Annotated in this window: 49 protein-coding genes, 1 tRNA gene and 6 pseudogenes; 21 read left to right on the top strand and 35 right to left on the bottom strand. The window is 60.6% G+C overall.

Annotated features, from left to right (window positions below; all coding sequences use genetic code 11):
• Positions 1 to 31 precede the first annotated feature (31 nt).
• Positions 32 to 505, bottom strand: a pseudogene (gene istB, locus GNZ12_RS02785) (IS21-like element helper ATPase IstB); the annotation flags it as partial.
• A 239-nt stretch (positions 506 to 744) separates the two neighbouring features.
• Between istB and GNZ12_RS02780 the strand changes: the two are divergent.
• Positions 745 to 1,350 (top strand): annotated as a pseudogene (locus GNZ12_RS02780) (IS21 family transposase); the annotation flags it as partial.
• A 26-nt stretch (positions 1,351 to 1,376) separates the two neighbouring features.
• On the opposite strand, the pseudogene GNZ12_RS02775 reads toward GNZ12_RS02780, so the two are convergent.
• Positions 1,377 to 2,003: pseudogene (locus tag GNZ12_RS02775) on the bottom strand (IS21 family transposase); the annotation flags it as partial.
• 103 nt (positions 2,004 to 2,106) lie between these two features.
• Here GNZ12_RS02775 and GNZ12_RS02770 point away from each other — a divergent pair.
• Both GNZ12_RS02770 and GNZ12_RS02765 read left to right on the top strand, forming a co-directional pair.
• Positions 2,107 to 2,466 carry a DUF4148 domain-containing protein gene (locus GNZ12_RS02770; protein WP_407947676.1) on the top strand — a complete coding sequence of 120 codons (360 nt, stop codon included), beginning with the start codon at positions 2,107 to 2,109 and terminating at the stop codon, positions 2,464 to 2,466.
• 110 nt (positions 2,467 to 2,576) lie between these two features.
• Positions 2,577 to 2,897, top strand: coding sequence for a DUF4148 domain-containing protein (locus tag GNZ12_RS02765; RefSeq protein WP_172308890.1), 321 nt, complete (start codon positions 2,577 to 2,579; stop codon positions 2,895 to 2,897).
• Between the two features lie 172 nt (positions 2,898 to 3,069).
• Here GNZ12_RS02765 and GNZ12_RS02760 read toward each other — a convergent pair.
• The 8 genes and pseudogenes from GNZ12_RS02760 to GNZ12_RS02725 form a co-directional block, all read right to left on the bottom strand.
• Positions 3,070 to 3,225: pseudogene (locus GNZ12_RS02760) on the bottom strand (IS481 family transposase); the annotation flags it as partial.
• A 12-nt stretch (positions 3,226 to 3,237) separates the two neighbouring features.
• On the bottom strand, positions 3,238 to 3,942 hold the full coding sequence (locus tag GNZ12_RS02755; protein ID WP_172308889.1) for a nitroreductase: 705 nt from the start codon (positions 3,940 to 3,942) through the stop codon (positions 3,238 to 3,240).
• An 84-nt stretch (positions 3,943 to 4,026) separates the two neighbouring features.
• A complete protein-coding gene (locus GNZ12_RS02750; protein WP_172308888.1) occupies positions 4,027 to 4,719 on the bottom strand; it encodes a TetR/AcrR family transcriptional regulator in 693 nt (230 codons plus the stop codon).
• Positions 4,720 to 4,965: 246 nt separating this feature from the next.
• Positions 4,966 to 6,075 (bottom strand): CaiB/BaiF CoA transferase family protein, encoded by a 1,110-nt coding sequence (locus GNZ12_RS02745; RefSeq protein ID WP_172308887.1) that lies wholly within the window; start codon positions 6,073 to 6,075, stop codon positions 4,966 to 4,968.
• A 19-nt stretch (positions 6,076 to 6,094) separates the two neighbouring features.
• On the bottom strand, positions 6,095 to 7,192 hold the full coding sequence (locus tag GNZ12_RS02740) for a thiolase C-terminal domain-containing protein (protein WP_235993540.1): 1,098 nt from the start codon (positions 7,190 to 7,192) through the stop codon (positions 6,095 to 6,097).
• Positions 7,193 to 7,240: 48 nt separating this feature from the next.
• Positions 7,241 to 7,630, bottom strand: coding sequence for a Zn-ribbon domain-containing OB-fold protein (locus GNZ12_RS02735; RefSeq protein WP_235993551.1), 390 nt, complete (start codon positions 7,628 to 7,630; stop codon positions 7,241 to 7,243).
• Between the two features lie 53 nt (positions 7,631 to 7,683).
• Positions 7,684 to 9,261, bottom strand: coding sequence for a class I adenylate-forming enzyme family protein (locus GNZ12_RS02730; RefSeq protein WP_172308884.1), 1,578 nt, complete (start codon positions 9,259 to 9,261; stop codon positions 7,684 to 7,686).
• Between the two features lie 18 nt (positions 9,262 to 9,279).
• Entirely contained in the window at positions 9,280 to 9,741 is a 462-nt protein-coding gene (locus GNZ12_RS02725) for a MaoC/PaaZ C-terminal domain-containing protein (protein ID WP_172308883.1), read from the bottom strand.
• A 368-nt stretch (positions 9,742 to 10,109) separates the two neighbouring features.
• On the opposite strand from GNZ12_RS02725, the gene GNZ12_RS02720 reads away from it, so the two are divergent.
• Positions 10,110 to 11,462 carry an MFS transporter gene (locus GNZ12_RS02720; RefSeq protein WP_172308882.1) on the top strand — a complete coding sequence of 451 codons (1,353 nt, stop codon included), beginning with the start codon at positions 10,110 to 10,112 and terminating at the stop codon, positions 11,460 to 11,462.
• 224 nt (positions 11,463 to 11,686) lie between these two features.
• Here the strand turns inward: GNZ12_RS02720 and GNZ12_RS02715 are convergent, their stop codons facing one another.
• The 6 genes from GNZ12_RS02715 to GNZ12_RS02690 all read right to left on the bottom strand — a co-directional run bounded on the left by GNZ12_RS02715 (position 11,687) and on the right by GNZ12_RS02690 (position 15,974).
• The gene (locus GNZ12_RS02715) at positions 11,687 to 12,679 is read right to left on the bottom strand and encodes a YceI family protein (protein ID WP_172308881.1); all 993 of its coding nucleotides are present in this window, start codon (positions 12,677 to 12,679) and stop codon (positions 11,687 to 11,689) included.
• Positions 12,680 to 12,687: 8 nt separating this feature from the next.
• On the bottom strand, positions 12,688 to 13,248 hold the full coding sequence (locus GNZ12_RS02710; RefSeq protein WP_172308880.1) for a cytochrome b: 561 nt from the start codon (positions 13,246 to 13,248) through the stop codon (positions 12,688 to 12,690).
• A 97-nt stretch (positions 13,249 to 13,345) separates the two neighbouring features.
• Entirely contained in the window at positions 13,346 to 13,945 is a 600-nt protein-coding gene (wrbA, locus tag GNZ12_RS02705) for an NAD(P)H:quinone oxidoreductase (protein ID WP_172308879.1), read from the bottom strand.
• 86 nt (positions 13,946 to 14,031) lie between these two features.
• The gene (locus GNZ12_RS02700) at positions 14,032 to 14,397 is read right to left on the bottom strand and encodes a nuclear transport factor 2 family protein (protein ID WP_172308878.1); all 366 of its coding nucleotides are present in this window, start codon (positions 14,395 to 14,397) and stop codon (positions 14,032 to 14,034) included.
• An 80-nt stretch (positions 14,398 to 14,477) separates the two neighbouring features.
• Positions 14,478 to 15,116: a glutathione S-transferase family protein gene (locus tag GNZ12_RS02695; protein WP_235993538.1), complete on the bottom strand. Its 639-nt coding sequence runs from the start codon at positions 15,114 to 15,116 to the stop codon at positions 14,478 to 14,480.
• A gap of 102 nt (positions 15,117 to 15,218) precedes the next feature.
• Positions 15,219 to 15,974, bottom strand: a complete 756-nt coding sequence (locus tag GNZ12_RS02690; protein ID WP_172308877.1) for an SDR family oxidoreductase — start codon at positions 15,972 to 15,974, stop codon at positions 15,219 to 15,221.
• A 99-nt stretch (positions 15,975 to 16,073) separates the two neighbouring features.
• Between GNZ12_RS02690 and GNZ12_RS02685 the strand changes: the two genes are divergently transcribed.
• On the top strand, positions 16,074 to 17,027 hold the full coding sequence (locus GNZ12_RS02685; protein WP_172308924.1) for a LysR family transcriptional regulator: 954 nt from the start codon (positions 16,074 to 16,076) through the stop codon (positions 17,025 to 17,027).
• A 435-nt stretch (positions 17,028 to 17,462) separates the two neighbouring features.
• On the opposite strand, the gene GNZ12_RS02680 is transcribed toward GNZ12_RS02685, so the two are convergent.
• The 3 genes from GNZ12_RS02680 to GNZ12_RS02670 form a co-directional block, all read right to left on the bottom strand.
• Positions 17,463 to 17,558, bottom strand: a tRNA-Sec gene (locus GNZ12_RS02680).
• A 358-nt stretch (positions 17,559 to 17,916) separates the two neighbouring features.
• Positions 17,917 to 19,173, bottom strand: coding sequence for an NAD(P)/FAD-dependent oxidoreductase (locus GNZ12_RS02675; RefSeq protein WP_172308876.1), 1,257 nt, complete (start codon positions 19,171 to 19,173; stop codon positions 17,917 to 17,919).
• 196 nt (positions 19,174 to 19,369) lie between these two features.
• Complete coding sequence (locus GNZ12_RS02670; protein ID WP_172308875.1) at positions 19,370 to 20,020, bottom strand: DsbA family oxidoreductase; 651 nt, start codon at positions 20,018 to 20,020, stop codon at positions 19,370 to 19,372.
• Positions 20,021 to 20,373: 353 nt separating this feature from the next.
• On the opposite strand from GNZ12_RS02670, the gene GNZ12_RS02665 reads away from it, so the two are divergent.
• The 5 genes from GNZ12_RS02665 to GNZ12_RS02645 all read left to right on the top strand — a co-directional run bounded on the left by GNZ12_RS02665 (position 20,374) and on the right by GNZ12_RS02645 (position 26,133).
• Complete coding sequence (locus GNZ12_RS02665) at positions 20,374 to 21,513, top strand: FAD binding domain-containing protein (RefSeq protein ID WP_172308923.1); 1,140 nt, start codon at positions 20,374 to 20,376, stop codon at positions 21,511 to 21,513.
• A gap of 171 nt (positions 21,514 to 21,684) precedes the next feature.
• Positions 21,685 to 22,590 carry a LysR family transcriptional regulator gene (locus GNZ12_RS02660; protein ID WP_172308874.1) on the top strand — a complete coding sequence of 302 codons (906 nt, stop codon included), beginning with the start codon at positions 21,685 to 21,687 and terminating at the stop codon, positions 22,588 to 22,590.
• Positions 22,591 to 22,947: 357 nt separating this feature from the next.
• Positions 22,948 to 24,060: an alkene reductase gene (locus GNZ12_RS02655; protein ID WP_172308873.1), complete on the top strand. Its 1,113-nt coding sequence runs from the start codon at positions 22,948 to 22,950 to the stop codon at positions 24,058 to 24,060.
• 249 nt (positions 24,061 to 24,309) lie between these two features.
• Positions 24,310 to 25,263: a DUF4118 domain-containing protein gene (locus tag GNZ12_RS02650; RefSeq protein WP_172308872.1), complete on the top strand. Its 954-nt coding sequence runs from the start codon at positions 24,310 to 24,312 to the stop codon at positions 25,261 to 25,263.
• Positions 25,264 to 25,365: 102 nt separating this feature from the next.
• Entirely contained in the window at positions 25,366 to 26,133 is a 768-nt protein-coding gene (locus tag GNZ12_RS02645; RefSeq protein WP_216673078.1) for a sensor histidine kinase, read from the top strand.
• Positions 26,134 to 26,182: 49 nt separating this feature from the next.
• Here GNZ12_RS02645 and GNZ12_RS02640 read toward each other — a convergent pair whose 3' ends face one another.
• The 5 genes from GNZ12_RS02640 to GNZ12_RS02620 form a co-directional block, all read right to left on the bottom strand.
• On the bottom strand, positions 26,183 to 26,554 hold the full coding sequence (locus GNZ12_RS02640) for a response regulator transcription factor (protein ID WP_172308870.1): 372 nt from the start codon (positions 26,552 to 26,554) through the stop codon (positions 26,183 to 26,185).
• A 194-nt stretch (positions 26,555 to 26,748) separates the two neighbouring features.
• On the bottom strand, positions 26,749 to 27,123 hold the full coding sequence (locus tag GNZ12_RS02635; protein ID WP_172308869.1) for a response regulator transcription factor: 375 nt from the start codon (positions 27,121 to 27,123) through the stop codon (positions 26,749 to 26,751).
• A gap of 76 nt (positions 27,124 to 27,199) precedes the next feature.
• On the bottom strand, positions 27,200 to 27,826 hold the full coding sequence (locus GNZ12_RS02630) for a response regulator transcription factor (RefSeq protein WP_154558255.1): 627 nt from the start codon (positions 27,824 to 27,826) through the stop codon (positions 27,200 to 27,202).
• 92 nt (positions 27,827 to 27,918) lie between these two features.
• On the bottom strand, positions 27,919 to 29,424 hold the full coding sequence (locus GNZ12_RS02625; protein ID WP_172308868.1) for an ATP-binding protein: 1,506 nt from the start codon (positions 29,422 to 29,424) through the stop codon (positions 27,919 to 27,921).
• Between the two features lie 263 nt (positions 29,425 to 29,687).
• A complete protein-coding gene (locus tag GNZ12_RS02620; protein WP_172308867.1) occupies positions 29,688 to 30,158 on the bottom strand; it encodes a hypothetical protein in 471 nt (156 codons plus the stop codon).
• A gap of 318 nt (positions 30,159 to 30,476) precedes the next feature.
• Between GNZ12_RS02620 and GNZ12_RS02615 the strand changes: the two genes are divergently transcribed.
• Positions 30,477 to 31,874: a cytochrome ubiquinol oxidase subunit I gene (locus GNZ12_RS02615; protein WP_172308866.1), complete on the top strand. Its 1,398-nt coding sequence runs from the start codon at positions 30,477 to 30,479 to the stop codon at positions 31,872 to 31,874.
• Between the two features lie 25 nt (positions 31,875 to 31,899).
• On the top strand, positions 31,900 to 32,889 hold the full coding sequence (locus GNZ12_RS02610) for a cytochrome d ubiquinol oxidase subunit II (protein ID WP_172308865.1): 990 nt from the start codon (positions 31,900 to 31,902) through the stop codon (positions 32,887 to 32,889).
• 61 nt (positions 32,890 to 32,950) lie between these two features.
• Here the strand turns inward: GNZ12_RS02610 and GNZ12_RS02605 are convergent, their stop codons facing one another.
• The 10 genes and pseudogenes from GNZ12_RS02605 to GNZ12_RS02560 all read right to left on the bottom strand — a co-directional run bounded on the left by GNZ12_RS02605 (position 32,951) and on the right by GNZ12_RS02560 (position 45,554).
• Positions 32,951 to 33,364: a DUF3331 domain-containing protein gene (locus tag GNZ12_RS02605; RefSeq protein ID WP_172308864.1), complete on the bottom strand. Its 414-nt coding sequence runs from the start codon at positions 33,362 to 33,364 to the stop codon at positions 32,951 to 32,953.
• A gap of 104 nt (positions 33,365 to 33,468) precedes the next feature.
• A complete protein-coding gene (locus tag GNZ12_RS02600; RefSeq protein WP_172308863.1) occupies positions 33,469 to 34,416 on the bottom strand; it encodes a helix-turn-helix domain-containing protein in 948 nt (315 codons plus the stop codon).
• A gap of 340 nt (positions 34,417 to 34,756) precedes the next feature.
• Positions 34,757 to 35,440: a response regulator transcription factor gene (locus GNZ12_RS02595; RefSeq protein ID WP_172308862.1), complete on the bottom strand. Its 684-nt coding sequence runs from the start codon at positions 35,438 to 35,440 to the stop codon at positions 34,757 to 34,759.
• Positions 35,430 to 36,182 (bottom strand): annotated as a pseudogene (locus GNZ12_RS02590) (sensor histidine kinase); the annotation flags it as partial. The pseudogene GNZ12_RS02590 and the gene GNZ12_RS02595, both read right to left, overlap by 11 nt.
• Before the next feature lie 663 nt (positions 36,183 to 36,845).
• Complete coding sequence (locus tag GNZ12_RS02585; RefSeq protein ID WP_172308860.1) at positions 36,846 to 37,283, bottom strand: PRC-barrel domain-containing protein; 438 nt, start codon at positions 37,281 to 37,283, stop codon at positions 36,846 to 36,848.
• Between the two features lie 190 nt (positions 37,284 to 37,473).
• Positions 37,474 to 38,433, bottom strand: a complete 960-nt coding sequence (locus tag GNZ12_RS02580; RefSeq protein ID WP_172308859.1) for an HlyD family efflux transporter periplasmic adaptor subunit — start codon at positions 38,431 to 38,433, stop codon at positions 37,474 to 37,476.
• 57 nt (positions 38,434 to 38,490) lie between these two features.
• Complete coding sequence (locus GNZ12_RS02575) at positions 38,491 to 38,691, bottom strand: DUF1656 domain-containing protein (RefSeq protein WP_172308858.1); 201 nt, start codon at positions 38,689 to 38,691, stop codon at positions 38,491 to 38,493.
• A complete protein-coding gene (locus tag GNZ12_RS02570) occupies positions 38,675 to 40,174 on the bottom strand; it encodes an efflux transporter outer membrane subunit (protein ID WP_172308857.1) in 1,500 nt (499 codons plus the stop codon). Before GNZ12_RS02570 ends, GNZ12_RS02575 begins: the two co-directional genes overlap by 17 nt.
• On the bottom strand, positions 40,171 to 42,342 hold the full coding sequence (locus tag GNZ12_RS02565; protein ID WP_172308856.1) for an FUSC family protein: 2,172 nt from the start codon (positions 42,340 to 42,342) through the stop codon (positions 40,171 to 40,173). Before GNZ12_RS02565 ends, GNZ12_RS02570 begins: the two co-directional genes overlap by 4 nt.
• 224 nt (positions 42,343 to 42,566) lie before the next feature.
• Positions 42,567 to 45,554 (bottom strand): winged helix-turn-helix domain-containing protein, encoded by a 2,988-nt coding sequence (locus GNZ12_RS02560; RefSeq protein WP_172308855.1) that lies wholly within the window; start codon positions 45,552 to 45,554, stop codon positions 42,567 to 42,569.
• Between the two features lie 324 nt (positions 45,555 to 45,878).
• On the opposite strand from GNZ12_RS02560, the gene GNZ12_RS02555 reads away from it, so the two are divergent.
• From GNZ12_RS02555 to GNZ12_RS02515, 9 genes and pseudogenes are all read left to right on the top strand, one after another.
• A complete protein-coding gene (locus tag GNZ12_RS02555; protein WP_172308854.1) occupies positions 45,879 to 46,586 on the top strand; it encodes a TetR/AcrR family transcriptional regulator in 708 nt (235 codons plus the stop codon).
• A gap of 183 nt (positions 46,587 to 46,769) precedes the next feature.
• Entirely contained in the window at positions 46,770 to 47,255 is a 486-nt protein-coding gene (locus tag GNZ12_RS02550) for a VOC family protein (protein ID WP_172308853.1), read from the top strand.
• A gap of 2 nt (positions 47,256 to 47,257) precedes the next feature.
• Entirely contained in the window at positions 47,258 to 48,481 is a 1,224-nt protein-coding gene (locus GNZ12_RS02545; RefSeq protein ID WP_172308852.1) for an FAD binding domain-containing protein, read from the top strand.
• Positions 48,482 to 48,555: 74 nt separating this feature from the next.
• Positions 48,556 to 48,918, top strand: coding sequence for a DUF485 domain-containing protein (locus GNZ12_RS02540; RefSeq protein WP_407947674.1), 363 nt, complete (start codon positions 48,556 to 48,558; stop codon positions 48,916 to 48,918).
• Positions 48,915 to 50,573 carry a cation acetate symporter gene (locus GNZ12_RS02535; RefSeq protein ID WP_172308851.1) on the top strand — a complete coding sequence of 553 codons (1,659 nt, stop codon included), beginning with the start codon at positions 48,915 to 48,917 and terminating at the stop codon, positions 50,571 to 50,573. Before GNZ12_RS02540 ends, GNZ12_RS02535 begins: the two co-directional genes overlap by 4 nt.
• 29 nt (positions 50,574 to 50,602) lie before the next feature.
• Complete coding sequence (locus tag GNZ12_RS02530) at positions 50,603 to 51,736, top strand: amidohydrolase family protein (protein WP_172308850.1); 1,134 nt, start codon at positions 50,603 to 50,605, stop codon at positions 51,734 to 51,736.
• A gap of 257 nt (positions 51,737 to 51,993) precedes the next feature.
• A complete protein-coding gene (locus tag GNZ12_RS02525) occupies positions 51,994 to 52,968 on the top strand; it encodes a LysR family transcriptional regulator (RefSeq protein WP_172308849.1) in 975 nt (324 codons plus the stop codon).
• Between the two features lie 200 nt (positions 52,969 to 53,168).
• Positions 53,169 to 54,083: a helix-turn-helix domain-containing protein gene (locus GNZ12_RS02520; RefSeq protein WP_172308848.1), complete on the top strand. Its 915-nt coding sequence runs from the start codon at positions 53,169 to 53,171 to the stop codon at positions 54,081 to 54,083.
• Between the two features lie 235 nt (positions 54,084 to 54,318).
• A pseudogene (locus tag GNZ12_RS02515) lies at positions 54,319 to 55,743 on the top strand (ATP-binding protein); the annotation flags it as partial.
• A gap of 4 nt (positions 55,744 to 55,747) precedes the next feature.
• Here the strand turns inward: GNZ12_RS02515 and GNZ12_RS02510 are convergent.
• A partial coding sequence (locus GNZ12_RS02510; RefSeq protein WP_172308846.1) for an ATP-binding protein occupies positions 55,748 to 57,671 on the bottom strand: 1,924 nt, incomplete at its 5' end.

The following is a 57,671-nucleotide window of genomic DNA, read 5'->3' as shown; positions in this document are numbered from 1 at the left end:
CGTGCGCGTTACTGCGGAACGTTGCCGTGGGCTACGCAGTTACCGGGTTGTTCTTTTTGCGCATCGAATCGCCCTTGAGCGGGATCTTGTGGGCCTGATGCACGAGACGATCGAGAATGGCGTCTGCAAGCGTTGGATCCTGCAGCCACGCGTGCCAGTGTTCGAGGGGCAACTGGCTGGTGATGATGGTCGAGCGGGTACCGACGCGATCGTCGAGGACTTCCAGCAGATCGTTGCGTGCGCCCTGATCGAGGTCCTGCAGCCCCCAGTCGTCGAGTAACAGAACATCTATCTTCGCAAGCTGCGCCAGACGCCGGGTGAAGCTGCCATCGCCGTGTGCGATCTTCAGTTCCTCGAACAGGCGTGCGACGCGTACATAAAGTACCGCGAAGCCTTGCCGGCAGGCCTGCTGGGCAAATGCGCAGGCAATCCATGTCTTGCCCGCGCCGGTCGGCCCGCTCAGGATGATGTTCTGGGCGTTGCGAATCCAGTCGCAACCGGCGAGTGGGTATTCCGGCCCAACGTGACCGACGATTCCGGACGAACGTGACCGAGCATTCCGATTGATCGTGACCGGTCATTCCGGGGGAACGTGACCGATTTCCCGGGCTTTCCGGAATCCGCGGTCACGATGCCGGAATCGGCGGTCACGATACCGGAATGGTGTCGTACAGCGCCGTAATGGTGTTACGCATATCCACAACCCCGACGGGTACGCTGCCAGATTTTTTGTCTGGGACAAGCATGCCCGCACCGAGGATCGCTATGCGTAAGATCAAGGAAGTACTGCGTCTGAAACTTGACGCCAGGTTGTCTCACGAGCAGATCGCTGCCGCCCTCGATCTGTCCAAAGGCGTCGTGACCAAATATGTCGGCCTGGCCGCTGCAGCCGGGCTGGACCGGGCCGCTGTCCAGTCGCTCGACGACGTGACGCTGGAGCGGCGCCTGTTGGCCTCCCCCGAGAAGCCGCGTCACCATGTGCAGCCCGACTTCGGGCGCATCCATCACGAACTGCGACGCAAGGGCGTGACGCTCATGCTGCTGTGGGAGGAGTACCGGGCCGAATACGCCGAGCGCCAGACCTACGGCTATTCGCAGTTCTGTGAGAACTACCGGCACTTCGCCAAACGGCTCAAGCGCTCCATGCGGCAGATCCACCGCGGCGGCGAGAAGCTGTTCATCGACTTCGCCGGCCCGACTCTCGCCCTGGCCGATGGCGGTCGCGCCCATATCTACGTCGCCGCGATGGGGGCATCCAGCTATACGTTCGCCTGCGCCACCGAACGTGAAACGATGGCCGACTGGCTCGACTCGACGGGGCGCGCCCTGGCGTTTTATGGTGGCGTGCCGGCAAAATCACCAGCTGGTGATTTTGCCGGCACGCCGCCGCAGAATTCCATCGCCTCGATCAGCCCGCCGATCCAGTCCGGCGTTGTCTCCGAAGGCGTCGCACAGGCATACGTGTAATTCGAGGCGGCAAGCACGGCCACAAAGATGTGGGCCTGGAAGTCAACCCCGCCGTCGCGCGCGAGGACCGGCATGGTCTGCCCGGCAAAGTCGGCGAACAACTTCTCGCCGGCGCGGTGCTGCTGGCGCATCGAGCGCTTGAGCGTTTGCGCCCAGTCCTTGTAGCGCTGGCAGAACTGCGTATAGCGGTATGTGCGCTCGCCGGGATGGAGCGCGACGTATTCTTCCCAGAGCAGTTGCAGCGTCACACCCTTGCGTCGCAACTCGCGGTGAATCAAGGTGCAGTCGGGCTCGATCCGCTTCGCTGGCGCCGGCGGCGAAGCCGGCGACAGGACGCGCCGCTCAAGCTCATCCTCTTCCAGTGGTTCGACTGCCGCCCAGTCGAGTCCGGCCGCAGCGGCGAGCTGAAGGTATTGCGTGATCGTCGCCAGGCCGACGCCGAGCGCGCCCTGTACCTGTCGATGCGTGAGATTGCATGCCCACTTCAGGCGGAGCACTTCCTTGATTCTGCGCATGGTTGTCCGGTGTGCCGGCATCGTTGGTAACTCCCAAAGGGAGCTACCTTAACGCCGGTGGATTGGCCCATACGCAGCGCCGCCATCACAAAACCGATGATCCGTTCCGGTTTGCCGAACATCGATTCCGGAAACCCGAACAGGCATTTCGGCAAATCGAACAACCGTTACGGAACACCCGCGCTTCTGTTCGACTTCAACCGAAACGCGTGTTCATCTTCCAGCGAAAACCCTGTTCGGCTTCAACCGAAATCTCTGTTCGGCTTCGCCGAAATACGCAGCATCATCGAGCGCATTTGCTCAAAGCAGGACCCGCGCCGAGGTCTACCACGAGCTGATCGAAGCACAACAAAGCGGGCTGAACTACGTCACAGAAACGTCGTACCCCGAGGTCAACCCAATTTACGCAGCACAGGTCAAGCGCATCAAGCGCGACCATTCTGTGCAGCAGAGCGCGTCTATTGACGACAGCACGACTCATTGAACTCGCGTCCTGCTAACTCGAGCCAATGCCGACGCTTTATCACTTATCTGATTCTCGGTTCGCCCTGTCTGTCCTGCGAACAAGCATCTTGAAACACCAGGAGTATCGCCATGAAATCAGTCTCACAAATTCGGTTATTCGACCAGTCGCTGCGCAACCTGGCGGTCGCAGGCGCGATTCTGATGTCGACTTCAGCTGGCGTGTTTGCGCAAACCATGCCTGATCCGCCGACGCATCGAGTCACGCGCGCAGAGGTCATGCATGAACTCTACGAACTGGAGGCGGCGGGTTACAACCCGTCCCAGGGCGATGACGGTTCATATCCCGCCGATATTCAGGCTGCGCAAGAAAAGGTTGCCGCCAAACATCAGGCGGAACGAAACGCGATGATGAGCGCTGGCCAGAATGGGCAGGCGAAGCCGGCGCCTTGAGATGCAGACGATCGCTAGTATTCCGTGTACATCGCTACTCGCGTATCTTCCCATGCAAAGACGCGTTCGATGCGTCCTGAACTCTAAACAATCCGCCGTCGTCGATCACAGATCCAGTACCGGCGCGGATCACAGACAAATTCGATGACCTCGAAAAACTAGCAGCCAGCTGACGGACTAACGGCTTCACAGACGCTTCGCACAGAACCTTGTAAATGGTCGCGCGCGACAGTTCTCTTCGCTCGTGGAGCCGTAACTCGCTCTGGATCCGCCTTGCTCCCTTGTGCTCGAAACGCAGCCGGAGAATCGTCGCCCGATCAGCATCAGAAGTGCACCAGGCCTAAGCATGAACCCGGATAAATTCATCCGGTGCCGCGCGTTCTGTCACCAGCGCGTTTACGGGCGCGTCAGGATCGGCATATCCTATCGCCATTCCGCAAAACAACATCTCCTCTTCAGGAACACCGAGGAAGCCGCTAACCGTCTTTGGAAAGAGACTCCAGCTTTCTTGAGGGCAGCTATCCAGCCCATTGGCTTTCAGCAGCAGCATCACAGTCTGGAGATACATTCCCAGGTCGACCCATTGTGGGCGTCCCATGTTACGGTCGATAAAACAAAATAGCGCGGCCGGCGCTCCAAACAATTGAAAGTTGTCGCGAAAGCGCTGCCCCCGTGCCGCCTTCTGCTCGGCCCCAATGCCTAGCAGACGATACATGTCCTCCCCTGCCCTGAATCGCCGGGTGCGATACGGCTCGCCTAGCGACTTCGGATAAACGTCGTAATCAACGGTATCCTCTTGAAACGAATCCAGTGTCCGCGCTGTCATCACCTGCTTCAGATCGACGAGTCGCTGACCGACCACCAGATGAATCTTCCATGGCTGGAGATTGCCACCCGATGGCGCCCGCGCGGCCTGAATCAGAATATCTCGCAGTAGATCCTTATCTACGGACTGCGCCAGGAACGCACGAATCGATCGGCGTTGCGCGACTGCCTCTGTAACACTGTATGTGGATGTGACGCCTACGTTTGCCGCCTCTTTCATTACCAATTCCTCGCGACTAGCTGATATCGTACGGCATGGATACGACTTGAAAGGGCAGAACGAAGGGAGTCGAACACATCCCTTCTAGGCCTGCCCCGGGCTTGGGGCGCCAGATAGCTCCAAACCACGAAAAAGTACAGTGACCAACGTATCGGTCATTGACGCAACTGAGGCAGGGTCGTCTACTGCCGAGCCATAGACCGCTTGCAAAAGAGCGCCAATACTGAATGTAAGTGCACAGGCGCCGACAATGATGTTGGTTACCTCATGCACCGGAAGTCGGCGGACCAAACCTGCTTGCATCGCCTCCTCGATTGCCTCATTGAAGGCTTGATAGCCTTGCGACATATAGGTCTTTGCGAGCCATTTCAGTCGAGGTGTGCTTTGCATGCCCTCATGGATCATGATTCGATTGAGGTCTGGATCGGCCGCGTTACTCGAAACAAACGTCCGAATCATGATCTTCAGTCGGGTTAGGGGATCAACGTCCGCTAGATTCAAGAATTGCCCCACCGAGAAAACCGCACCCCGCTTCCTCATGATATGGTCGATCACCGCCTCCCAGAGCTGTAGCTTGCTGCCAAAGTGATAGTGAACCATCGACTGCGTCAGGCCAGCCTTCGTCGCAACGTTTCCCGTACTAACGGCGTCGTATCCATGCTGCGCAAACAGCGCGACGGCCGCATCGATCAACCGATCACGTGGGGCCATCTCCTCAACCGGCTCAACAGCCTTTTCTTTTGTCTTACCAACATTCCTTCCAGGCTTGCGATTCACGCCGCCCCCCTCTGTAAAGTGTCTGGAACGGGCTGCAACTCGTCTGTTTGCAACACGAACGTAATACTTTACCTGAGGCTGAACTCGGCACAACAGGAACCGGACGCAGGCGCGCGACTTCGTGTCGCCCTGCAACTCTGGGCAATCCTCTCATCAGGCAACACCGCGCTTCCGTGATCCGGCTGCGGTCTGGTCCACTCCATCTCAGCGCGCTGGATTCGTGTTATATCGCGTTACAACCCGTGGTCAGGAGACAAATCCTTCAAATGATGCAATGTCAAGCGGTGCCGGATCGACAGGCCGAACCGGCAACTCGCCAGTCGAAAACTGTGGTGTCGGAGCTGGCTGGACAATCCCTCCCTCCTCGACGAAAACCCGCCGCTCTACCAGATGCCGATGCCGTTGTGCTTCCGAAAGCGTAAGGACAGGTGCGTAGCAAACGTCGGTGCCTTCGAGTATCGCGGTCCACTCATCTCTCGTCTTCCGTCGAAAGAGCTCTTCCATGTCTGCATGTAGTGCCGCCCAGTTCTCCCGGCGCTCCCGCTCACTCGCAGCTACCGACGACTTCAGACCGGTCAGCTCACAGAGTTGCTGAAAGAATGCAGGTTCAAGGGAACCGATAGACACGTGGCGACCGTCCGCACACTCGTAGGTCCGGTAGTACGGCGCCCCGCCGTCAAACACGTTCGCTTCCCGCTCTTCACACCACTTGCCCTCTGCGGTCTTTTCCATGATCGCTGTCATCAACGACACTGATCCATCGCACATCGCTGCATCAATCACGTCGCCAAGGCCGGTACGTTGAGCAGCAGTCATTGCGGCCAGCATGCCCATGACCAGATAGAGCGCCCCGCCCGCAAAGTCGCCCCAAACGTTAAGTGGCGGTATCGGCCGCTCTTTCGACCCGATTGCAGCCAGCGCGCCGGTGATCGCGATGTAATTGATATCATGCGCTGCAGAGTACGCCAGCGGGCCCCTTTGCCCCCAACCAGTGAGTCTTCCATACACGAGCTTCGGGTTACGCGCGAGCAATTCCGCTGGACCCAGTCCGACGCGCTCCATTACGCCTGGCCGGTACGCCTCGATCAACCCGTCCGCTTGATCAGTCAACTCCATGACTCGGGCAACGTCGAACGGAGATTTGAGGTTGGCCCGAATTCGGCGCCGACCGCGCACCGCAATTGGACTTGCCGGCTCATCTGTAGAGTCTGGACGTTCGATGCGAACGATCTCCGCACCTAGATCGGCAAGCAGCATCGACGCAAATGGTGCTGCGCCCATACCGGCAAACTCTACCAGGCGAATACCTTTGAGCGGCCCCACCAAAGGTGGATTCTGATCTGCAAATGAATTCATCTTCAACTCCAACCACAACTCAAGGCCGCGTTCTACTGAATACCACCGTCCCACTCGTGTAGAACATGCCGCCCACCCCATGGGCAACAGAAATTTCCACGTCGGGCACTTGTGCCGCCGCGATACCTCTGACCTGGCGAATCGACTCCTGCAGTGCATACATCCCATACATACCGGAGTGCATGTAGCTCAATCCACCGCCGTTGGTATTGACGGGAAGCCGCCCGCCGGGAGCAGTGTTCCCCTCCCTGATGAAGCTTGCCGCTTCACCAGGCTGGCAAAAGCCGAGGTCTTCCAGTCCATAAAGGGGAAGGTGTGCAAAAGCGTCGTAAAGCATCAGATGATCCACGTCCGTGTGGCTGATACCCGCCTCTGCGAACGCATCGCGGCCTGCACGCCGGAACGCAGCAGACGTCGTGAAGTCCTCCATCTGGCTGATCATCGGGGTCTCGCAGCTCTCACCGGCGCCAATAATGTAAACCGGGCGTTCATGTAAGTCTGGAGCTCTGTCGGCACTCGTCAATACAATGGCTCCGCCGCCATCGGTCACAACACAGCACATCAGCAATCGGAAGGGGTAGACGATCATCTTGGACGCCAAGACGTCCTCAATCGTAATCGGATCCTTCTGGCTCGCGCGCGGGTTGAGCGCAGCCCATTGTCGTTGAACCACCGCGACCGACGCCAGCGCAGATTCGTCCAGACCGTGCTGCTTCAGGTAACGCAGCACCGGAATCGAAAACATTGTCGGCGGATAAGTGGTGCCGAACGGTGTCTCGAACTGTTGCAACAGGCTACCCGGGACAGGAATCGGGAAGCCCGTAGGCGCAACTCGCGAGCGCCCGCTTTCACCGTGTGTTACGAGGACAGTACGGCACAGACCCGATTCGATTGCTGCCATCGCGTGGCGAAGATGGAGCATAAACGAGCAGCCGCCGACTCCCGTTCCATCAATCCACCGTGGCTTGATTCCAAGGTAATGTGCGACAGTCTCGGGCGGCTCTCCGGCCGTTGCAATGCCGTCGATATCTGAAGGACGCAAACCAGCATCGGCCAGCGCATTCAGTGCTGCATCTGCATGCAACTGAATCTGCGACATCTCGGGTACTTTACCCATTCGGGTACTTTCCGCCGATCCTACGACGGCTACAGAACGTCGCGCCATTTATGCCTCCACGAGCTTGAACAAAGGTAGCGTAATGTCGTCGTTCTGTTTCGCGAAGACCACTTCCACAGGTGCATCCAGCTGAAGTGCTTCAGGTTCCTGCGGACACCCAATGATATTCGTCATAAGCCGCGGCCCCTCTTCGAGTTCAACGACGGCAATCGAGTATGGCGGGGTGAAGCCCGGAGCTGGCAGATGCGAAATCGCATAGCTGTACAAAGTCCCGCGACCACTCGCGCGCTTTAACGAAACCGAACGACTCGCGCAACGAGGGCAAAATGGTCGTGGCGGAAAATAGGTGTGTGCGCAATCGTCGCAAACTTGAAGCCTCAACTCACCGAGTCGAGTACCTTCCCAAAAGTGCGCAGTTTCCGGCGTTGGGACCGGCATTGGACGCGAAGTTTCCATGTTCATCCGTTTCCTATTCAATTCTGCAGCCTTGCTTACAGACCAAAGAGTTGATCGTTTGTTGCCATTTCTCTCAACTCGACCTTTCGAACCTTTCCGCTAGCAGTAAGCGGAAAACGTTCCATGCGGAAATATTTGACTGGGACCTTGTAACTTGACAGCTGTTCTCGGCAATGCCGATCCAGGTCAGACACTGAGAGTTCGTCGTTTCCGATAATCGCAGCTGCTACGATTTCACCGTAATACGCGTCCTTGATTCCAAAAACCGCGACCTGTTCGACTCCCGGGTATGCAGTCAGTACACGCTCAATCTCCGCTGGATAGATGTTCTCGCCGCCACGGATGATCATGTCCTTGAGGCGACCACCACTGACAACCAGCTTTGTGTCTTCTCTCAGGAAGCCGATATCGCCGGTCTTGACCCAGCCGTCATCAGAGAACGTAGCCTTCGTCTCTTCAGGCATCTCGAAGTACTCGCGCATCGCATATGGCGAGCTAATCTGGATTTCACCGGAAATCCCTCGGGCGACCTCAAGCCCGTTGTTGGGATCAACGACACGAATACGGTATCCGTTCAGGCTTTGCCCGCAATTGTCGAATCTGTCTGGATCATTCGGATCGCCACACGCGGCAATGGCACTGACCTCTGATAATCCGTAAATCTGGACGATCCCAGGGATAAATTCCGCTGCACAGCGGCGCAGAACAGCGGCGTCAACATCCATGCCCCCGCAGGTTCCGACCCGCAGTGACGAAAGATCATACGAAGCCCGATCCGGATGGTCGAGCAGCGCGCTCAAGGTAGTCGGTACGGCAAAGTGCACGGTCGCCTTCTCGGACTCGATGACCTGCAGCATGCTGGTAACATTGAACGCGTCCTGTCCGATATACGTGGCACCAGTAAACAGACATCCCGGCACTGCCGTGCAATAAGATGCGCTGTGAAACATTGGAATGACGCATGTGACCCGATCGTCACTTCGCATTCCAAGGCGCCGAGAACTCAATGCGCCCTGTGCCATCACCGCCTCGTGCGTAAGCGTCGCACCCTTCGGGTAACCGGTCGTACCCGACGTGTAGATGATGACCGCCGGGGCACTTGGCGGCACGTCCGGAAGCGTCCTGTCACTGGCCCTTCCTATATCACGCAGCGCGGCAAGGCTTAGACACCCGCTTTCCTCACCATCAAGTACGACCGTAACGCCAACGTCCGGTACCTTCTGCCGCGCACCCGAGAACACATCAAAATATGACTTCGAGCGGAACGATTTGGACAGCGCAATCGCCTTTGCACCCGATTGCCGGAGTGCATAGACAAGCTCCCCCTCACCAAAGTACGTATTGATGGGAACGAGGATCAACCCTGCACGAGCCGCTGCAAGGCAGGTAATCAGCCAGGCAATGGAATTCTGCGACCACAGCGCCAACCGGTCACCGGGCTGAAGCCCACTCTCGAGCAAGCCCTTTCCAACCTGCGTTGCGTACTTATCCCAATCCTCGAAGGTCAGTCGCTCACCTTCGAGCGGAAATGACACAGCAAGCGACTGCCCTGCGTCCCGAGCGCGCCTGGCGAGCGCGTCGCTGACCGTGCCAAATGTCTCCAGTCCGCTCATTCTCACGTCTCCGTTCAATCAGGCCGGCCGACCGGCCATCAGCAACGCCTGGTCATAAGTCAGCACCACTTCGTCGCGCTGGTTGACGACTTTGACCTCCATCGCGACGACACCCCGGTCGCCCTTGCTCGAGGCCCGAGCTTCAGTGACTTTGACCGAGGTAAAGATCGTGTCGCCGAAGCGCACGGGATTGGAAAAGCGAACCTTGTCCAATCCCAGAAAACCGATCGTCGTGCCAACGAAAAGCGCAGTCTGATTGATCTGACCCGACGTGACAGCCAAGGTAAGCAGCCCGTGCGCGATTCGCTCGCCAAAGATGCCCTTTTCCGCCGCCACTGCATTGACGTGCACGGGATTGAAGTCTCCCGAGAGCCCGGCAAACAAGCCTACGTCACCACTCTCAATCGTACGCGGCGCGGTCTCGATCACCTCGCCTACCTCAAAGTCATGCCAGTACTTGGCGAATCGTCCTGCAGCCATCTAACTATCTCCTTTCTCACCATAACCGCGCATTCGCGGCAAACGACCACTCGCAGTGGTCAGCCTCGCGACGCAAACGACGTCGACAAGACACAGCATAGTCAAAATTCAAAGAAACAAATAGACCTATTTGTTAAGTAGATACACCTATTTAACCGTTTTCCAATCGGTAGGAATGTGTGCACTAGGGCTCGTTCGCTGGTGGGGTCAGTCGCACCACGTCGAGATGAGGCGCGAAGCTCCCCGGATAGTCGGTAAATCCAAGCAGTTGCCGACTACTGGGCGCGGTGGCGTATGCATTCATGCCGCGACTTCGTCGAAAGTTCGCTGAGCCGCCTGATATAAGCAGCTGCAAATGGAGAAGACCTATGTATGAAACCGACAGGACGCTAGACGGATCAATGCCGGAGGATCACTCGCGAAGCGATCCAGTAACCATCATTCGCACCAGCCCCATGGGGAAATTTCAGGTCGCGTTGGTGGTCGTGTTGTTTTGCCTATATGCTCTCGACGGGTACGATCTCCTTGCCGTGGCTTTCGCGCTTCCAGGCATTCGAGCCGACCTCAAGCTCCCACCTGACATACTCGGTGTCATTGCCTCTGCCGGCCTTATTGGTAGCGGCACTGGAGCCCTCCTGATCGCCCCGCTAAGTGATCGCTTCGGCAGGCGACCAATCATGCTTGCTAGCCTCATCCTTGCCGGCTGTGGGATGGCTATCTGCACGATTGCCAACGGTCCCATGGTGCTCGTCCTAGGGCGATCTATTACAGGCCTGGGAGTCGGTGCGCTGTTGCCAGGCATTACCGCGCTGGCAGCGGAATACTCAAATGATCGAGTCCGTAACGGTGTAACGGTTCTTATCACCGTCGGTTTTTCAGTCGGGGGCTTGGTGGGCGGCAACTTCGCAGCTGTGCTTCTATTTCATTGGTCCTGGAGGTCGGTGTTCCTGTGTGGCTCAATCGGCACCTTCCTGGCAGCCGCTATTTCGGCGCTGATTGTGCCGGAATCGATTGAATTTATCGTCGCCACTCGCCCAGTCAACGCTCTCGCACGCATCAACTCAGTGCTCGGCAGAATGGCAAAGGAATCCATTGCACGGATCGAGGCAAAACAGGTAACCACTGCGAAAGCGCCGATTGTCGAACTTTTCAAGCAAGATCTGCTGGTCATCACCGTTGTCGTCACGCTGACGTATGCACTGCATGGTGCCACCTTTTACTACTGTCTGAACTGGCTATCCAAGATTGCAACGGACATTGGTTACACGGCTTCAGGCGCAGCTCACGCATTCGCGTGGTGCAGTGGCGGCGGACTCGTTGGTGCCTTGCTCGCCGCATTTCTGGCCACCCGAATTCGAATCCAGTCGCTGATAGCCTTCTCCTTGATTGCGAGCACCGTCGCACTACTCGTGCTTGCCAGCATTCATCGCATGTCAAACGAATTTTTTGTCGCAAGCGGGCTGGTTGGGGTAGCACTGTATTGTGGCCAATCGAGCCTGTACGCATACATGATGCGTGCATTTCCCACGCGAGTTCGCGCATCTGGCGCCGGGTTCGTCACCGGCGTCGGGCGATTCGGAGGTATCGCTTCGCCTACAATTTCTGGATTTCTGTTTGCGTCCGGCCTGAGTAACGCCGCAGTTAGCACAATGATGGCAATGGGCTCACTTTGTGGTGCGGTGATTCTTCTGTCCTATCACATTTTCTGGCGCCAGACCTGATATCGACACCTACGTCACATTCGTTTCGTCAGCACTCCGATGAATCCGGTCATTTTCGTTCGCGCAGGCAACCGGGTACTGGTTGCGCGGTAACCGGTCGATGATAGATGCCGAGCCCGCCCGGCCAGTGCTACGCGCCGACAGTACAGAGCCGCCACCCCATAGAGGCGGAACCCGGCGGCGCGTTGCGAACGGCCCAAGCGACAGGCGGCTGCACTGCGGGCTTATTGCTTGAGCGCTTCGGCCGAGGTCAACAGCTTGGTCTTCATGCTGAAGCCGTATGCCTTCCCGTAGTCAACACCGAAGTCGGCACGGTCGAATTCGCCGGCCGCGTCGACGCCGCACACTTCGCGCGTGAGCAACGGATGCGGCATGCACTTGAACGAGTCGATCTTCAGCGTCAGCGGCTTGGTCACGCCGTGCATCGTCAGGTTGCCAACGACCTCAGACGGCTTGTCACCGTCGAACTTGATAGTGCCCTTGTAGGTCGCATCCGGGTGCTTCGCCGCGTCGAAGAACTGCGCCGACTGCAGGTCCTGGTCGAGCTTCGTGCTGCCCGTGTGGACCGATGCGATTTCGGTCGTGACGTCAACCGTCCCGGTCTTCGCCGCGCGATCGAGCGTCACCGTGCCACTCGACTTGTCGAACTTCCCGCGCCACACCGACAGACCACCGAAGTGATCGGCCTCGAAGGTCGGGTACGTGTGGTTCGGATCGAACTGGTACGTCGACCCGTCGGCGAATGCCGAGCGCTTGATCGCCAGCACCCCGTCGAACGTCTGCGTCGCACCAGCCTGTGTGACGATGACCGGAACAGTCAGCGTCTCGGTCTTGCCCTTGATTGTCAGCTTGCCGGTCACGTTGTACCGGTCGCCGCCGGCCGGCGCGATCGCCGTCGACACAAAGGTCGCCTGCGGGTATGCGTTCGCGTCGAACCAGTCCTTGCCGGCGACCTGATCGTTGTACGCCTTGTCACCGAGGTCGAAACTCGCGATGTCGATCGACACCTGTGCACTGCCCTGCGCGGCGTTCGCCGGATCGAACCTGATCTGCGCGGAGAACTTCTTGAACACGCCCTCGGTCGGCACGTTCATCTGCTTCGAGATGGCGGACACCTTGCTCTTCGCGAGATCAACGTCAGCGAGCGCGGCGCCCGACGCAACGAGCGACACCGCCGCAAACGCGGCCACCAGGGAACGGGAAAAAGACACCTTCATGGGATCCTTCATTTGGCAAAGGGAAGCATCCGCGACAGCAGGCCGTCACGGTCCATCAGCTGATGCTTGACCACCGCAAACACGTGCAGCCCAACGAGCGTCAGCAAGACGTAATTCAATGAGATGTGCAGCGTCTTCAACGTTTCCTTCAGCAGCGGATCAGGATCGATCAGGCGCGGCAGCGGTACGATGCCGAGGTACACGACCGGAATGTTCGACGCCGAGCTATACAAGTAGCCGGTCACGGGAATCGCGAGCATCAGTACGTACAACAGCATGTGCACGACATGCGCACCGATCCGCTGCAGCGGCGGCATGCCCGCCGGCAGCGGCGGTGGCATGTGAGTCGCGCGCGACAGCACACGCGCAATCGCGAGCACGAACGCGGTCACTCCGATCCATTTGTGCCACGAGAAGTACTTGAGCTTCGTCGGCGTAAAACCCGGGATGTCGGTCGTCACCCAGCCGAGCGCGAAACCACAGACGATTAGCAGCGCAATCAGCCAGTGCAGCGCGACCGCGGTCCGCGTATAGCCGGCGGGCGCTGCTGGCGGAGAATTCGAAGCCATGCGTTCCTCAAGTTGGCGAGAAGTCGGGATCGATGGGGCCACGCGGGAATCCGCCTGGCCCCACCGTTCGCGCAACGGCGCGATTGGTGACCGACGGTCAGCCGAACAGCTTGTTTGCCGTCTGGGCGATCAGTTCGCCCTGGTGGCGAGCGCCGGCGAGTTCGATCGCGCTCGGCTGGCGCTGACCTTGTCCACCGGCGATGGTCGTGGCGCCATAGGGCGCACCGCCGACGATCTCGTCCAGCGTCATCTGCCCCTGGTGGCTGTACGGCAGGCCGACGATGGTCATGCCGAAGTGCAGCAGGTTGGTGATAATCGAAAACAAGGTCGTTTCCTGCCCGCCGTGCTGGCTGGCGCTCGAGGCAAAGGCACCGCCTACCTTGCCGTTCAGCGCGCCGCTCATCCACAAGCCGCCAGCTTGATCCAGGAATGCCGCCATCTGCGACGAGATGCGCCCGAACCGGGTCGGCGTGCCGACGACAATAGCATCGTAGTTGGCGAGCTCGGCGACGGTGGCAACCGTCGCTTGCTGGTCGAGCTTAAAGTAGGCGGCCTTGGCCACCTCCTCCGGCGCCGTTTCCGGGACCCGCTTGACATCGACTGTGGCACCCGTCGAACGCGCACCTTCGGCCACGGCGTCCGCCAATGCTTCGACGTGGCCATACGATGAGTAATACAGAACTAGAACTTTAGACATTTCGAATTCCTATTTATATTTACGCGGCGATACCGCTTTGGTGAACGTTGCCTGCGCAATGGACAACCCAGGAGATCATCTCGCAGCTACGACGGCATGGAATCAAGGAATACATAGAGCGCGGCGATCTTCTCATCGCGAACGATGATCACATCCACGCCCGTATATTCGGGGGCCTCACCCCGCGGACCAGATCCCCACGCCAAACGGCCGGCGTTGTGCAGGGCCTGAGCCTCACCGTGCGGCGTGTAGGCGAAATGCGGGTGCGTCGCGCGAAGCTCCCCTGCGAATGTGTCAAGAGCATCGTGCCCGACGAATACACCCGGAGGCGCGTAGAGCACGCAGTCCTCGGTATAGAGTTCCTCGATGGCCGCGCGACGACGTTTAGCGTCGCCCTCGCCGAAGACTTCCTGAAGGTTGCGATAGAGCAGCTCGTTGATACGGTCGTTCATAACAATTCTCCTTACTGATTGACTACGAACCTAGCCAGGTCGGGTTGCGTGAATGGCTAAAAATTGGATGTTGCGTCGTACTACTTAGCGAGTGACATGGTTCTTTCGATGGCGGTGACGACAGCCGGTCGTGTCGCGATTTCTTCATACCAACTAGCCACGAACGGAAACTTGTCGAGGGTCGCGCCGATGGCCTGATGACGCCACACCCACCCAAAATGGGCGATGTCAGCAATGCTGTACTCGTCACCCGCAGCGTACGGATGACGCTCGAGTTCCTCGTTGAGAACGCCCAGCGTCCGATCAACCTCCGCGAGCGCACGCGCTTTTGCCTCGGGTTGAGGCGACGACTGGATCGCGACCAGGAACGCCTGCAGGAACGCTGGGCTGAGGCCGGAAGCGTGAAAGAAAAGTTGTTCAAAGACCTTACCGCGCCGAGGGCCGTCCTTGGGAAGAAGTTGTCCAGTCTTCTCGGCAAGGTGGACCAGAATCGCGGCGGACTCGCCGAGTACCAGATCGCCTTCGTCGGGAACAGAACGATCGATGAGAACCGGTACTTTCCCATTGGGATTCATTGCCTTGAAGGCGGCGGTCTTCTGCGCGCCCTGACGCAGGTTGACGGGCACGAGCCGATAGTCGAGCCCCATCTCTTCCAGTGCGATGGGGACTTTGACACTGTTGGGCGTGGCGAACGCGTGAACTTCGAACATTGTGCTCATGAGCATTTCCTTTGTGCGGTTTGATCGCCTATGGCGGCGCTTGGAGCGCTGTTGGAATTGAGTAGCCGGCATCGAATCGCACGGCCGCTCCGGGACCTCTCGTCAAATCTGAGCTTGTCCACCGTCGACGAAGATTTCCGTACCGGCGATGAAGCTCGAATCGGAGGAAGCGAGAAAGACAGCGGCGCCCGCGACTTCGTCGGGATCGCCCACGCGCCCGAGCGGGATGGTCGAGGCCATGTAGTCGAGCATGCTCTGCTGCTGCGCGCTATCGGGGCCGGCCAGATCGACCAGGCCTGGTGTCTTGATCGGGCCCGGGCTGATGACGTTCACGCGGATGCCGCGAGACTTCAGGTCTAGCGTCCAGCTCCTGGCGAGGTTACGCACCGCGGCCTTGGATGCGCTGTAGACACTGAACGCGGGTGTGCCCTTGATGCTGACGTTGGACGCCGTGAGTATCACCGAGGCGCCGTCGACGAGAAGCGGCAACGCCTTCTGCACCGTAAAGAGCACGCCCTTCACGTTGCGACCGAACGTGTCGTCATACTGCTCTTCGGTGATTGCCCCCAGGGGCAACATAGAGCCACCGCCAGCATTGACGAACAGCACATCGATGCGGCCTGCCTCAGTCTTTACGCGCTCGTAGAGCCGGTTGAGGTCGTTAAGATTGGCGGAGTCCGCCTGCACGCCGGTCGCCCTCGGCCCGATCGCTGCAACGGCGGCATCGAGTTCGGCCGAACGACGACCGGTCACAAAGACCCGCGCACCCTCGGCCACAAAACGCCTGGCGGTGGCAAGGCCGATACCAGTTGTCCCGCCGGTGACGACCGCTATCTTTCCTTCCAGTTTGCGTACCATGATCTATCTCCATGCACAGCTGTGCGATGAGACAAATGTATGGCAGCATGCTACTTTTCGAAATAGAAATGATTGAAAACCATCGTTGCAGGATTGTCGATGTCAAAGTTACCTGACTTTGAAGGATTCGCGATGTTCGCGAAGGTCGCCGAAGAAGGTTCGTTCGCTGCTGCGGCGGCGACAATGGGCGTATCCGTTGCCACAGTTTCCCGGGCCGTCACCCGCCTCGAGGAGCGACTGGGGGGGCGGCTTTTTAACCGCACCTCCCGACGGCTCGCCCTCACGGACTATGGCCATCTGCTCGCCGAACGCGCGTCGAAAATCTACGCCGACGCCGAAGAAGCTGAGGATATCGCCCGTGAGACGTCAAGCCGACCGCGTGGTCTGGTCAAGCTCGCTGCGCCACTGTCCTTCGGCGCGCGCTGGGTTGCCCCACTGCTGCCGGAGTTCTTCCGGACCTATCCGGATATTTCCGTGGAACTTCATCTCACGGATGTCCATGCTGATCTGATCGGTGATGGCTTTGACGCAGCCCTCCGTATCGCCATCCTGGAAGATTCGTCACTCGCTGCACGTCTCATTGCACCCGTGCGCCGGTTTGTCGTGGCATCTCCAACCTACCTGTCTCGCTATGGTCGTCCGCAGCACCCGCATGATCTTGGCGCGCACCAGTGCCTGACCTACGCCAACAGGAGCAAGCGGGACGTTTGGCGCTTTACTCACAAAAATGGTGAGGAATGCACGATCACACCGACCGGGGCATTGCGGGCAACAAACGTAGAAGCGTTACTGCCCACACTCCTCGCGGGACTTGCCATAACTGAGCTTCCCGAGTTCGTTGCGACGCAGTATTTCCCGGACAAACAACTTGAACCGATTTTGACCGATTGGCGCTTGCCCGAAGGCGGTCTGTATTTCGTCACACCCACGGCCCGCGCACGGCCAGCAAAGGTTAGCGCGTTGGCCGACTTCTTCATCTCCAAACTCACCTCGGCGGAATGGAGCGCCGAGACGCTGATGGGCTGGAAGTCACCTAGCCATCGCAGCCGGTGATTGCGACCCTTTCCAAAAGGCGCTGTCCCCGTTAAAGAGTTCGCGACGCATTTGGAGGAGGACGTGCATTCGCTCAGAAAGCGGACGGATCTTGGGTGATCTCCGTGAAGCGTTGCCAGGAGGGCGAAGTGTGCGGCGAGTTGTTTGCGATAGAGCGAGACGCATAGCAGGTGTCGCTTATCGAATACGAAAGGGAAGCGAAGTGTCGTGTGGCAACTCTGCTGCGGAAGTCGCGGAATGCTCGAATGATTGTCCTACGCGGTTCCCTGACGAATCCTCCAATTCGGCATTGACCACGACTGCATAGGCACCAGAGAGCCACGGCGTGCCTGGCACCAGGGACCACCGTGTTTCACCGCGCGACAGTGTGACCTTGCCAGGCACGCGTCGACCATCAGGGCCCGCGAAGGATGGGATCAACCAGGAAGCCCCGGCTGGCGGAAGGCAGCCGGAGTCGAACCGACCTGAGCGCGTCTGACGCCCTCAACTGGGTTTGAAGCCCAGCCGCACCACCGGATACGAATGCCTTCCTACGGTGATTGAACTTGTCCCGAACCGCTGAAAATGTAGCAAACGACACTAACCGATTGCTCGCACGTTGCGACACGTATTGGTTGCCCATGCGCGATTGACACGAACTCACACTGACACGAAGTGTGTTCGGCACTATAGCTTACACGAGTGAACGACCGGCTGGCTGCTCCACTACAGCACTAGCCGGCAAGCCCAACAGATGCCTGTTTGCGCGCTGACTACCTTGGCAGGTATTTTTTGGGCTTCGGTGAAATCAACGCTATCGGGAAGGTTTATCGGGGGCACATAAAATCGAAGGTGACTGTTATGGCGACATTGATCTACCTTCCCCACGGCGGATGCGAGCACCGATAATTCAAGTCATCGATTCCGCCAGATACCGGTGAACAAACGTGACTGCCATGGCCCCTTCCCCAACCGCTGACGCAACCCGCTTGACCGACCCGTAGCGGACATCACCGGCTGCGAAGGAACCAGGGACGCTCGTTTCCAGAAAGTAAGGGCGCCGCTCGAGCGGCCAGCAAGTCTCGAACTGGGGAAAGTCGCTCAGATCGGCGCCTGTCACAAGGTACCCATTCCTGTCCCGGACGATCGTGGTGTCTTTTGCCCACTCTGTGTTCGGTGCGCCGCCAATACAGACGAATAGGCGGTCTGCCGAAACGACCTGAGTTCCACCCGCTTTGTCCGTGATCTGCAGCGCTTCAAGCTGAGTATCGCCATAGATTGCTGAGACAGACGACTCAAAGACAACCCGGACGTTGCTCGTGTGGGCAATGCGATCCAACAGGTAATGCGAGAGCGTTGCGGCAAGGGACTCGCCGCGAACGATCAATGTGACACTCTCCGCGGTTCGCGCGAAATTCATCGCGGCCTGCCCTGCGGAATTTCCGCCGCCTACGATGAAAATCTTTTTTCCAGTGCAAATTGACGCTTCGCTCGCGCCCGCGCCGTAGTACAACCCAGCGTTCAACAACCTTTGCTCATTGGGAATTCCCAGGCTACGGTACTCGATACCCGTCGCGCAAATATTGGCGCGTGCCCTTAGCAGCGTCCCGTCCGCCAGATTGACTTCAATTTTTCCATTCACAAACGTGGCGTGCACGCCCTCGCGCATCATAAGCAGTTCGACGCCAAACTTCACTGCCTGCTGACGGGCGCGTTCAGCCAATTCCGCACCGGCGATGCCCTGCGGGAAACCCATATAGTTTTCAATGAACGAACTCGTTCCCGCTTGCCCGCCCACGGCAGCCCGTTCGATAACGACAGCCCGCAGGCCCTCCGATGCCGCGTAGACCGCGGCGGATAATCCTGCGGGTCCCGCCCCGTATATCGACAGGTCATACTCCTGATAACGTGGACGCGAGACCCACCCAAGCTTGGCCGCGATCTCCGCTAAACTCGGCGCGTCTAACCTGGAGTCATCTGGAAAGACGACAACAGGCCACTTGATGTCGCCAAAACCGGAAACGCCTAGTTCCCGGACGCACGCTTCGTCTGATGCGATTTCGCACCATTCATACTCGACCACGCCTCGGGCGAGGAAGTCCCGGATCTCGTACGCTTCCTTGCTGTGTGCCGCCCCAAGAACCCTGACCACTCTTGCGCCGTCCATCGCACCTCCACGACAAACCTGCCACGCCCGTCGAGATTGCCTCTTATGAGCGCCACCGCTGCAGTTTCTTGTTTCTTAACTGCGCATGCTGACCCAATGCAATCTCACAGTCGAGTTAACGTTTCTGAATGTGTAGCGCGAGTAGGGCTGCCGCCCAAGCTTCGAGGCGAGCAGCCCATAGCCACTGCGGCCCTGCTTACGCCGCGGTGGCGTGGGGTTTCAGGGCACCCTCTAGCGTTGCCCGAAACAGAGCGACAGACTGTGCGCCGCTGATAATTTCATCGCCAATCTTCACTGACGGTACCGAGCTGACGCCATGTCCGATCGATCGAGCTTCAAGCGCACGTACTTCGTCTACTCCACTGTCCAACATGAATAACGCTTCGACGTGGTCTTTCTCAAAGCCCGTAGCTACCGCGATCTCCGTCAACACGGCGACGTCTCCAATATCGCGGCCAGCGGAGAAATACGCATGGAAGATCGCTTCCACGAGCGCCGTTACGTCATGCCTTTGTTGCAAGAACCATACAAGCCGATGTGCGGCCAGCGTGTTCGGCGTGCGCTTCGCCAGCGCATAGTGGAATTCCAGACCGACCTGCCGTCCGGCCGCCGTGACTTGAGCATCCATTGCCTGCGAGCGCGCCCAACTCCCGAACTTCGCCGACCGGTATTCTTTACGGTCGAGACCTTCGACGGGCATACCAGGATTCAATTCATAAGGAACGAACACGAGTTTCGTTTGCTCGACGGCGTTCGCTTCGCTAATCGCTTTCTTCAGTTTTTCCTCGCCAATCCAGCACCAGGGACAAATGAAATCGTATGTGACCTCGATATGCAGCTTGTTCATCGAACATCTCCAAAATAGATTGTTTGCATGACAAACGATAGCGCGGCTATCAGCCGATCGGAATGGCAATGCGAAGCAATGTACCTTTGCGTGGCCGGCAATAAGACGCGGCGAACGGCGAAGTCTGGCTGGAGTCTCTCACCTCATGCACGAAGCCGCTCTTTCCCACGCAGCGCACCACGATATGTCTGAAACACTATTTTTGCCGATCTCGCAAAGGTGGATTGCGTCGCGTCTCGATTCTCTGCTGCTTCCGCAACGGCTAATCTTCCGCTATCGGGCAATAGCAGGAGAACGCGGTGAACGCCATGGCTCAACAGAAAGATCAGACGCAGAATCATCAGGAACACCTCATGGCGAATGTCAATCGACCCTCTGCAATCGTTATCGGCGGTTCGCTCAGCGGCCTTTTCACAGCGACCGCGCTGCGCGCAGTCGGATGGGACGTCAAGCTCTTCGAGCAGTCACCCAATGAACTCGACAGCCGGGGTGGAGGGATCGTGTTGCAACCCGACGTTCTGGAAGCCTTCCGTTTCGGCGGCGTGAAACTGCCGGCTTATCCAGGCGTGGACTCCGGCGATCGCATCTATCTCGACCAGAACGACCGCATCATCGATCAGTTCTACATGCCTCAGACGCAAACTTCATGGAGCCTTATTTACAGCGCCATGAGACGTGCGTTGCCGGTTGAAGTCATTCATCCCGGCGAACGTTTCACTCATCTCGAGCAAACCGGTGAAACGGTCAAGGCTCATTTTGAAAGTGGCCGCGTCGAAGAGGCGGATCTTCTGATCGGCGCCGATGGTGCGCGCTCTACGGTTCGGGCTCAGCTGCTGCCTGACTCGCAGCCCAGCTATGCAGGCTATGTCGCGTGGCGCGGTCTTGTCGAAGAAAATGATCTGCCGGTCGATGTTGCCAATGTTCTACGTGATCGCTTTACTTTCCAGCAAGGTGAAGCACATCTGATTCTGGTCTATCTCGTACCCGGGGAAGACGGTGCAACCGAGGGCGGCAGGCGGCGCTGGAACTGGGTCTGGTACCGCCCGATGTCCAGCGACAGTCTCAGGGCATTGATGCTGGACAGAAACGGGACGCAACGCAGCACGTCACTGCCGCCGGGAACGACAAAAGACAACGATATCGCCGAACTGCGTTCCGCCGCTGGCCGGTTGCTCGCGCCTACGCTGCAGGTCCTCGTTCGGGCTACGGCCGAGCCGTTCGTTCAGGCAATCCAGGACCTCAGGGTTGAAAAAATGGTCTTCGGCCGGACGATTCTGCTTGGCGATTCTGCGTACGTACCACGTCCGCATACAGCAGGCAGCACCGCAAAGGCCGCCGCGAACGCCGTCGCGCTAGCTCACGCGCTCTCGAAGGGCGGCGAGCACCTGCAGTCTGCGCTGTCCGGCTGGGAGTTGCAGCAAAGGCGGCTCGGCATCAGCATGTCGGACCTTGGGATTTCTCTGGGTGACCGCATTATGAAGCTTCGCCGCTAGTGCCTGACCGGAATGGTGAAGGCCCCCGTAACGACTGCCTGCAATCGTCGAGCTTCGATCAGACCTTAATTGTCCGCCAGATAATTAACGGTTCTGATACATTCAGAAAGATGGCTGCGCTTGCCGCATGGCGTGCCCACAGCAAACCAGCAAACTGTATAGGCCAGGTTTATGGACAAGCTATTGTCGCTTCGAGCGTTCGTGGAAGTCGCTGAGGCAGGCGGTTTTTCGAGCGCGGCACGGCGCCTCGAACTGGCCACATCCTCGGTCATGCGCTCGGTCGATTCGCTTGAGAAGGAGCTGGGCGCGGTACTCCTGAATCGGACCACCCGCCAGGTGACCTTATCCGAAGCGGGGACCTCCTACTACGCCAAAGCGAAGAAGCTGCTCGAAGATCTGGCCGATGCCGACGCATCGGTTTCGGACAGAAGCGGCGAACCATCGGGCCCGCTACGCGTGTCCGTGCCCGTCGCATTCGGATCCCGACGGATCGCACCTGCCCTCGCGGTGTTCTTGCAAAAATATCCCAAGTTGGAGTTGGACGTCAAACTTAGCGATGCCTTTGTCGATCTGGTCAGCGAGCGAATAGACGTCGCTATTCGCCTTGGCGAGGTCGCTGCCATGGCCGACGTCGTAAGCAAGCGCGTCGGCACCTTCGCTCGTTATCTGGTCGCGAGTAGCGAATATCTCGATCGAGCAGGCTATCCCGCGTCTCCTGACGAATTGATCGGCCATGAATGCCTTCGGTTCACCTATACGACAGAACCCCAAGTCTGGACATTTTCGCGTGGCAAGGAAGAAAGCCGCGTGCCGGTGACGGGCAGACTCAGGGCGAACAATTCCGAAGTATTGCGCGAAGCAGCATTGGACGGCATGGGCATCGCGTTGCTTCCCGACTGGCTGGTGGCGTCGGACGTACAGTCAGGCGCCCTCACCCGGCTGTTCGCCGAGTTCGAGGCGGGACCGAACGACGCACGGGCTGTCGTGAGCGCGCTGTATCTGCCGAATCAGCGAGGATCGCGAAGAGTCAATGCGTTTATCGATTTCGTCTCCGAACTGGCGGGCGGCCCTCAGTAACCGCTTTCGCGGCGTGCTGATCGCTGAACCCGATCTCACGTCAATCATTGGCAACGGGTGTTCGGTCAATACCGGCAAACGCCGGCTACACCCGCTGCGCCTTCCTCGATCTTTGCTCACCACGCAATGCTGTGTAGCGCGCCGTTGGGATTCCGCCCAGGCCCCGTCTCGCCTAACCTTACACACATCAACCAACCGCACAGACATGCAGCACCGCTGCATGACCGCCAACGACGAACACGACGTCTGATAGGCGCGTTGCGGAAGGATCAGGTAAGGCGTGCTGCACCAGGCCATGCCTTGAAATGCACACGGCGGCGCTGCAAGGCGCGCCTCACATCTTTGCGGAGATACACCATGACGAAGCACCTCTTTAACCCTATCAAGCTGGGCCGCCTCTCCCTCGATCACCGCGTTGCGATGGCCCCTCTTACGCGCTCGCGCGCCGGCCAACCGGGGAACGTGCCGACAGACCTGAACGTCGAATACTATCGGCAACGCGCCGGCGCGGCATTGATCGTGAGCGAAGCAACACAGATCTCACAGCAAGGCCAGGGTTATGCGTGGACGCCGGGTATTCACACGGAACAGCAGATTGAAGGCTGGCGTGCTGTTAGCAAGGCTGTTCATGAAGAAGGCGGCCACATGTTCCTCCAGTTGTGGCACGTCGGCCGCGTCTCGCATCCCGTGTTCCAGCCGAATGGCAGCCTGCCTGTTGCACCCACCGCCATGCCGGTGCCCGGAAAGACGTTCATTCTCGACGAGGCGGGCAACGGCGTGTGGGGTGACGTACCGGTACCGCAGGAACTGACCGTTGAAGGCATTCGAGAAATCGTCGCCGACTACCGGCGTGCCGCAGGCAATGCGATCGCGGCCGGCATGGACGGCGTTGAAATTCATGCCGGGAACGGCTATCTGCTGGACCAGTTCATCAACAGCAACAGCAATCACCGCCTCGATAGCTACGGCGGCAGCATCGAAAATCGCGCGCGGTTGCTGCTTGAAGTCGTCGCCGCTGTCAGCGACGAAGTGGGTCCGCAAAACGTCAGTGTTCGCCTCACCCCGATGGGACGTTTCATGGGAATGGGCGATGAAACGCCTGAGGCAACGTTCGGCTATATCGTGAATAAACTCAACGACTACGGTCTCGCCTATTTGCATCTCGTCGAACCCGCGATGGTGGGTACGGTGAAGGACGAGAACTTCGACCCGCGCTGGGACGCTATCATCAAACTGCTACGGGACGAATTCAAAGGCGTACTGATGATCGCCGGCGGCTATGACCGTGATACCGCCGAAACGGCGATCGCCAGCGGCCGGGCCGACATCATTGCGTTCGGACGGCCTTTCATCGCGAATCCGGACCTGCCGGCCCGTCTGCGCGACGGACACCCGCTGAATGCCGCCGACAGCGCAAGTTTCTTCGGCGGGGATGTGACGGGCTATACCGACTACCCGACCATGAACTAAGCGTCGGCTTTCCCGCTCGCCAGCTTTAAAACGTTGTATGCGGGGCGGACGATTCCGCCCTGCTGATTTCGCGCAGCGTTGCACTGCTCAACCCACTGCGTGATTTAAGGACAATTAATTTACGCTCAGGACATCCTGTGCACAATGGGGGGCTGAATCCCCCATACGTCGATGACATTATCCCGGGAACCTGCAGATCGTGAAATCCGAAAGCAGCATCGTCCAGCCCGTCTCGCGGCACGATCAGACATGATGACCGACCGGCTCGCCCGGCTGCGCTATCTCATGGTGCTTTGGCTCTCAGGCGTCATGGTCCTGAGCGGCGCGACCTGGCTGTGCTTCCGGCTTGGGCTCGACTTGAGTGCAACAGGGTTTGCCTTCCTGATTGTGATCGTGTTGCTGTCTCTCATGGACAGCTTGATTTCTTCTATCGTCTTCTCCATTTTCGCCTTAGGTTGTCTTAACTATTTCTTTGCAGAACCACTCTTTAGCTTTCGAGTCACTTACGCACGGGATCTTCTTGCGCTGACGGCTTTTCTGATCACGTCGCTAGCGATCACTACACTGGTCAGGCATATACGCCAGCTCGGAAATGCGCAGCGCGAACAGGCCCGGCTTCTCGACCTTGCGCACGACACAGTTTTTGTTCGCGATATGAGCGACGTGATCACCTACTGGAATCGAGGCGCCGAGGAACTCTACGGGTGGAAAAAGCGCGAGGCACTTGGCAAAACTTCTCACGATCTCCTGCAAACCCGTTTCCACACTCCCCTTGATGAGATTAACGAGACGTTATTGCGCACCGGGTCGTGGGAGGGCGAACTCGTCCACACGAAGCGGGACGGCGTGAACGTCATTGTGGGAAGCCGCTGGTCGTTGCAGCAGAGCGAAAGCGGGCGGCCACTCGCGATACTCGAAACCAATATTGACATGACGGAGCGCAAACGCGCCGAAGAGGCGCTACGCCGAAACCAGGCACAGTACCTGGCGGAAGCACAGACACTGAGCCTCACCGGCAGTTTTGGCTGGAACGTCTCTCGTGGAGAAATTTTCTGGTCCGATCAAAGCTTCGGGATTTTCGAGTACGACAGCGAAACCACGCCTACGATCGAAATGACACTCGCGCGCACGCATCCAGACGACGTTGCGTTCGTCAGGCAGATGATCGATCAGGCAGCACAGACCGGGCAAGATTTCGACTAGGAACATCGACTGTTGATGCCTGGCGGCACGATCAAGCATCTTCACGTCGTGGCACATGCGGTACGGGATGACCCCGCCATACGGCGGTTTGTCGGCGCGATCATGGACGTTACCGCGGCCAGGCTCGCGGAGCGGCAATTGCGTGAAGTGCAGGCGGAGCTCGCTCATGTCACGCGTTTAACCGCCCTTGGGGAACTCAGCGCATCGATTGCCCACGAAGTCACCCAGCCGCTCGCGGCTATCGTGACGAACGGAGAGGCCTGTCTGCGATGGCTTGGCCACCCGATCCCGTCTCCGGAGGAAGTACAAGCCTGCGTGGAACGTATGATCGTCGACGGCAAGCGCGCGGCCGAAATCGTCCGGCGCGTCCGCCAGCTCACCCGAAAGGGTGTCTCACAGAAGATGCAGCTGGATCTCAACGACGTGATCAACGACGCTGTGTCCCTGGTCCAGCACGAGGTCGTGAGCCACCGGGTTTCGCTGCGCCTCAAACTCAGCCCCGAGTTGCCGCCCCTATTCGCCGATCGGATCGAACTTCAGCAAGTGATCCTCAATCTGGTGATAAACGGCATTCAGGCAATGGACACCTTGAGCGACAGGCCACGCGAATTACTGATCGAGACGCTGCGGGACGAGCAAGGTTACGCTGTGGTCGCGGTGCATGACACCGGCAACGGGATCAAGCCGGAGACAGCCAATCAGCTATTCGAACCGTTTTTCACCACGAAGCCAAACGGCATGGGAATGGGACTGTCGATCTGCCGGTCAATCATTGAAGCCCACGGAGGGCGAGTTTGGGCATCCAATCATGTGAGGCAGGGTGCGGTCTTCCATTTCAGTCTTCCGCCGACCAAGGTGAACGAGTCGTGATGAGTGGGCCGTTGTAGCTTTCGCTGAGACATCCACGGCGCAATCATACTCAGGGTGATCCCAACGCCAAATTGAGCCAATGCGCCATGGCGGCAGCGTCCACGGGTTTGGGGAGAAACGCCAGCACACCGTCCTTCTGGATTTTCGCGTGAAGCGCAACCGGAGGGAATGCCGAGATAAACAGGGTTGGCGGCGCGTACCCGAGCTTCAGCAGTTGATCGTGCATCTCGATCCCCGACATGCCGGGCATTCGCACGTCAGAGATCAGACACGACGTTTCACCGAGGTCACCGGATTGCAGAAACGCTTCCGCCGAGGCAAATATGCGTGTTTGCCATCCGAACGACCGAACCAGGCTCGCCGTGGCCATCCGGACGGACTCGTCGTCGTCGACGATACAAACAATCTGAGTGGCGTCCACGCAACGGCCCCGGTTTTCAAAAAAAGAACTACAAACACGCGGATTTCTAATCAGGCGCATTGAATCATACAAGGATAGTTCACAAGACTCTGACAGGAAACCATACGAATGTATAACAGTCTGGCTAGCCTTGCGCGGCCTGATCTGGCATTGAAGCGTACAGGATAGACAAATGAGCCCTGCCGGCTCCGGGTTCAGTGCGCCCCGCTCTTGCGCCCGATAGCGAGCTCGATCGAATCGAGCAATACCTCTTCCTCAAAGGGTTTGCGCAGGAAACTGACCGCGCCGTGTTCCATCGCCCGCTGCACCGACTCGTCGTCGCCATGCGCGGACATGAATACGACAGGGATACGCCGTTGTTCCGCGTTCAGTTTCCGTTGTACTTCGAGACCCTGCATGCCTTGCATTCTAAGGTCGAGTAAAACACACAGCGCATCGTCGACCATCGGGGAGGCGAGGAATTCCTCTCCCGATGAAAAAGTCATACTCGTATAACCCACTGCCTTAAGCAGGTTTCCGACGCCACTTCGTACCGAGGCGTCATCGTCGACGATGCAAACAAAGCTCATAGCTGCCAATACTCCCATTGCGCCGACGTAGTAACAGAGACAAATATCCGGCGCGATATTTACTGCATCAGGATGCTCATCGCGTCCGACGTATCAATTCCCACATTTTTGCCAGCTCAATGAGGGTCTTTGCCCGCATCTTGGTCATCACGCGCCGTTTGTGCACCTTCACCGTCACTTCCTGCGTGCCCAGTTCATGCGCGATCTGCTTGATCATCCTGCCCTCCACCGCGAGTTCGAAGACATCCCTTTCACGCGGCGTCAGAGACGCGGCACGCTGCAGCACCTCCGCGTTGAATGCGCGCTCCGCGAGGTTGGCCTCGTCCTGTGCAAGCGCCCGCCTGACCGCGTCGAGCAGTTCTTCGTCGTCGATCGGTTTGGTGAGGAATTCATGCGCGCCCGCCTTGATCGCACGCACCGACATCGGAATGGACCCGTACCCGGTCAGAAAAATAATCGGCACCTGCACGCCCTTCTGCGCGAGCTGGCTCTGGACGTCGAAGCCAGTTGTGGATTGCAGGTTCATATCCAGCAGGATGCACATCGGCACGCTGGGCAAATCTTTTGACAGTATCTCTGCGGGTGACGCAAAACCTTGCGCGTTGAAACCCGCTGAGCGCAGCAGGCGCCATAGTGCGTCGCGCACCATTTCTTCGTCGTCGATCACATACACCATCGACTCGTGCTGCGAAGGACCCGGCATTTCAGATTCCATAAAGATTGGGATTTGAGCGCCGTCATGGTACATGAGACCAAGCTCCGAAAGGTCCTTTCCAGCCCGCATTGCCGCCCACTTCACCGCGCTGCGACGGATTGCGCCGCAAGGCTGCTGCTGAGCGTCGCTGGCCTGAAACCGCGCTCGTAAGGCTGCTCGTAAGACCGAGCCAGATAGGACGCGTTTCTCGTCAGCACGTCATCCGCCTCGTCCGATTCGTACAGTTTGCGCAGGGCATATTCGCGCGTCGATTCGAGCAGGAAATATTCTTTGGCCCTGCTGTCGAAGGTTGTCATGACGATGCACTTGGAGGCAAGGCCGACGATCGCCTCCGTCACTTCGGCGGGCGACAGGCGCTGACAGGCTGCAACGGCACAGGCCGCATCGAGGGAAAACCTTGCCGGCAAAATACCGAGCCGGTGCAGCACGATCCGCTCCGTCGCGCTGAGAAGCTGATAGCTCCAGTCGAGCGTAGCCTCCAGCGTCTGCTGCCGTGGCGGCGCAGTACGGCGGCCGCCCGTCAGAAACTGGAACCGGTCGTCGAGCTCGGAAACCGTCTTGCGGATGCCGAACACTGCCGCACGGGCTGCGGCCAGTTCGAGAGCAAGCGGCAAGCCGTCGAGCCGGCGGCAGATCGTCGCGACCATGTCGAGGCTGCCAGGGTCGGTGTCGACGCCGGCATTGAGTGCGCGCATCTGCGCCAGAAACATCCGTACCGAACTGCAGTCTAAAATGGCCTCCGAGCCCGCCTCAGCGCCCGGCGTGTCAAGCGGCGCGACCCAATAGAATTTCTCGTCCCGAGTTCGCAACGGCTCGCGGCTCGTCGCCAGAATGCGCAGATCCGCGCTTGCCTGGACGAGCAACTCACACACGGTTGCCGCCGATTCGATCACATGCTCGCAATTGTCCAGCACGACCAGCAATTTGCGCCCCTGGACCGCGGCGACAAGCGACTGTAGCGGAACATCGCCATCGGCACGGCCGACGCCCAGCGCTTCGGCGATCATGCTGACCACGCGCTGGGCGTTCTCCACCGCAGCCAGCGTGATGAAGCACACTTCACTGTCCGACAGAGCCGCGATCGACCTCGCCACCGCGATGCCGAGTTGCGTCTTGCCGATGCCCCCCGGTCCAAGCAAGGTGACAATCGGTGTCCCATTCAAGGCCCGCGTGATTTCAGCCATTGCGCCGTCGCGCCCATTCAATGGCGCACGGCAAACCGGCAGGCCGATCACGCGCCCCGCGCCTGCCTGTCCGCCCTGAACGGCTCCGGCGAGAGCAGCCGGCTCATTGCCTTCGGTTGGAATGGCGAGCCGGTAGCCCCGCCCCGAGATCGTGCGAATCGCCTGTTTGTCAGCACCCAGGATCCTCCTGAGCGCCGACAGTTGGACATGGATATTATTTTCTTCCACCACCGAATTCGGCCACACGCGCCGAAGAATCTCGTCTTTCGTGACAGTTTTGCCCCTCGCCTGGATCAGCAACTCGAGGATATCGAATGCCCTTGATCCGACCTGGACCAGCCGATCGTCCAGATACACCTCGCGCATTTCCAGCGACACTGTTACTCGACCGATCTTTATCATGCTGCACTCACGCCTGGTTGATTAGCGGGACGGGCACGTTCGAAGTCTGCACCCTTGGCACTTACGCGGCCGGTGCTGGGCTTGCGTCGTTAGAACCATACTAATTGGGAAAATGATCCGAATCTATTACCCATAGGGATACGTACTCACGGTTGCGGCGGGCCACGGCTCAAACCCGCCAGCAGCGGTCTGCGGCACATTAACCACACCAGGCCGCGTCCTCACATCACACCTTGGTATGACTTCCTCATGCGTTCGCAGGATCACGCCTCCTCGGGATAGATGCCTGCGGACACAAGGCAAACGAACGCTGTTGCCTTTAATACGCACTCTACCGAAGACAGCACGAATCCCAGCGGGAACACCCGGCACTCGGCAGGCAGGCCGAATGCAACGGCCATCAATCCAATCGTGCAAAGAAACGCGTAGGCGATGCGCGCCGAACGGCTTCCGGCCAGAACGAAGGACACGAGTGCTAGCCATAGAACCTTTGCGGCGACGCAGCAGACTGCCTCCTGTGTGGTGCGACTGAACCAGACCTCAAATGGAAGCTCACAGGCCGACCAGATGGCCGTAGCGACGACCACCCGTCGTGTCCATCGCCCGAGAACCGGCGCATCAGGCGCCGGCAGATCGGACGCGGGCCACGCCTTCATATCGGCCAGATCGACATCTCGCAGGAACGCCAGATCGCTTCGATTCATGTCGTGTTGTGTATTGTCCAGGTAGCGCATGATGGTTCTCCAGGTTTCTTCTCGGAATCTGACGCGAAGAACGCGGGGACGCTGCCGCCAACGGTCATGCAGCCTCTGCGCGTTGAGAACATTATTCGGCCACCTGATCCGCCGATCTTTCCAGATCGCCTGTGCGGTTTCGAAAATGCACGGCACACAAGGAGCCGCATTCGGCGTGCGTGCCGCGCATACCGATCGGCGTGCGAATATGAAACGGGCGGGCGTTTGAACAAGCACCGTGCGCAACAGCGAGCCATGATTTGCACCTCACGTTCCTCACCGAACGTCAAGTCACGCTTCGCACCGCGGGAGTTCATCATGCATCTCACTGGCGTACTCGATCTGTCGCGCGCCCAGTTCGCAATGACAGCCATCTTTCACATCATGTGGCCGATCCTGACCATCAGTCTTTCAGCCTTCCTCGTCCTGATCGAAGTATTGTGGCTGCGCACCGATAACATCCATTACTACCGGCAAGCGCGCTTCTGGAGCAAGCTGCTGGTGCTGAACTTTGCGGTGGGCGTGGTCAGCGGCATCCCGATGGAGTTCCAGTTCGGCACCAACTGGGCCGGCTTTTCCCGTTACAGCGGACAGTTCTTCGGCAACATCCTTGGCTTCGAAGGCGCGATGGCCTTCATGCTCGAGGCAGGTTTCATCGGCGTGATGCTGCGCGGCTGGGGCCGCGTGCCGCGTGGCGTGCATCTCTTCGCCACCTCGATGGTCGCGCTAGGCTCCAGCATTTCCGCCTTCTGGATCATGGTCGCCAATTCGTGGATGCAGACGCCGGCGGGCATTACGGTCCAGAACGGCAAGATCGTCGTGACCGACTACGCTGCCGCGATCTTCAATCCGGATATGGTCTGGGGCGTCACGCACATGTGGGTCGCGGCGATCGAAACCGGCATGTTCGTGATCGCCGGCATTTCCGCGTGGAACCTGTTCAAACGCCGCAATCCGGAATTCTTCGCACGCTCATTCAAGATCGCGCTGCTGGTGCTCGTAGTCGCCGCGCCGATCCAGATCTGGCTCGGCGATTCGAGCGGCGGCAGCGTATTCAAAACGCAGCCGGCAAAGGGCGCGGCGATCGAAGGCAACTGGATGACGAACAAGCCCGGCACCGGTGCGTCATGGTCGTTGCTCGCGTGGCCGAACCAGAAGGCACAGCGCAACGACTGGTCGATTGAAGTGCCGGGCATGCTGAGCATTCTCAGCACCCATACGCTGCACGGCCAGGTCAAAGGCCTCACCGATTTCCCGCCGGCCGACCAGCCGCCGATGATTCCGCTGCTGTATTACGCGTTCCGCGTGATGGCCGGCATCGGCTTCGCTTTCATGGCGCTGGCGTTCTGGACTGCATACGTGCTGCGCAAGACGCGCGGCGACCTCGAGCGCCTGCTCGATCAACGCAAGCTGCTGCTCGCATGGGTCCTGTGCATTCCCCTGCCCTATGCGGCGGTCGAGGCCGGCTGGATCGTGCGCGAGGTAGGCCGCCAGCCTTGGGTCGTGTACGGGCTGCTACGCACGAAAGACGCTGTGTCGAGTGTGGCGCCGACGTCGGTGACCCTGAGCATGGTGATGTTCTTCGCCTTCTACGTGGTGTTGCTGCTCACCTTCTTCGCGCTCGCGCGCAACTGGCTGCGCGCCGGTCCCGATCTCACGTTGATCCCGCCCGCGCCAGTCAAAGCCGAAGCCGCGGCGGCCGTCACCGGGTACTAACCCATTCCCGTTACGAGGACATCTCATGGACAACCCGATTCACACGACGCTCGCCTTCACCTGGTTCGGCCTGATCGGCCTGATGCTGGCGTTCTACGTGGTCACCGACGGCTTCGACCTCGGCATCGGCATACTCAGCCTGCTACGCAAGCGCCGCGAAGATCACGACGTGATGGTGCAGACGATCGGCCACGTCTGGGACGCCAACGAAACGTGGCTCGTTGTGCTCGGCGGCGCGCTTTTCGGGGCATTCCCCGAGGCGTATGCGCGGCTCTTGCAGGATCTATATCTGCCGGTCATGGCGCTCATCGCAGGTCTGATCATGCGCGGCTCCGCGATCGAATTCCGCCATAGCGCGACGCACGGTCCGCTGTGGGACAAGGTGTTCGGCATCGGCAGTCTCATCGCCGCGATCGCCCAGGGCGTGGTGCTCGGCAAGGTTATCACGGGACTCCTGCCGGGCGAACTGAGCGGCGTGTTCGTCACCGTTTCGGCGGTCGGCGTGGTGGCCGGTTATTCATTGCTCGGCTCGACCTACCTCGTCAACAAGACCGTCGGGGCGCTCGAACAATGGGCGCGCCGTCTCGCGCTGCTGAGCGCCTTCGTCACGGTCGCCGCGGCCGCGCTGCTGACCGCCGCGACCTGGTTCATCAGCGCGGTCGGCCATGACCGCTGGACCCAGCGCGGCGTGTTTCATCTGCTGATCGGGCTCGGCGCGGCCGCGGCCTTCGCATTCGCCTACGTCGTGGGCTCGCTCTCCATGGGAAGATCGCGCGCGCCATTCCGCGCGTCGGTCGCCCTGTTCGGCGTGTCGTTCATTGGCCTCGCGATCAGCCTCTTTCCCGACTTCATTCCGGGCAAGCTCGGTATCGTCGAAGCGGCATCCGACTCCACTACACTCGTGTTCATGCTGATCGGGATCGGACTCATCTTCCCGGTAATGATCGGCTACAACCTCTACCAGTACTACATCTTCCGCGGCAAGGTCGTGGCCGGCTCACACCCGGCTGAGTGAGCAACGCCTCGCGCAACGAGCAAAGCGTTGCTATCGTAGAGGCGCTCCAGTTGCGTCGCGCTCAGAGTGCGATGGCGTTGTCGAGCACGGTGCGCAGAATCATCGCACCGGTGTTGAGCGGGACGGGACGGCAGGGACGGGGCTTGTAGATCGCGTCGCCCGGCTGGATCCCGCGTCCGCTCATGGCGCAAACGCCGGTCACGCGCGCGCGGCTTGCGTGCCAGACCTGATCCCCATAGGAACAGCGGGTCGGGTCGCGCCATATGACCGTCGCGGTCGACTTCGACGGCCGGTCGATCACATGCACCTGGACTTCAAAGCGTTTTCCCATGACCGGCAGGTCGCAATTCTTGCGGCCGTTCCGGGAGACCGCCGCGGCCAATTCGTTGACGCCGGCGTCGGTGTCGCCGGACAGGACGGACAGCAAACCGAGGGTTTGCATCCAGGGATCGGTGAAATTCGCATTCGCCAGCATGATTGCACTCCTGTTTCGGATAATCCAGTTGATCATCGAGGCGGCGCCAGAGAGGCTGCCCATCCAGCAGCCCTAGCGCGTCCGGTTGCGCTGCTCAAGCCTGTTTAGCGATCGACACTCGCTTTCCTCCTCCAGCAAAATGGGGTCTCCCCTACGAGGCGTTTGAACACCGTCGTAAAGTGAGCCTGCGATCGGAAGCCGCAGCTCAGCGCGACATCAAGCACGTTATGTCTCGACTGGGCTAGAAGATGTTGTGCGTGTTCGATCCGGCGTCGCAACAGATATTCGTGCGGACGCATGCCGGTCGCGCGACGGAACTGCGAAGCGAAATGCATGCGGGTCAGCCCCGCGCTGCTGGCGATGTCCGCTAGCCCGATCGATTCGGACAGGTGCGCGTCGACGTATTCAATCGCACGGCTGAGCCGCCATGAAGGCAAGGCACTCGCCTCGCGGGTCTGCCGTTCGGCAACCGTGAAGTGACGTGCGATCACGCGCGATACGATGGCGAGACTGACGCTGTCGGTGAAAACCTGGCCGAGCGCGGCGTCGTCAGACTGCGACACGGCAAGCGCCTGACCGAGACGTTCGAGCGCAGGGTCGCGCACGAGCTTCGGATCGTCGATACGGATCTCACCGGCATGCGGGTGGCCGAACACGTCTTCAAAGCATTCGCCGAGCACCTGCTGGGAGACGAATAGATGCAGTACGTCGCCCGGCGACTCGAACACGGCGCTGCACGGCACCTCCGGTGCGGTGATCTGCACCGCGCCCGCAGTCACCCGCCCGTGCGCAAGCGCCCTGCCGGCGTGCACGAACGTCAGCGACGTGCACTTCAGGTTCATGGCAATGCAATGGCGCGCAGCGCTGCCCGGATTGACGACCTCCAGCGGCCGGGCATCGGTACGGGTCCAGCGCGACACGAGAATATCGCTTCTCTGCCGCGCGTTGGCGTGATCGTCGCCGGGAGTGCGCCATTGATGCTCCATGGCGATCGGGCTGCCCCGACTCCTCTGGACGACGTGCGCAGCGGGCAAAGTCAACGAGCTGATCATGATCTGGTCATCCGATTGTGTAGTGAGACGGTGCCCGGTTGATCGGGCACCGTGATGACTCCAAGGTATCGCACCGCAAATACTCCAACTAGCCCTACATACGGTTGCCCGCAATGACCAATGGTTGGGTCGATTCATATCCAGGTTTAGTCATGCCCCAATGGATGAGGACAGCACGGCGCCCCGTCTGGCCGCCGCGAGCGCCAGAGCATGGGGATTAAGACCGGATAGAAACGGTTTTCTTGCCAGAAACGATGAGCGACCTATACACAGGTATGAGATCGATGCCGGTCATGAGCGCGTGAACCACCCGCCAACAACGGACCGTCCCGCACGATGCTCAGGTACGCGAATTGCGCGCCACCGTCATGCCTTGCGGCGCCTTGATGCCGAGCGCCTCCGCCTTCAGCACGAAGTCAGCGAGCGAACGTGCGCCCATCTTGCGCATCGCCTGACCGCGATGAATCTTGACGGTGATTTCGCTCAGATTCAATTCGCCCGCGATCTGCTTGTTCATCAGCCCGGCCGCGACAAAGGCCATGACTTCGCGCTCGCGCGCGGTCAACGACTCGTAGCAACTCCGCAGATCCGCGACGGACCGGCAGGCCGCGCGCCGCGTCTCGTCATTCGCCAGCGCATTCGCGACAGCATCCAGCATGTCCTGGTCACGAAACGGCTTGGCAAGAAAATCCTGCGCACCGGCCTTCATGGCTTTGACTGTCATCGCGATATCGCCGTGCGCCGTCATGAAGACGATCGGCAAACCGAGTTGACTGGCCGCGATCTGCTCCTGCACCGCGAGTCCGCTTTGACCTTTGAGGCGAACGTCGAGGATCAGACAGCTCGGCACGTCCGGCATGTCGTAGGCGAGGAATTCCTGCGCGGAGCCGAAGGTTTCGACGCCGAGCCCGACCGAACGCAGCAGCGTGCTGACGGCCTCGCGCATCGACTCATCGTCGTCCACGACATAGACCATGGTGCGGCCCGCGTTACCGCCGGCATTGCTATGCACATCACTGCTCATGACATCTCCCTTCATCAACGGGCAGGATGAACTGCAGCACCGCGCCGCCCGCGGCCGGCGATTCGGCCCAGATGCGGCCGCCGTGTGCCTCGACGATCGAACGGCAGATCGACAACCCCATACCCATGCCCTCGGCCTTGGTTGTAAAAAACGTATTGAACAAACAGCCGCTGTTTTCCTCACTGATCCCCATGCCTGAATCCTGGACGATCACCTGCGTATGCGCGTCGTCGAACCGGCGCGTGGCGATCCGGAGCTTGCGCGGCCCGCTCACGTCGGCCATAGCCTGGACGCTGTTCATGATCAGATTGATCAGTACCTGCTGCAATTGCACACGATCGCAGCACGCCGTGGGCGGGGGCACCGCGAGGTCGATGGTCAGCTCGACACGGTGGCGCTCGAGTTCGAGCCGCATCAGTTCGATCGATTCGCCGACGATCCCGTTCAGATCCACCGCAACCGGCAGACGGTCGCGCTTTTTGGCCATCGAACGGATCCGCTGGATGACCTCGTCCGCGCGCTTCGCGTCGCGGATCATCTGCGCGACAGATTGCGCCGCTTCGTCGATCTCCGGTGTGGGACGGTTCAGCCAGCGCAATGCGGCACCGCCGCATGTCACGATCGCCGCGATCGGCTGCGTCACCTCGTGCGCAACCGGCGCAGCCAGCTCGCCGAGCGTGGTGATGCGCGTGACGTGAGCGAGTTCCGCGGTGGAGCGCGCGAGCGCTTCCTGAGCGAGCTTGAGCAGTTCGACCTGCTCGTGCAACAGCGTCGTCGCGGCCAGGTTTCTCAACGCCAGGATCGACGTCGTGGCGATCGCCAGCAGGCTCACCGAGCACCGCGCAATCGCGCCGCCAGAATAAGCGCCATCGTGCGACATCAGGAAACCGAGCAGCGTCAGCGCCACACAGCCCCACGCGGCGGCGATCGTGGCCGGGCGGTTGCCGGCCGAGGCGACCAGCAGCAGCACCACCACATAGAACACGCCTACCGCGATATCAAGGGGAGTCAGCGCATCGATCCCGAACACGGCGAGCGCGATCACGGCGGCGAGCGTCGACACGACGCGAACGTCGGGACGCGCCGTGGGGGAAGCGCGTCGGCAATTTCTCATGGCGGGCGGATCAACAGGCCGCCAGCCGGCAATTGGCCGGAACGGAACAGACAGGCGTAGACATAGGCGTTCGAAGCGGCGTTCGTTGACGAATACCGGAGCCTGTCCATCTGCCTGACAACCAGGATGGCTGTCAGCGCGCATGACACTCAGACCTACCGGTGACCGATAGCTTTTAAGCTGAATGTGATCATGCGCGAGCCCGCGTCAAACGCGATACTTATTTTTCCTTAATCGTTCCAAATTCGCCGCTGCGCGGCGCCGCCCCCGGCCGCCGCGCACGCGCGTCCGTCAGTGCTGACCGTATTCCTGGCGTGCCACCGGAATGGTGCGGACCTTCGCATACTGAAAAGCCGGAATCGCCTTGACCGCGTCGCGCGTGGCGCCCGCCCACACGAGCTTGCCGTTCACGAAGTCCAGTTGCGACATCGGAATCGCTACGTCGTGCTGCGACACCCCGAGAAACTGATGAGCCGCCACGATCGCGAACGATGCGGCGTTATCCGGCGCGATGATGATGTCGTGGAGGACCCCGACTTTCTCGCCACTGTCGTTATAGATGCTCTTACCCAGCAGGCTCTTGGTGGCACTCCAGCCTTCGACGATGAGCTGCGACTCCTCCACGCTGACGCCGATGGTCTGCGTGCCTGCGACCTGTGCGCTTGCCGACTGGCACACCGCGCCAAACGCCGACGCGGCCAGAAATACAAGTGCCCACTTTGCCTTCATGATTAGTTTCTCCCGGAAATACGTTGGTTTCAAAACGATAAATCGCAACAGGATGACGGCGCCTGGGGTGTGGCGTGCCGGTATCGCGCTGACCCTTACTTTGAACCGGTTGCGCTCGCGATGTTTTCGAATTCGCACGGTGTCTGCGTTCACGTACTCGAATTGCGGCGCCTTGCGTGCCGCCGTCAGATCAATGGCTACGCTGAGGCTGCAGCGTCACCGTGCGGGTCATGCCCATCGCGAGCCTGACCCCGGCGGGAATCTGATCCAGATGAATTCGCACCGGCACACGTTGCGCGAGCCGCACCCACGTGAAGATCGGGTTGACGTCCGCCAGCAGATCCCCGTTGCTGGTTGGGTTATCCCGATCGGCGATACCGCTCGCCAGGCTGTCGACATGCCCCTGGATGTCCTTGCCGCCTGAAATCAGACGCACGACCGCCTGATCGCCGACATGCACGTGCGGCAGCTTCGTCTCTTCGAAATAGCCATAGACCCAGAACGAATGCGAGTCGATCAGCGCCATACGCGCGACACCGGCGGTAGCGAAATCGCCGGGATACAGGTTCAGGTTGGTGATATAGCCATCCGACGGCGCGTGCACTTCGCTGCGCGTCAGGTTGAGCAACGCGGTCTGCCGCTCAACCACGGCTGCTTTGTACAGGGCTTCCGCCGCGCTATAGGCAGCGACGTCGGCGGAATAGGACGAAGCGGACTGCCTCGCGAGCGACGCCGAATCTTGCCGGCTCTCGTCCGAGATCACATCGCCCGCGAGATTGGCCCGGCGCGCCGCCTGCGCGCGCTTCATCGCGAAGCTGGTTTCGCTGGCGGTCATCTGGGCTTTGGCCTGGGCCATCTGTGCCTGGGCCCGCTGAAGATCCGCGTCGGCTTGCGCGACGGCATAGTGGAAGCGAGCCGGATCGAGCACGAACAATACGTCGCCCTGGCGTACTAACTGGTTGTCCTTCACGCGCACTTCGCTGACCAGCCCCGACACATCGGTTGCAACCTGCACGACCTTGGCGCGGACCCGGCCATCGCGGGTCCATGGCGAAAACATATAGTCCAGCCACAGCATGCGAACCAGCACGATCGCCACCACGAGAAGGGTCAGCGTGAAACCTGCGCGCAGGATGGATTGCGTTTTCATCTTCGTTACCGGGCGTGAGCTGTCAGCGAATTCATGGGAGCCTGGGGTGTTCAATGTTCATTGCAACAGCAGCAGCGAAGCGCCGCTGAACATCGCGGCGAACAGCGCGACCCGGAACAGGCCGGGATGCCACGTATAGCCATAGAAACCGAGTCTGGCCAGCACCAGATCGAGGACGATAAACAGCAGCACACACCCCGCGAGAACCGGCAGCAGACCAGGTACGAGCAAGGAAAACAGATCAATTTCGCCCGGCATCGTCCGCTCCTTGCAACACTTGGCCGGGCGGCGCCGATGCGAAGCCGCCACCCAGTTCCTTCATCAGGAGCGCCCACGAATCGAGGCGTTTGGCCTGGATCTGCACGAGGCTCTCCTCCTGCTGCAATTGTTCGTTCTGCGCCGCCAGCACATTCAGGAATTCGGTGATGCCGCTGCGGTAGCCCGTATCGGCGAGCCGGAAGGATGCGCGCGCCGAATCGAGCGTGTTTTCAACCGATGCTTGCTGCTGCTCGAGCGAGCGCAGCGACACGACTTGCATCGCAACCGCCTGCATCGCATTCACCACACTCTGGTTGTACGCATCGACGGCGGCGTCGCGGGACGAGACGGCCACGCCGTAGTTGCCGCGCCGGCGTCCACCGTCGAAGATCGGCAGCGAAATCGCAGCGCCCACGCCGTGACCCATGCCGTCGCTGTTCACGAAGTTGAAGAAGCCGCCGAACGTCGCCGCGGAGCCCAGCGACGCGGTCGCCAGCAGGTTGATGTCCGGATAAAAATCCGCGTACGCGGCGTCGATACCCTTATCCGCCGCGAGCACGCGCCAGCGCTCGGCCACCACATCCGGCCGGTGGCCGATCAGTTCGGCCGGCAGCGACGCCGGCAACGCCACCGGCACGTTCAGCGCCAGGCTCGGACGGCGCAGCGAGTCACCGTAGCCCGGCCCCTTTCCCGCCAAACCGGCGATGCTCATCCGCGTCAACGCGAGTTGCTGCTCCGCCTGCTGCACCCTCGTTGTACTCATCGCGAACTGGGTCGACGCCTGACTGACTTCGAGTCGGCTGCCGACACCCGCGCGCCAGCGGCGCGTTGCGATGTTTAGCGTGCGCTGCTGTTCGTTCTGCACGGCATGGTAGACATCGAGCAAGGCGTATTGCAGTTCCAGTTGCACGTAACTGCGTACCACTGCAGTCTGCAATTCGATTTCCGCGAAGCGCGCGTCCGCGGCGACCGCATGCACGTTGTCGAGCGCGCCTTCGCGGATCGCGCGCGACTTGCCCCACAGATCCAGGTCATAGGACAGGTCGGCCTCGATGCTGTTGCTCCACACCGTCGTGCCGCCGGGCGGCGCCGGCGTCGTGTAGCGGGCGTAACGTCTGCGCTCGAATGCGCCACCCGCATCGAGTTGCGGCAACGCGTTGGCGCCGGCGATCTGCGCCTGAAATCCCGCCTCGTCGATGCGCGTTTCCACGGCGCGCAGGCCGGGGTTGCCGGCGGTGGCGTCCTGAACCAGCGTGTCCAGTTGCGGGTCGCGCCACTGCCGCCACCAGTCATCGGCCGGCCATTTCGCATCTTGCTGGGTAGCGCGCAATGCAGCGCCGGGGTCGAGCGTTGCCGGGTCGATCATCGACGCTTGCGTGTGGATGCCGCCGCTGTTGATACATCCGCCCAACAGCCACGCACATGCGAGAGCGACGGCCGCCGATCGACTCGTTGTGGACACGCCCAGGCAACGTACTTTCATGCCCGCTGCCCCGCTGTCTGCCATAGGGACAAGGTGTCGTCCAGCAGCGCGAGCTCGGTGAAATGCAGCAGCGCCCGCATCCGGCAATGCGTGAGCATCGTCGCATCGACCGCGCTATTCTGCGCAAACGGCAGCGTATCCAGCGCCCTTCGCGTCGCGACCAGCGCGGCGTCGGCGGCCTGCGGCGTGACAGCGGCGAACACGTCGGCGAGCGCCGCCAGCCAGGCGGTCTGCGCGTCGAGCCATCCAACCGGCAGTCTCTCTCCGAGCTGTTCGGTGTCCAGCCGCATCTGGATCATCGCGCGGCCGATCTCCAGCGCCGCGAACGCCCAGCCAATCAGGTGACTGCGGTCCACTCGCGCATCGGCCGGTGCCGACGCGATCTGGATAATGAAATCACGCAGACTCAATTCGAACGTGTAGAGCAGATCGTCGAGCTCGTCGTCCCGCGCACTATCCGACACCAGTGTGCGAATCTGTTTCAGGTATTGAGCCGAGATCCAGTCGCCCGCGCGCGGCACGATGATCGAAAACGCGGCGGCCGCCGCCGCGATGCCGACCAGCAAGGCAAAGCCGGTGTCGAGGTAAGCGCTTGGGTTGTAGACGGTCGGATTCGATATACCGACAATGAAGCAGAAATAGATGTTGAAACCAAGCCCGAGGATCGACGTTTTCGCAAACGTATTCACATAGCTGCCGATCATCACGAAAATCGCAATCGATGCGGCAAGCAAGGTGAAACCATCGACGCGCGGCAGCAGAAAAAAGTTGAATGCGAAACCGGCAAGCCAGCCGGCGAGGCAACCACAGAATATCTGCCAGCTCGCAACAGCAGGGTTGGGCACGAGCGCAAACAGCGCGCTCGTAATCGCCACCGCGACGATCGCGCTCGATCCGCCCACCCATCCCGACGCGAGCCACGCCGAGCCGACCAGCATCACCGCCACGGCCGCGCGCGTGCCGGCGATGAGCGCGGCCGTACGGTTGGCCGTAGCACGGGTTCTACCGATGCGGCCAATGGCATGGATCACCGACTGCGACCACGGCAGCCGATCGACCGCGCGTGCATCGACATAGTTTCTGCAATACAGGCGAAGATCGGCAATCGAAAAGAACAGCGCAGAGCCGGTGGTCGCAACGAACTGTCGTTGTTGCGGCGACAGATCCGCGAGTGAATGGATCAGCCGGCCCAGTTGCGCGGGCAGCGCCTGCTCGAAAGCATCGAGACGGCGCAACAGTGTCTCGACCTGGTCGAGCGTGATCAGTTCGAGCTGCGCCTCGGCCGGCACGATCGCGAGCAGCGCGTCGATCAGTTCATCGACAGCCGCGATCGCACGCGGATCAGCCTCCACGGCGACGCGCGCCCTCAATTGATGCAATGCATGAATCCACGCGACCGTGTCGAGGAAACTCCTGTCGAGATCGAGAAAGACGTGGTTGTGAAGGCGTATCGACGGATCCTCGAATACCGCCCCGCTACGCAAACTTTCTATCCCGGCGCGCTCGCGGATCAGGTCGAGAAACGTGTCGAAACCGAACACAGTCGTCGCGCGTCCAAGCATCTCATGCACAGCGTTCAACAGGTTCGTGAAGTTTCTGCGACTCGACGCGTAGAGCGCCGGCGTGACAGGCTGCGGCAACACCACCGCGCTGACAAGACTTGCACACACCACGCCGATCACCACTTCACTCACGGTAAACACGACGTTATCGAAAACGCCATAGGGATTGGACCAGGCCGGAATCGCCGTGATGGCCGTACCGTAACCCGTCAGGACGAAGCCATACGATTGAAAATCGCGGTAGTACGATGCGCCGAATACGCACGCACCGATCCACGCAGCCAGTGCGATAAAGAACAGCAGCGGCTGTTGCGGAAACAACGCGATGATCAACAGGCCTGCAATACTGCCGCACACCATGCCGAGGCCGCGATAGAAACCGCGCGCGATCACCATGCCGCTTTGCTGGTGCATCATGACGATCACGACCGAAACCATGGCCGTTGCCGGCGTGCGGAGTTCCAGCCGCATGCACAGTCCCATCGCGAGGCTCACCGCGGCAGCCACCTTCACGATATGCACGAACCGCGGGCCGTCGTCCTTCCAGTACGTCTTCAGCTCGTCCAGCCATCGCGGCGAGGCTGGGCTGTCCGTCAGCAAAGTCATAAGCTACTCGTCAGTTCTGCGTGCGGCCAGCGCAAGTAGGGCCGTGCCAGTTCGACGGTCTCGTCGCCTCTTCCTTTGACGATCGCCCGCATTCAATCCGCCTAAGCTATTGGAGTGCCGCAAAAATGTCCTGAAGCGGAACTTAAAACACCTGAAGTACGCACGTTGACGGGCACGCGGAGAGGCGCGCCTCGGGGGATTGATCGGGCACGGATGGGTGCCGCCTAGCCGCGCTCCCCGATCGTTGCGCTCGGCGGTGCGTTGGAAGAATCCGCCACGGCAGGTGCGGCGGCCGGACCGTTGGCGCAGGCAGCGGCCTGCTCGCCGGCCGCTGCCGTGATCTGCAGCAAATGGGTAGCGGCTTTGAAATCGTCCCAGTCGAGGCCCTCGGTCAGTCTCGAGCAGGCCGACTTGAGGAGCTGGGCGGCCTGGGCGCTTCGGCCTTGCGCGTGCCAAAGCCGGCCGAGGCTGGTCGCGGTCCAAAGTTGCAGCGAGCGGCAGCCTTGCATCAGCGATTCCTCCAGCGCCGCGACCAGGCACGCTTCCGCATCCCTTGCCACCACACTGGACGGGGACGCGCCCGTCTGCTCCATCAGCAGCAGTTCGCCGTGGATGCGCCTGAGTTCGCTGGCATACCAATGGTCACCCGTTTCGTCACACTGAAGCAGCGCGTGCACGACGGCGGCAATGCCCTCGTCCCGCTGACCGGAGCGGCCGAGCGCGTAGCTGTACTGCCCGGTGAGCATGGCGCGCGGCGCACCGAACTCGAGCGACTCCAGATCGTCCAGCGCCGCGCGGAAAGCCTGCAAACGCTCGGGTGACACGTCGTCCATCGAGCGCAGGTACTCATCGAAACAGCGGCAGCACGCTTGCGCCACGCTCAAACCCGCGCGCGCCGACACCTCCTTCAGCAACCCGATCGCGTAGGCTGCCCGGTCCCGCTTGCCCGATAACAGCGTTAGTGGGACGAGCGCCTCGAGCAGCACATAACTCGTGACCATCGCCTGCGGCTGATCGCAAGCAGCGACCACGCTATCCTCTGCGAGCCGCAGCGCCTGATCGCGGAAGCCTTGCAGCCACAGCACGCGCGCGAGCGTCGCGCAGCCGACGATCCGTTGATCGACGGACTGGCCCAGCGGCAGGCGCTGATACGGGCTGTCGCTTTGCCGCAGGAATTGTTCGAGCGACGCCCGGGCCTGCCGTTGATCGCCTGCGTAATGCGACGCGATGCCGAGCAACCTGCTGCCGAGCACCGCACAGCCTGTGTCGCCCACCTCGGAAGCGAGCAACGCGAAGCGCCCGGCGAACGCCAGCGCATTGCGCGCCGCACCGGACGATTGACTCGCGTTCCACATGCCCCACAATGCGCGGGCTTCAAACGCAGGGTCCCCAAGCGCAATCGCCGAAGCGAGAACCTCGGACCAGATGCCGAAGGTTTCCTGGTTCGGTCCGTTGACGTAGACGAGGGCCGCCCCAAGCGCTGCCTTCAGTTGCATGCGTACACGGAGGTGGCGGGTCGAGCGCGAGCCATGGTGCGTCGCCGCGACACTATCGAGGGCCCGCCGGGCCCATGCGCAGCACTCGTCGACCAGCGAAAGTTCATAGAGCAGGAACACGACTTTCACGGCCAGCGCTTCGCCCAGCGCTTCGTCGCCCTTCGGCGAAAGGGCCCAACCCAGCGCCATGCGCAAGTCGTCGAGCAGCGCGCGCATCTGATGATGCCAGCCATCGGCGAAGGCGCGCGCGGAGTCCGCGCGGCTCAGCGCTTCGCGCTCCAGCAGCGCAACGAAGTAACGCGCGTGATGGAGCGCGACGACGCGTTGCTCGCCGTTATCCTCGAGCTTCTGCATCGCGTACGCACGCGTGGTTTCCAGCAGGCGATAACTCACCCCGCCGCACGCCGTGCACCTCACCACCAACGATTTTTCAACCAGCCCCGACACCGCCTCGATCACCTCGAGTTCCCGCAATGCGCCATCGCTCACGACGGCGATCGCCGCGTCCATCGTGAAGCGGCTCGCGAAGATGCCCAGCCGGCGCAACGTCGTGCGCTCGGCATCGTCGAGCAATGCGTGGCTCCAGTCGAGCGTCGCCTTCAAGGTCTGGTGGCGCGGCAACGCGGTGCGATTGCCGCCGGTCAGCATGTTGAAACGGTCGTCGAGATGGCTGGCCAGTGTCGCGATACCGAGTATCGCCGCGCGCGCCGCTGCCAGTTCGATAGCCAACGGTATGCCGTCGAGCCGGCGGCATACCATGCCGGTCAGCTGAATGCTTCGTTCGTCCGATGAGAAGCGCGCATCGATCGCGCGGGCGCGTGACAGGAATAACTCGACCGCGCTGCATTCCAGGACATGCTGACTTTGCTCGTCCTGGGCGGGCACCTGCAGCGAAGCGACCCAATACAGGTGTTCGTCCACGACGCGCAGCGCCTCCCGGCTGGTTGCGAGCACGCGCACCGCGGGACCGGCGCTCAGAAGCGTCTCGGCAAGCTCGGCGGCGTGGCCGAGCACATGCTCGCAGTTGTCGAGCACGAACAGCGCGCTGCGCTCGCGGAACTCCTTGCTGATGCGCGCGAGCGTGAGCGGCCCGCTCGCCGGATTCACGCCGATGCTGGTCGCGAACGCCGCGAGGACGCTGCCCGCATCGGAAGCCGAGGCGAGCGCGACCAGATAGACGCCGTCTGGAAAGCGCCCCAGCGAACCGCGCGCGACTTCCACGGCGAGGCGCGTCTTGCCGATGCCGCCCGAGCCGACGAGCGTCACGTGGCGGGCCGACGCGAGCGCCAGCGAAACATCGTCCAGCGCCTGGTCCCGTCCGATCAGCGCCGACAAATTGACAGGCAGGTTGTGAGGGACGCGCGCGCCTTGCATGACGTCGTCGAGCGGGTCGTCATCTTCAGTGTTGCCGGAGGCAGCCGTCGACGAAGCCCTCGGAACCAGCCGGTAGCCTCTTCCGGACACGGTCTGTATCAGTCCGCGGCTTTCGCCCAGCATCTTGCGCAGCGCGGACATATGAACCTGAAGATTGTTCTCTTCAACGATCGCGTTCGGCCAGACCTGTTTGAGCATCTCGTTCTTCGACACCAGCCCACCGTTCGCGGCGATCAGCACGGCCAGCATGTCGAATGCGCGGCTGCCGAGGCGCACAGGCTGCCCGTCGAGAAACACTTCCCGACGCTCAACGTCTACCTGAAGCGGGCCAATGTGAATCATTACCTGAGCATCCCAAACGCAGCGGATAAAGGAACAACCGGGGGAAGACCGAGGGGGGAACTGAGGAGAGAACACTCAGCGGCGGATCCCCCGGAGTCTAGAGCAGCGACGAATTCGCATGCGCGGAAAAATCTGAACGTACAGTTCAAAAAATTTGTACTAAGCTCATCCGGCCTGAGCGCGCGCAACATCGCAATCGGCCGTTGCGCGCGCCCGACCTGCCCGCGGCACGCTCAGCAGGCGCGGCCGCCGGGCGCCGTCGCCTAGCCAGACCAGGGTAATCTTTGTATGATCCGTCCGAACATCCTGGGTACCGAACACACCATGCCGAGAAAAGTACCAACGGCCGACGCAGCGTCGAAGAGCGAGGTGTATGAGAACGAGAAGGGCATCACGCGCCGCCTTGCCCCCGAAGTGCGCGAGCGCCAGATCGTGCTGAAGGCCGTCGACCACTTCGCCACACACGGATTCTCCGGCAGCACCCGCGAACTCGCGCGCCAACTCGGCGTGACACAACCGCTTCTCTACCGCTACTTTCCGAGCAAGGAAGCATTGATCGACCGCGTGTACGAAGAGGTCTATCAATGGGACACGAGTTGGGAATGCCTGATCAAAGACCGCTCCGTGCCGATCCAGGAACGGATGGTCAGGTTCTACTCGGCGTACGCCGGCGTGATCCTGCGGCGCGAATGGATCCGGATTTTCATCTTCGCCGGCTTGACGCGCGAAGGCATCAACTCCAAATATCTGTCGCGGCTACGCGAACGCGTGTTCCTGCCCGTCATGGCGGAAATCCGCTCGGCCTACGACCTCCCCGCATCGTCCAGCACGAAGCAGCGCGAGATCGACCTGGAGTTGATCTGGAGCCTGCACGCCAGCATCTTCTATCTCGGCGTCCGGAAATGGATCTACGGGCTGCCGGTCAGCGACAACGTCGAAGACCACATCGCGCGCCAGGTCGACGCCTTCCTCAATGGCGTGCCTGAAGCACTCAAGCACGCACCGAAAGCTTCCAGCAAGACCAAAGCCTGACGCTGGCCGGCACCACAGCCGGCCACTTGCTTCATCGCCCATTGCGCAATGCTCCTTTGCGTTTTCCAGCGAATTTTCCAGGGTAAACACCGTCGTTACGCCGCTTTCTCCTGGCGATGAATTCGCCTACTATTTATCCATCGATCACTTATCGAACGATAAATAGCATAGTAGGAGCTCCTTATGCCCGTGTCAAAACTTGCGCACTACTCGATCCGCACGATGGATCTCGAGAAATCCTGTCGTTTCTACGAGCAGATTCTCGGCTTCAAGCGGGGCTACCGCCCGCCCTTCGATTTTCCAGGCGCTTGGCTTTACAAGGGCGGTGATGAGGCCGACTTCGGCACCGTCCACATCATTGGCGTCGATCCGGACAATCCCGCCGGGCTCACCGCTTATCTCGGCGACAAGGCACTACCCGCCAGCGGAACCGGCACGGTCGACCACATCGCGTTTCTTGCGACGGGTGTCGAAGACATGTGGAAAACCTTGCAAGCGGAGGGCGTCGCCTGGCGCGATCGCACGGTGCCGAGCCTTGGTTTGCATCAGGTGTTCATCGAGGACCCGTCCGGCGTGACTATCGAACTGAATTTCCCCGCCGAGGAAGTCACCGGTCTGGCCGAAGCCCATCCGGCCATCGATCGGGCATCCATCAACGCAGGAGAGTAACCATGACCAATCCTTCCGCACGTTTAAAGGCGATCATCGTCGGTGGCTCGCTGGGCGGCCTGTTTGCGGCCAATCTGCTGGTGCGCAACGGCTGGGATGTCGACATCTTCGAGCGCGTTCCTGAAGAACTGGCCGGCCGCGGCGCCGGCATCGTCACCCATCCCGAGTTATTCGACGCCATGACTGCAGCCGGGATTGCAATCGACGACTCGATCGGCGTCAAAGTGCAGTCGCGCGTGACCTTCGCGCAGAGCGGCGCGGTGCTGTCCGAGCGCGAACTGCCGCAGACCCTGACCGCGTGGGGCAAGATGTATCACGTGCTGCGCGCCGCGCTCCCCGATGTCCACTACCATGCCGGCGGCACGGTTGTATCCGTGGAAGACGGAGCCGATCAGGCAAGCGTGTCGCTCAGTGACGGCACGGTATTGCGCGCGGACCTTGTCATTGCGGCGGACGGTTTCAAGTCGGCGATTCGCGAGCGGTTCCTGCCCGACGTGAAGCTTCAGTATGCCGGCTATGTCGCATGGCGCGGCCTGGTCGACGAAACGTCGCTGTCGCGAGCAACGCGCGAGGCGCTGTTCGACAAGTTTGCCTTCTGCCTGCCACCGCGCGAACAGATTCTCGGCTATCCGGTTGCCGGCCAGGGCAACAGCACGACCCCGGGTGAACGCCGCTACAACTTCGTCTGGTATCGCGCGACGAGCGAAGACGTCCAGTTGCCGAACCTGTTGACCGATGAATCCGGCAAGCGCTGGGTGGGCGGCATTCCGCCAACGCTGATTCGCCGCGAAGTGCTCGCCGACATGGAAGACGCGGCGCTCACGCTGCTCGCGCCGCAATTCGGCGAGGTGGTGACCAAATCGACGCAACCACTCTTTCAACCCATCTTCGACCTCGAAGTGCCGCACATGGCGTTCGGCCGGGTGGCCTTGCTGGGTGACGCGGCGTTCGTCGCGCGGCCGCACTGCGGCATGGGCGTCACCAAGGCTGCGAGCGACGCGATGGCGCTCGTCAGCGCGTTGAAGCGCCATGCAGACGTTCAGGAAGCACTTGCGGAGTACAGCCGCGTGCGCACGCAAGTCGGCGCGGCCATCGTCCAGCACGCACGCCATCTCGGCGCTTACATGCAGGCGCAATTGAAAAACGAGGTCGACCGCGAAATGGCCGAGCGCTATCGCACGCCCGATGCGGTGATGCGCGAGACCGCGGTACCTGCACGCTTTTAAATGTTCGTTGTGCTTGCGGCGGGTTCGATCAACTGCGGCAGCACCGATAAGAAGTCGTTTCGAAAGGAGACAAAGTGGAACATGGCGCCCCAACCTATCCGATGAGCGCGCAGCCCGTCGTCAGCGACCCGCCGCCCCCCGCAAATCCGCTACTCGACGATCCGCGTTTTCGCGCACTCGTGCGAGCGCGACGCACCTTCTCGTGGACGCTCACGACCCTGATGCTGGCTGTTTACTTTGCCTTCATTCTCACGCTTGCGTTCGCACCGATGCTGCTCGGTCGGCCAATCGTCGACGGCTATCCGGCAACGTGGGGGATTCCGATCGGCTTCGGCATGTTCGTCTTTACGTTCGTGCTGGTCGCGGTGTATGTCGCGCGCGCCAATACCACCCAGGACCGCGCCGTGAATGAAATCCGACAAGGAGCACGGAAATGAAACGCAATCCTCTATGGCATGGCCGGTTGTTGAGCGCGGCACTGATCGGTGCCCTCGCCGCCCTGCCCGCCGTCGCCGCCGAAACCGCAGCGCCGGCGCGCTCGCACAATCCGATCGCGATCGGCATGTTCCTGCTTTTCGTCGCCTCGACGCTATTCATCACCCGCTGGGCGGCAAAAAAGAACCATAGCGTTTCCGACCACTATGCGGCCGGCGGCAAGATCACGGCCCTCCAGAACGGCTGGGCGATCGCCGGCGACTATATGTCCGCCGCTTCACTGCTCGGCATTTCCGCGCTGGTTTTCACGAGCGGCTATGACGGTCTGATCTATTCGATCGGCTTTCTCGCCAGCTGGCCCATCATTCTCTTTCTGATTGCCGAGCCGCTGCGCAATCTCGGGCGCTATACGCTGGCCGACGTGGTGTCCTATCGACTGCAACAGCGGCCGATCCGCGCCTTCGCCGCCTCGAGCTCGATCGTCATCGTACTGCTCTATCTCGTCTCCCAGATGGTCGGCGCCGGCAAGCTCGTCGAATTGCTGTTCGGTTTCAACTATACGATCGCGGTCGTCATGGTCGGCGTACTGATGGTCGTGTACGTGTTTTTCGGCGGCATGCTCGCCACGACATGGATTCAGATCATCAAGGCAGCCTTGCTGCTGGCGGGCGCCGCCTTCATGGCGTTCATGGTACTCAGCCACTTCGGCTTCAGTCTGAATGCCCTCTTCGCACAGGCGATCCTCGCCCATCCGAAGCATGCCGCGATCATGCGGCCGGGCGGCCTCGTGTCGGACCCGGTTTCCGCCGTCTCGCTCGGCCTGGCGTTGATCTTCGGCACGGCCGGATTGCCGCATATCCTGATGCGCTTTTTCACGGTCGGCGACGCGAAGGCCGCCAGAAAAAGCATTCTGTACGCGACGGGCATTGTCGGCATCGGCTACGCGCTGATCATCATCATCGGCTTCGGCACGATTGCGCTGGTCGCGACCGATCCGCAATATCACACGGCCTCCGGCGCGGTGATCGGCGGCGTGAATATGGTGGCCATCCATCTCGCGCATGCAGTAGGCGGCAACGTGTTTCTCGGCTTCATCTGCGCGGTCGCCTTCTCGACGATTCTCGCCGTCGTCGCGGGTCTGACGCTCGCCGGTTCCTCGGCCGTCTCGCATGATCTGTACGCGAATGTGATTCGCCGCGGCGCAGCCACGGACCGCGAAGAACTGCACGTGTCGCGGATCACCACGCTTGTGCTCGGCGTGCTCGCGATTCTGCTGGGCATTGCCTTCGAGAAGCAGAACATCGCGTTCATCGTCAGCCTGACTTTCTCGATTGCGGCCAGCTCGAACTTTCCGGTGTTGCTTCTTTCGATTTACTGGCGCGGCCTGACTACGCGAGGCGCGGTGCTCGGCGGCTCGCTCGGGTTGATCACGGCGGTGACCCTGACGATTCTTAGCCCGACAGTCTGGGTGCAGGTGCTTGGACACGCACATGCGATCTACCCGTACGAATACCCGGCGCTCTTCTCGATGATCGTTGCCTTCGCCGGTGTGTTCCTCTTCTCGATCACCGACACCTCGCCACGTGGCGCGCGCGAACGTGCGCTGTACGGCAACCAGCTCGTCGACTGCGAGCTCGGCATGGTGAAGCACGGATAACCCTAAAAGCAAACCAAGGAGACCGGTTCATGGATTGTATGTGTTGTGTTTCACCGAAACGCCGCAAGCTGCTCGGGACGATGGCCGCGCTTGCCGGCGGCCTCGCATCGGCACTGCCGGCGTCAGCCACGGCCACCGGGCCCGCCGCCGGCAGCGTGGTGACCGCAGGCGCAGCGGGCACCGTCAGATCGATCGACATTCACGCTCACTACTACCCGGAGAGCTACTGCGAGCTGGTAGGCGGCGAGGGACAGAAGTTCGACGGCAAGTTCACCCGCGACGCCAGCAGCTTCAGCTTCCTGACACCGGCCGGCGGACTGGGACCGCTGCCGCTCAAGTTCATCAAGATCGACGAGCGGCTCGCGGACATGGACGCGTCCGGGGTCGACATGCAGGCGCTGTCTTTGAGCGTGCCGATGGCCTACTGGGCCGACCGCGCCTTCAATGCCAAGCTTGCGGCAACGTGGAACACGGCGGCATCCGGCGTGCACCTGCAGCATCCGACTCGCTTCGTGGTGTTGGCGACCCTGCCGATGCTCAACCCGCACGACGCGATCGACGAGCTCGAACGCGCGTCCGAGTTGCCGGGTGTCCGCGGGGTCTACATAGGGACCAACATCAACAACCGGGATCTCGACGATCCCTTGTTCGAACCGGTCTTTACCCGCATCGAGCAACTGGATCTGCCGGTGTTTCTGCATCCGCAGCAGACAGTCGGCGGCTCGCGGCTGCGCGACTTCTATCTGAGCAACCTGCTGGGCAATCCGTTCGACACCGCGATCGCCGGTTCGCACCTGATACTCGGCGGTGTGATGGACCGCCATCCGAAGTTGCGCATTACCCTGCCGCACGCCGGTGGCGCGTTGCCGATCCTGATGGGACGCATCGACGCGGGCTGGACGGTCCGTCCGGAAACACGGCGGCTGGCGCAAAAGCCGAGCAGCTATCTGCGCCGTTTCAGCTATGACACGGTCTCGCATTCCGGACCGGTGCTGGACTTTCTGATTCAGAACATCGGCATCGACAGACTGGTACTCGGCAGCGACTATTGCTTCGATATGGGTTATGAGCAGCCGGTCAGGTTCCTGGATCGTCTCGAATTGCCGCCGGAGCAAAAGAATCTGATTCTTGGCGGCAATGCAGCACAACTGCTGAAGATCTGACGCGAATCGCCCTCCACTGCCATGGAGGGCGCTCGCCGGGCCCGGCGGTCCGGCGGTCCGGCGGTCCGGCGCTTCCGTAGACATCCTCCCAACCCCTGCTCCACCCTATACGCGCGGATGAGCGGCGTGAATGGATTGATGAGTGCAGCACCCGTATGTAGGGATGGCGCGATCTCGTTGCTGATCGTATTGTCTTCACATCAGGCAAGACGTGTTGCCCAGTTCAACCGGATCCAGGCGTCAAGGAGTCAGTGGCTATGGACAGGCTTTTCAGCATGCGCGTATTTTCGCGGGTCGCGGAGACTGGCAACTTCAGCGTGGTTGCCAAACATATGGAATGCAGTGCCGGCAATATTTCTCGCGCGGTGGGGTCGCTCGAGGCGCATCTTCATACACGGTTGCTGCAACGAACGACTCGCCACGTCTCGCTTACCGAGTGCGGCGAGCGGTACTACCACCGCTGCAAGAAGATCCTGGCCGACCTCGAGGACGCGGAAGCCGAGGCCAGCGACGCCCACACGCTGCCGCGCGGCAGATTGAGAGTTCACGCCGTGCCCGACATTGGTCTGACGCAGTTGACGTCCACCATCGTCGAATACCGGCAGGCCTTCCCGGCTGTCTCCGTCGATCTGAAACTGCTGCCACGCATGGCGAATCTGGTCGAGGACGAGTTCGATGTGTCGATCGTGTCGGCCTCGGCGCTGCCGGACTCTCGCAATGTGAGCAAGCTCATAAGACGCTGCGAGCGCACGCTGGTCGCGGCTCCGGACTATCTCGCACGGCATCCCATTGCCACGGTGAACGACCTGCCTCACCACACGCTCATGCACACCAGTTCGAGCTTCGATCCGCCCTCCGGATGGCTGGCTGAGATCGCAGGGCATGCCACAGCCGGCGCGGAGCTAGCCGGGCAATTCGTGGTCAACAACATGCAGGCGCTCAGAGTCGCGCTGCTCGCAGGCGCCGGGGTCGGCGCAGTACCCACTTATTCAGTCGTGGACGATATTAAAGAGGGAAAACTCGTTCAGCTATTTCCCGAGTACCCGCTTCAAACAACCAACGTTTTCGTCATGTATCCGTCCCGTCGATTCGTCGACGCGAAGATAAAGACGTTCGTTGAATTCCTGACCGTGTCGTTAAAGGAAAAACTCGATCTGCGGATTGAGAATCTGGCGGCCGTCGATTCATCTGAAAACTCATTCGAGCAACCCCAAGCAGAGCTTCAATCCTGATCCCCGCCGCCATCGAAAGCAAGTTGAAGGGAATGGATCATCTGATCGCCGAACCGCCGAACCGCCGAACCTGAACGAAAATTAATGAATGACGCCAACATTTCCGGGATAATCGCGCAGCAATGCTGATTATCGCCCTCTCCAGCTTTTGGTAAAGCAAACTGGCGCGACTGTAGCGCGACGAACGGAGGTGACGGATCATGTTTAACGGTGCGGAAACGGCCACCGCCACGGTAGCGCGGCAGAAGGACTCGCTGGGTTGCCTTTCGAGTCAGTTGCACAAGGACCTGGAACTCAACACGGGTGAATTCACGTTTTATCGCAAATGCAGGCGCCACGAGAAGACCAGTGAAGTTGCAACCCCGGCTTCGGATCGCGGCTTCCTGATTGGCGTTTCGCTGGCAGCGGGCCATCGCAGGCGGATTTTTTCAGGGAACCGGTCTACCTCGCACGACTTCGAAAAAGATTCGGTCTACATACGTAATTTTGAAGAAGACTACCGGGCCGACGTGCATGGCGTTTTCGATTTCGTGCTGGTCGAGCTGTCGCGCGCTTTTATCGCCAACGCCTGCTATGAGCGAAACGGCGCGGCCATCGAGGGGTTCTCGTCGCCGGCGGGCCGCAAAGACCCGATCTTCGGCCACCTCGCGCAAGTATTGGCGCTGACACTGGATAGCCAGAGCGAAGCAAGCCCACTCTTTGTCGAGCAACTGGGCGTTACGATCGGGACGCATCTGATCGACCAGTACGGCAATGCGCCGGCGCAATCGAACAGGAAAAGCTCGCGGCTCTCGAGTCTGCACGAAGCGCGCGCCAAAGACATGCTGCTCGCGAAGACGCAGGGCAACGTTTCGCTGGGTGAGATCGCGAGCGCCTGCAACCTGTCGCGCAGCTACTTCATCCGTGCGTTTCGTGAAACCACGCATCGCACACCGCATCAATGGCTGCTGGAGCAGCGCATCGATCGCGCGCGCGAGTTGCTCAGGCATTCCGACTCGTCCCTGTCGGACATTGCCATCGCATGCGGTTTCTCCGATCAAAGCCACTTCACGCGAACCTTCTCGCAACTGGTCGGCACACCGCCGGGCACGTGGCGCAGACAGAGCGGAATCTGAACCAGCCATCGGCTCGTCGCGGCTTGATCAGAAGGTAGCTAGACCGGGCAAGCGTCACCCCGGCTGCGCCCATAGACTTTCCTACAAAGCATCGCACTAACATACAAGACACCTAAGTCATGGCGCGGTACTTTCGAGCGTGCCAAGCTCCGGCGCCCGCGACTGCCTCCCCCGCGCCGCCGGCACTCAAGATCTTTTCCGTGACTCGCTCACTGCTCCTGAACCTGAAAAAGTCATGATCGAATTAGGCCGCTTTCAGATCGATCTCGAGATGCGCACGCTGCAGCGGAACGGCGAAACCGTTCCGCTCGGGTCCCGCGCTTTCGACATCCTTGCCGCCGTGGCTTCCGCTGATGGTCGTCTCGTCACGAAAGACGAGTTGATGACTATCGTCTGGCCGGACACCATCGTCGAAGAAAACAACATTCAGGTCCATCTGTCCGCACTGCGCAAAGTACTCGGTCAGGACCGGGATCTGATTCTCACCGTGCCCGGGCGCGGGTATCAGCTTCGCCAGCGCCGGAAAAACGTCCTGTCCGACGAAGCCGGCGTACGGGCATCCGGCGTACGGGCATCCGGCTCGCAGGCGTTGCGTGCTCGCCGTCTGCCGCCGCCTAAATCCGGCCTGCTGGGGCGCGACCTGGCGGTCAGGCAAATCCGCGCGCTGCTGGAACAGACACATGTGTTGACGCTGGTGGGCGCCGGCGGCATTGGCAAAACGAGCGTCGCTGTCGAAGCAGCACACCATAGCTCGGCGGACTTTGAGGAGCCCGTCTGTTTTGTCGAACTGGCCCAGTTGACCACCGAGGAGGCCGTACTCCGCGCCATCGTCGAGCGCTGCGGGCTGTCCGTGCACGATCCGCAAGTCGATGTCGAGCAGGTGGTGGCGGCTCTCGCCCGGCAGTGCAGGCTGCTTGTACTCGATAACGCGGAGCATGTGATCGGCATCATGGCGCACATCGTCGAAGCACTGGTTGCCGGCAACGATGCGCTCCGCGTGCTCGTCACGAGCAGAGAGCCGCTGCGCATCATGCCCGAGACGGTGTTTCGGGTTGAACCGCTGGATGTGCCGCCGCCTCACTCCACCGATGCGGACATCCTGCGGTGTTCGGCGGTGAATCTGTTTCTGCGACACGCCAATTCATTGCAAGGAAAAGTGGCCAGCGACAGCACAGAACTCCAGCTCGTCGGCGAGATTTGCCGGCGGCTTGACGGCATTCCGCTGGCGATCGAGCTCGCGGCGGCTCGCGTCGTCGCGCTCGGCGTGGAAGGCGTGCATCGCCGGCTGGACGATCGCATGGCGATTCTGGCGGGCGGTTACAGGACCGCGCTGCCGCGCCATCAGACCTTGCGCGCGACGTTCGACTGGAGCTTCGCGATACTCGATCAGAACGCCCGGTCGCTGTTCCGGCGTCTCGCGGTATTCGGCGACGCCTTTACGTTCGAGGCGATGTGCGCGGTCGTGTGCGACGAGGCGTACACGGTGGCGAACGCGATCGGCAGCATTGGCGAGCTGGTCGCAAAATCGCTTGTCGGCGTTGAATTCGAGGGTCCAGTGGCGAAGTATCGCCTGTCCGAATCGACCCGTGCGTATGCGATGGCAAAGCTCCAGGCGGAAGGCGAGCAGGACGACATCGCCGCGCGACATGCGCGCTATCTTCCTGCTAGGCGGCAGTCGGCAGCGTGAAGGCAAAGATCGTCCCGCGGGGGTAGCCGGGAACGGCGCTCAGCGTCCCGCCGTGCGCTTCAATGATGGATTTGCAGATGGCAAGTCCCATGCCCATGCCGGTTTTCTTTGTCGTAAAGAAGGCGTCGAAAATACGCGACCCGATCTCCTCGCTGATCCCGCTTCCATTGTCCTGCACGGACACGACCACCGATCCCCGAGCGTCGACGCGGGATGTGACGCTCAACAAGCGCTGCTTCGCGTCGAGATGGCTCATTGCATCCGCGGCGTTCATGACGAGGTTGAACAGAACCTGCTGCAATTGCACCCGGTCGGCCATCACGGAGCGGCCAGCCGCCAGATCGAGTCGCACGGCAAGACTTCGCTGCTCGACTTCAGCGGCCGCGAGATCGAACACTTCACGAACCACTCCGTCGACCGAGGTGGGAACGAAGCTCGGCTTCGCTTCCTTCGCCAGAGACTGCAGCGCCCTGATGATGTCGCCGGCCCGTTTGCCGTCTTTCACGATATCGCGCAAGCCTCCTAGCGCTTCCGGAATGTCCGGCACGGGACGGTTGAGCCAGCGTACCCCCGCGCTCGCATTCGACACGATCGACGCCAGCGGTTGATTGATTTCGTGCGCGATGGAAGCAGCCAGCTCGCCCATCGTGGTCGCCCGCGACGCTTTCGCCAGTTCGATCTTGGCGTTCTGCAACGCCAGTTCGGTCGTGTGCCGATCCGTGAAATCCGTGACGACGCCAACAAAGTTGCTGACACCCGACGGCTCGCCAAGCACCTCGAGATATTTGACCGCGCCGTCCGGCGTCACGATCCGATACTTCTGCCGGAACGGCGTGCGGTTGTGCGCGGCCCGTGTGACAGCCTCCTGGTAGAGGCCAACGTCTTCCGGATGAATCCGTTCGAGGACCGCCTGGGTACTCGGACTCCCCGCCTCGATCGGCAGGCCGAACACGTTATAAAGCTCTTTCGACCAGTAGCGCTCGCCCGTCAACGTGTTCCAGATATAGCTTCCCGAACGACTGATCCGTTGCCCAAGAGCGAGCGCCTCCTCACTCATGCGCAACGCCATTTCCGTTTCCTGGCGCCGCTTGTTTTCCTCCACGAGTTCGGCGTACAGACGGGCTGTTTCAAGTGAAATAGCGGCTTGCGACGCCAGCATTTCCAGCACCGATGTGCGGCTCGCCGTGAACACGCCCGCGGTCAGATTATTCTCCAGATAGAGCACGCCAACGACGTTACCCTGTTTGACCAGCGGCAAACAGCACACGGAACGAACGGAACGGTTCGAAAAGGAAACGTCGAATGAGAACCGCGGATCGCCTTGCGCGTCTTCCACCACGACCGGCTTGCGGGTGCGCAATGCCGTGTACAACACCGAAGCCGGCACAGCCTCACGCGTCACCTTGTCTTCACCCAGCGTCACCTGAACGCCACCTGGCTCGTCCCGCCCAATCGCCTCGACGACCGGCACATTAGCCTTCAACAGGATCAGCATCCCGCTTTGCGCACCGGCGTGAACGATGGCGAGCGTGACGAGTGTGTGGATGAGCTTGTCCAGCACGATTTCCTCGGACAGCGCCTGCGACGACTTCAATGCGGACACGAGGTCGAACTGCTGCTGCGCATCGGGGATTTCGACCGAAGGCCGCGATGTCACGAGCCGTTCGAGCGAAAGCTGGGCAGGACGCTGGGCACGTTCGAGCTGCCTGACTTTGGCCAGCGCGCCCCAACGCGTGTAACTGTCGATCGCGCGACGGCTGTGATGGCGTGCCGCACTGAGCAGCCCGTTCGCCTCGGAGCATCCCGACGCGAGTTCGTGAGCCAGCGCGTTGCCGTGGTTGAGGCCGTTTTCCGAGGCGGCCTCGGCAGCCTGCTCGTACAACGACAGCGCCACGAGCGGC

The organism is Paraburkholderia solitsugae (assembly GCF_013177695.1).
Lineage (GTDB): Bacteria > Pseudomonadota > Gammaproteobacteria > Burkholderiales > Burkholderiaceae > Paraburkholderia > Paraburkholderia solitsugae.
The sequence above is the reverse complement of the archived record's forward strand: the minus strand, read 5'-3'. Positions and strand labels throughout refer to the sequence as shown.

Coding starts and splice junctions, on each gene's coding strand:
- GNZ12_RS02765 (WP_172308890.1), top strand. CDS start 2,577: ATGAAATCAGTCTCACAAATTCGGTTATTCGACCAGTCGCTGCGCAAC.
- GNZ12_RS02755 (WP_172308889.1), bottom strand. CDS start 3,942: ATGAAAGAGGCGGCAAACGTAGGCGTCACATCCACATACAGTGTTACA.
- GNZ12_RS02745 (WP_172308887.1), bottom strand. CDS start 6,075: ATGAATTCATTTGCAGATCAGAATCCACCTTTGGTGGGGCCGCTCAAA.
- GNZ12_RS02740 (WP_235993540.1), bottom strand. CDS start 7,192: ATGGGTAAAGTACCCGAGATGTCGCAGATTCAGTTGCATGCAGATGCA.
- GNZ12_RS02735 (WP_235993551.1), bottom strand. CDS start 7,630: ATGCCGGTCCCAACGCCGGAAACTGCGCACTTTTGGGAAGGTACTCGA.
- GNZ12_RS02730 (WP_172308884.1), bottom strand. CDS start 9,261: ATGAGCGGACTGGAGACATTTGGCACGGTCAGCGACGCGCTCGCCAGG.
- GNZ12_RS02725 (WP_172308883.1), bottom strand. CDS start 9,741: ATGGCTGCAGGACGATTCGCCAAGTACTGGCATGACTTTGAGGTAGGC.
- GNZ12_RS02720 (WP_172308882.1), top strand. CDS start 10,110: ATGTATGAAACCGACAGGACGCTAGACGGATCAATGCCGGAGGATCAC.
- GNZ12_RS02715 (WP_172308881.1), bottom strand. CDS start 12,679: ATGAAGGTGTCTTTTTCCCGTTCCCTGGTGGCCGCGTTTGCGGCGGTG.
- GNZ12_RS02710 (WP_172308880.1), bottom strand. CDS start 13,248: ATGGCTTCGAATTCTCCGCCAGCAGCGCCCGCCGGCTATACGCGGACC.
- wrbA (WP_172308879.1), bottom strand. CDS start 13,945: ATGTCTAAAGTTCTAGTTCTGTATTACTCATCGTATGGCCACGTCGAA.
- GNZ12_RS02700 (WP_172308878.1), bottom strand. CDS start 14,397: ATGAACGACCGTATCAACGAGCTGCTCTATCGCAACCTTCAGGAAGTC.
- GNZ12_RS02695 (WP_235993538.1), bottom strand. CDS start 15,116: ATGAGCACAATGTTCGAAGTTCACGCGTTCGCCACGCCCAACAGTGTC.
- GNZ12_RS02690 (WP_172308877.1), bottom strand. CDS start 15,974: ATGGTACGCAAACTGGAAGGAAAGATAGCGGTCGTCACCGGCGGGACA.
- GNZ12_RS02685 (WP_172308924.1), top strand. CDS start 16,074: ATGTCAAAGTTACCTGACTTTGAAGGATTCGCGATGTTCGCGAAGGTC.
- GNZ12_RS02675 (WP_172308876.1), bottom strand. CDS start 19,173: ATGGACGGCGCAAGAGTGGTCAGGGTTCTTGGGGCGGCACACAGCAAG.
- GNZ12_RS02670 (WP_172308875.1), bottom strand. CDS start 20,020: ATGAACAAGCTGCATATCGAGGTCACATACGATTTCATTTGTCCCTGG.
- GNZ12_RS02665 (WP_172308923.1), top strand. CDS start 20,374: ATGGCGAATGTCAATCGACCCTCTGCAATCGTTATCGGCGGTTCGCTC.
- GNZ12_RS02660 (WP_172308874.1), top strand. CDS start 21,685: ATGGACAAGCTATTGTCGCTTCGAGCGTTCGTGGAAGTCGCTGAGGCA.
- GNZ12_RS02655 (WP_172308873.1), top strand. CDS start 22,948: ATGACGAAGCACCTCTTTAACCCTATCAAGCTGGGCCGCCTCTCCCTC.
- GNZ12_RS02650 (WP_172308872.1), top strand. CDS start 24,310: ATGATGACCGACCGGCTCGCCCGGCTGCGCTATCTCATGGTGCTTTGG.
- GNZ12_RS02645 (WP_216673078.1), top strand. CDS start 25,366: ATGGACGTTACCGCGGCCAGGCTCGCGGAGCGGCAATTGCGTGAAGTG.
- GNZ12_RS02635 (WP_172308869.1), bottom strand. CDS start 27,123: ATGAGCTTTGTTTGCATCGTCGACGATGACGCCTCGGTACGAAGTGGC.
- GNZ12_RS02630 (WP_154558255.1), bottom strand. CDS start 27,826: ATGCCGGGTCCTTCGCAGCACGAGTCGATGGTGTATGTGATCGACGAC.
- GNZ12_RS02625 (WP_172308868.1), bottom strand. CDS start 29,424: ATGATAAAGATCGGTCGAGTAACAGTGTCGCTGGAAATGCGCGAGGTG.
- GNZ12_RS02620 (WP_172308867.1), bottom strand. CDS start 30,158: ATGCGCTACCTGGACAATACACAACACGACATGAATCGAAGCGATCTG.
- GNZ12_RS02615 (WP_172308866.1), top strand. CDS start 30,477: ATGCATCTCACTGGCGTACTCGATCTGTCGCGCGCCCAGTTCGCAATG.
- GNZ12_RS02610 (WP_172308865.1), top strand. CDS start 31,900: ATGGACAACCCGATTCACACGACGCTCGCCTTCACCTGGTTCGGCCTG.
- GNZ12_RS02605 (WP_172308864.1), bottom strand. CDS start 33,364: ATGCTGGCGAATGCGAATTTCACCGATCCCTGGATGCAAACCCTCGGT.
- GNZ12_RS02600 (WP_172308863.1), bottom strand. CDS start 34,416: ATGATCAGCTCGTTGACTTTGCCCGCTGCGCACGTCGTCCAGAGGAGT.
- GNZ12_RS02595 (WP_172308862.1), bottom strand. CDS start 35,440: ATGAGCAGTGATGTGCATAGCAATGCCGGCGGTAACGCGGGCCGCACC.
- GNZ12_RS02585 (WP_172308860.1), bottom strand. CDS start 37,283: ATGAAGGCAAAGTGGGCACTTGTATTTCTGGCCGCGTCGGCGTTTGGC.
- GNZ12_RS02580 (WP_172308859.1), bottom strand. CDS start 38,433: ATGAAAACGCAATCCATCCTGCGCGCAGGTTTCACGCTGACCCTTCTC.
- GNZ12_RS02575 (WP_172308858.1), bottom strand. CDS start 38,691: ATGCCGGGCGAAATTGATCTGTTTTCCTTGCTCGTACCTGGTCTGCTG.
- GNZ12_RS02570 (WP_172308857.1), bottom strand. CDS start 40,174: ATGAAAGTACGTTGCCTGGGCGTGTCCACAACGAGTCGATCGGCGGCC.
- GNZ12_RS02565 (WP_172308856.1), bottom strand. CDS start 42,342: ATGACTTTGCTGACGGACAGCCCAGCCTCGCCGCGATGGCTGGACGAG.
- GNZ12_RS02560 (WP_172308855.1), bottom strand. CDS start 45,554: ATGATTCACATTGGCCCGCTTCAGGTAGACGTTGAGCGTCGGGAAGTG.
- GNZ12_RS02555 (WP_172308854.1), top strand. CDS start 45,879: ATGCCGAGAAAAGTACCAACGGCCGACGCAGCGTCGAAGAGCGAGGTG.
- GNZ12_RS02550 (WP_172308853.1), top strand. CDS start 46,770: ATGCCCGTGTCAAAACTTGCGCACTACTCGATCCGCACGATGGATCTC.
- GNZ12_RS02545 (WP_172308852.1), top strand. CDS start 47,258: ATGACCAATCCTTCCGCACGTTTAAAGGCGATCATCGTCGGTGGCTCG.
- GNZ12_RS02535 (WP_172308851.1), top strand. CDS start 48,915: ATGAAACGCAATCCTCTATGGCATGGCCGGTTGTTGAGCGCGGCACTG.
- GNZ12_RS02530 (WP_172308850.1), top strand. CDS start 50,603: ATGGATTGTATGTGTTGTGTTTCACCGAAACGCCGCAAGCTGCTCGGG.
- GNZ12_RS02525 (WP_172308849.1), top strand. CDS start 51,994: ATGGACAGGCTTTTCAGCATGCGCGTATTTTCGCGGGTCGCGGAGACT.
- GNZ12_RS02520 (WP_172308848.1), top strand. CDS start 53,169: ATGTTTAACGGTGCGGAAACGGCCACCGCCACGGTAGCGCGGCAGAAG.